This window comes from Phormidesmis sp. 146-12 (assembly GCF_052939495.1).
Genome location: NZ_JBJPHS010000051.1, coordinates 1 through 49,848, shown reverse-complemented (window position 1 = coordinate 49,848; position 49,848 = coordinate 1). Strand labels below are relative to the sequence as shown.

The 49,848-nt window shown below is 46.9% G+C and carries 47 protein-coding genes and 1 pseudogene; 20 read left to right on the top strand and 28 right to left on the bottom strand.

The window, feature by feature from the left end; genetic code table 11:
• Positions 1–384 precede the first annotated feature (384 nt).
• The 11 genes and pseudogenes from ACKFKF_RS20490 to ACKFKF_RS20440 all read right to left on the bottom strand — a co-directional run.
• Positions 385–2,484, bottom strand: coding sequence for an FHA domain-containing protein (locus tag ACKFKF_RS20490; protein ID WP_446869414.1), 2,100 nt, complete (start codon positions 2,482–2,484; stop codon positions 385–387).
• 32 nt (positions 2,485–2,516) lie between these two features.
• Complete coding sequence (locus ACKFKF_RS20485; protein WP_446869413.1) at positions 2,517–4,664, bottom strand: protein kinase domain-containing protein; 2,148 nt, start codon at positions 4,662–4,664, stop codon at positions 2,517–2,519.
• A gap of 36 nt (positions 4,665–4,700) precedes the next feature.
• A complete protein-coding gene (locus ACKFKF_RS20480) occupies positions 4,701–6,806 on the bottom strand; it encodes a GumC family protein (RefSeq protein WP_446869412.1) in 2,106 nt (701 codons plus the stop codon).
• A 25-nt stretch (positions 6,807–6,831) separates the two neighbouring features.
• Complete coding sequence (locus ACKFKF_RS20475) at positions 6,832–7,917, bottom strand: polysaccharide biosynthesis/export family protein (RefSeq protein ID WP_446869411.1); 1,086 nt, start codon at positions 7,915–7,917, stop codon at positions 6,832–6,834.
• Positions 7,918–8,081: 164 nt separating this feature from the next.
• Positions 8,082–8,972 (bottom strand): hypothetical protein, encoded by an 891-nt coding sequence (locus ACKFKF_RS20470; protein ID WP_446869410.1) that lies wholly within the window; start codon positions 8,970–8,972, stop codon positions 8,082–8,084.
• Positions 8,973–9,015: 43 nt separating this feature from the next.
• A complete protein-coding gene (locus ACKFKF_RS20465; protein ID WP_446869409.1) occupies positions 9,016–9,933 on the bottom strand; it encodes a hypothetical protein in 918 nt (305 codons plus the stop codon).
• 138 nt (positions 9,934–10,071) lie between these two features.
• Positions 10,072–10,764: a hypothetical protein gene (locus ACKFKF_RS20460; protein WP_446869408.1), complete on the bottom strand. Its 693-nt coding sequence runs from the start codon at positions 10,762–10,764 to the stop codon at positions 10,072–10,074.
• A gap of 39 nt (positions 10,765–10,803) precedes the next feature.
• Complete coding sequence (locus ACKFKF_RS20455; protein ID WP_446869407.1) at positions 10,804–11,751, bottom strand: hypothetical protein; 948 nt, start codon at positions 11,749–11,751, stop codon at positions 10,804–10,806.
• Positions 11,752–11,818: 67 nt separating this feature from the next.
• On the bottom strand, positions 11,819–12,802 hold the full coding sequence (locus ACKFKF_RS20450) for a hypothetical protein (protein WP_446869406.1): 984 nt from the start codon (positions 12,800–12,802) through the stop codon (positions 11,819–11,821).
• 26 nt (positions 12,803–12,828) lie between these two features.
• Positions 12,829–13,716 carry a hypothetical protein gene (locus ACKFKF_RS20445; RefSeq protein ID WP_446869405.1) on the bottom strand — a complete coding sequence of 296 codons (888 nt, stop codon included), beginning with the start codon at positions 13,714–13,716 and terminating at the stop codon, positions 12,829–12,831.
• 960 nt (positions 13,717–14,676) lie between these two features.
• Positions 14,677–14,838: pseudogene (locus ACKFKF_RS20440) on the bottom strand (IS256 family transposase); the annotation flags it as partial.
• A gap of 960 nt (positions 14,839–15,798) precedes the next feature.
• On the opposite strand from ACKFKF_RS20440, the gene ACKFKF_RS20435 reads away from it, so the two are divergent.
• A complete protein-coding gene (locus tag ACKFKF_RS20435; RefSeq protein WP_446869404.1) occupies positions 15,799–16,602 on the top strand; it encodes a phosphate ABC transporter permease in 804 nt (267 codons plus the stop codon).
• A 270-nt stretch (positions 16,603–16,872) separates the two neighbouring features.
• On the opposite strand, the gene ACKFKF_RS20430 is transcribed toward ACKFKF_RS20435, so the two are convergent.
• The 8 genes from ACKFKF_RS20430 to ACKFKF_RS20395 all read right to left on the bottom strand — a co-directional run bounded on the left by ACKFKF_RS20430 (position 16,873) and on the right by ACKFKF_RS20395 (position 23,415).
• Positions 16,873–17,502, bottom strand: a complete 630-nt coding sequence (locus tag ACKFKF_RS20430) for a precorrin-8X methylmutase (protein ID WP_446869403.1) — start codon at positions 17,500–17,502, stop codon at positions 16,873–16,875.
• A gap of 71 nt (positions 17,503–17,573) precedes the next feature.
• On the bottom strand, positions 17,574–18,203 hold the full coding sequence (locus tag ACKFKF_RS20425) for a hypothetical protein (RefSeq protein ID WP_446869402.1): 630 nt from the start codon (positions 18,201–18,203) through the stop codon (positions 17,574–17,576).
• A 349-nt stretch (positions 18,204–18,552) separates the two neighbouring features.
• Positions 18,553–19,062 (bottom strand): aspartyl/asparaginyl beta-hydroxylase domain-containing protein, encoded by a 510-nt coding sequence (locus ACKFKF_RS20420; protein WP_446869400.1) that lies wholly within the window; start codon positions 19,060–19,062, stop codon positions 18,553–18,555.
• Between the two features lie 20 nt (positions 19,063–19,082).
• Positions 19,083–19,295, bottom strand: coding sequence for a hypothetical protein (locus ACKFKF_RS20415; protein ID WP_446869399.1), 213 nt, complete (start codon positions 19,293–19,295; stop codon positions 19,083–19,085).
• Positions 19,296–19,358: 63 nt separating this feature from the next.
• Positions 19,359–22,127, bottom strand: a complete 2,769-nt coding sequence (locus ACKFKF_RS20410) for a WD40 domain-containing protein (protein ID WP_446869398.1) — start codon at positions 22,125–22,127, stop codon at positions 19,359–19,361.
• A 175-nt stretch (positions 22,128–22,302) separates the two neighbouring features.
• Positions 22,303–22,638 carry a hypothetical protein gene (locus ACKFKF_RS20405; RefSeq protein ID WP_446869397.1) on the bottom strand — a complete coding sequence of 112 codons (336 nt, stop codon included), beginning with the start codon at positions 22,636–22,638 and terminating at the stop codon, positions 22,303–22,305.
• A gap of 33 nt (positions 22,639–22,671) precedes the next feature.
• Positions 22,672–23,010: a hypothetical protein gene (locus tag ACKFKF_RS20400; RefSeq protein WP_446869396.1), complete on the bottom strand. Its 339-nt coding sequence runs from the start codon at positions 23,008–23,010 to the stop codon at positions 22,672–22,674.
• Between the two features lie 45 nt (positions 23,011–23,055).
• The gene (locus ACKFKF_RS20395) at positions 23,056–23,415 is read right to left on the bottom strand and encodes a hypothetical protein (protein WP_446869395.1); all 360 of its coding nucleotides are present in this window, start codon (positions 23,413–23,415) and stop codon (positions 23,056–23,058) included.
• A gap of 149 nt (positions 23,416–23,564) precedes the next feature.
• Between ACKFKF_RS20395 and ACKFKF_RS20390 the strand changes: the two genes are divergently transcribed.
• Positions 23,565–24,542: an acetamidase/formamidase family protein gene (locus ACKFKF_RS20390; RefSeq protein WP_446869394.1), complete on the top strand. Its 978-nt coding sequence runs from the start codon at positions 23,565–23,567 to the stop codon at positions 24,540–24,542.
• A 182-nt stretch (positions 24,543–24,724) separates the two neighbouring features.
• On the opposite strand, the gene ACKFKF_RS20385 is transcribed toward ACKFKF_RS20390, so the two are convergent.
• Entirely contained in the window at positions 24,725–25,246 is a 522-nt protein-coding gene (locus tag ACKFKF_RS20385; protein WP_446869393.1) for a CPBP family glutamic-type intramembrane protease, read from the bottom strand.
• A gap of 61 nt (positions 25,247–25,307) precedes the next feature.
• Here ACKFKF_RS20385 and ACKFKF_RS20380 point away from each other — a divergent pair, with 61 nt between their 5' ends.
• The 3 genes from ACKFKF_RS20380 to ACKFKF_RS20370 all read left to right on the top strand — a co-directional run bounded on the left by ACKFKF_RS20380 (position 25,308) and on the right by ACKFKF_RS20370 (position 28,313).
• On the top strand, positions 25,308–26,606 hold the full coding sequence (locus ACKFKF_RS20380) for a glutamate-5-semialdehyde dehydrogenase (RefSeq protein WP_446869392.1): 1,299 nt from the start codon (positions 25,308–25,310) through the stop codon (positions 26,604–26,606).
• A gap of 411 nt (positions 26,607–27,017) precedes the next feature.
• Positions 27,018–27,959: a ParA family protein gene (locus tag ACKFKF_RS20375; RefSeq protein ID WP_446869391.1), complete on the top strand. Its 942-nt coding sequence runs from the start codon at positions 27,018–27,020 to the stop codon at positions 27,957–27,959.
• A gap of 48 nt (positions 27,960–28,007) precedes the next feature.
• Positions 28,008–28,313, top strand: a complete 306-nt coding sequence (locus ACKFKF_RS20370; RefSeq protein ID WP_446869390.1) for a hypothetical protein — start codon at positions 28,008–28,010, stop codon at positions 28,311–28,313.
• 637 nt (positions 28,314–28,950) lie between these two features.
• On the opposite strand, the gene ACKFKF_RS20365 is transcribed toward ACKFKF_RS20370, so the two are convergent.
• The 3 genes from ACKFKF_RS20365 to queG all read right to left on the bottom strand — a co-directional run bounded on the left by ACKFKF_RS20365 (position 28,951) and on the right by queG (position 31,852).
• Positions 28,951–29,394: a hypothetical protein gene (locus ACKFKF_RS20365; RefSeq protein WP_446869389.1), complete on the bottom strand. Its 444-nt coding sequence runs from the start codon at positions 29,392–29,394 to the stop codon at positions 28,951–28,953.
• Positions 29,395–29,624: 230 nt separating this feature from the next.
• The gene (locus tag ACKFKF_RS20360) at positions 29,625–30,707 is read right to left on the bottom strand and encodes a DUF362 domain-containing protein (protein ID WP_446869388.1); all 1,083 of its coding nucleotides are present in this window, start codon (positions 30,705–30,707) and stop codon (positions 29,625–29,627) included.
• Positions 30,708–30,901: 194 nt separating this feature from the next.
• Positions 30,902–31,852: a tRNA epoxyqueuosine(34) reductase QueG gene (gene queG, locus ACKFKF_RS20355; protein ID WP_446869387.1), complete on the bottom strand. Its 951-nt coding sequence runs from the start codon at positions 31,850–31,852 to the stop codon at positions 30,902–30,904.
• A 63-nt stretch (positions 31,853–31,915) separates the two neighbouring features.
• On the opposite strand from queG, the gene ACKFKF_RS20350 reads away from it, so the two are divergent.
• The 3 genes from ACKFKF_RS20350 to ACKFKF_RS20340 all read left to right on the top strand — a co-directional run bounded on the left by ACKFKF_RS20350 (position 31,916) and on the right by ACKFKF_RS20340 (position 33,726).
• A complete protein-coding gene (locus tag ACKFKF_RS20350) occupies positions 31,916–32,344 on the top strand; it encodes a ketosteroid isomerase family protein (protein WP_446869385.1) in 429 nt (142 codons plus the stop codon).
• A 15-nt stretch (positions 32,345–32,359) separates the two neighbouring features.
• Positions 32,360–32,557, top strand: coding sequence for a hypothetical protein (locus ACKFKF_RS20345; protein ID WP_446869384.1), 198 nt, complete (start codon positions 32,360–32,362; stop codon positions 32,555–32,557).
• A 149-nt stretch (positions 32,558–32,706) separates the two neighbouring features.
• Positions 32,707–33,726 (top strand): phosphodiester glycosidase family protein, encoded by a 1,020-nt coding sequence (locus ACKFKF_RS20340; RefSeq protein ID WP_446869383.1) that lies wholly within the window; start codon positions 32,707–32,709, stop codon positions 33,724–33,726.
• Positions 33,727–33,996: 270 nt separating this feature from the next.
• Here ACKFKF_RS20340 and rsmG read toward each other — a convergent pair whose 3' ends face one another.
• Both rsmG and ACKFKF_RS20330 read right to left on the bottom strand, forming a co-directional pair.
• Positions 33,997–34,740, bottom strand: coding sequence for a 16S rRNA (guanine(527)-N(7))-methyltransferase RsmG (rsmG, locus tag ACKFKF_RS20335; protein WP_446869382.1), 744 nt, complete (start codon positions 34,738–34,740; stop codon positions 33,997–33,999).
• A gap of 33 nt (positions 34,741–34,773) precedes the next feature.
• Positions 34,774–35,442 carry an ABC transporter ATP-binding protein gene (locus ACKFKF_RS20330; RefSeq protein WP_446856989.1) on the bottom strand — a complete coding sequence of 223 codons (669 nt, stop codon included), beginning with the start codon at positions 35,440–35,442 and terminating at the stop codon, positions 34,774–34,776.
• A 262-nt stretch (positions 35,443–35,704) separates the two neighbouring features.
• Between ACKFKF_RS20330 and ACKFKF_RS20325 the strand changes: the two genes are divergently transcribed.
• The 3 genes from ACKFKF_RS20325 (at position 35,705) to ACKFKF_RS20315 (ending at position 37,764) form a co-directional block, all read left to right on the top strand.
• Positions 35,705–36,649 (top strand): Sll0314/Alr1548 family TPR repeat-containing protein, encoded by a 945-nt coding sequence (locus ACKFKF_RS20325; protein ID WP_446869381.1) that lies wholly within the window; start codon positions 35,705–35,707, stop codon positions 36,647–36,649.
• A 94-nt stretch (positions 36,650–36,743) separates the two neighbouring features.
• Entirely contained in the window at positions 36,744–37,202 is a 459-nt protein-coding gene (locus ACKFKF_RS20320; protein WP_446869380.1) for a DUF3531 family protein, read from the top strand.
• A 337-nt stretch (positions 37,203–37,539) separates the two neighbouring features.
• Positions 37,540–37,764, top strand: coding sequence for a hypothetical protein (locus ACKFKF_RS20315; RefSeq protein ID WP_446856992.1), 225 nt, complete (start codon positions 37,540–37,542; stop codon positions 37,762–37,764).
• Between the two features lie 27 nt (positions 37,765–37,791).
• On the opposite strand, the gene ACKFKF_RS20310 is transcribed toward ACKFKF_RS20315, so the two are convergent.
• Positions 37,792–37,917: a hypothetical protein gene (locus ACKFKF_RS20310; protein WP_446869379.1), complete on the bottom strand. Its 126-nt coding sequence runs from the start codon at positions 37,915–37,917 to the stop codon at positions 37,792–37,794.
• Positions 37,918–38,003: 86 nt separating this feature from the next.
• On the opposite strand from ACKFKF_RS20310, the gene ACKFKF_RS20305 reads away from it, so the two are divergent.
• The 7 genes from ACKFKF_RS20305 (at position 38,004) to ACKFKF_RS20275 (ending at position 44,832) form a co-directional block, all read left to right on the top strand.
• Entirely contained in the window at positions 38,004–38,462 is a 459-nt protein-coding gene (locus tag ACKFKF_RS20305; RefSeq protein ID WP_446869378.1) for a hypothetical protein, read from the top strand.
• Positions 38,463–38,552: 90 nt separating this feature from the next.
• Positions 38,553–39,452, top strand: a complete 900-nt coding sequence (locus tag ACKFKF_RS20300; RefSeq protein WP_446869377.1) for a bestrophin family protein — start codon at positions 38,553–38,555, stop codon at positions 39,450–39,452.
• A gap of 29 nt (positions 39,453–39,481) precedes the next feature.
• Positions 39,482–40,849, top strand: coding sequence for a hypothetical protein (locus ACKFKF_RS20295; protein WP_446869375.1), 1,368 nt, complete (start codon positions 39,482–39,484; stop codon positions 40,847–40,849).
• Positions 40,850–40,959: 110 nt separating this feature from the next.
• Positions 40,960–41,565 carry a class I SAM-dependent methyltransferase gene (locus ACKFKF_RS20290; protein ID WP_446869374.1) on the top strand — a complete coding sequence of 202 codons (606 nt, stop codon included), beginning with the start codon at positions 40,960–40,962 and terminating at the stop codon, positions 41,563–41,565.
• 29 nt (positions 41,566–41,594) lie between these two features.
• Positions 41,595–42,887 carry a glycosyltransferase family 4 protein gene (locus tag ACKFKF_RS20285; RefSeq protein WP_446856997.1) on the top strand — a complete coding sequence of 431 codons (1,293 nt, stop codon included), beginning with the start codon at positions 41,595–41,597 and terminating at the stop codon, positions 42,885–42,887.
• Positions 42,888–42,895: 8 nt separating this feature from the next.
• A complete protein-coding gene (locus ACKFKF_RS20280; protein WP_446869372.1) occupies positions 42,896–44,071 on the top strand; it encodes a glycosyltransferase family 4 protein in 1,176 nt (391 codons plus the stop codon).
• Positions 44,068–44,832 (top strand): WecB/TagA/CpsF family glycosyltransferase, encoded by a 765-nt coding sequence (locus ACKFKF_RS20275; RefSeq protein WP_446869371.1) that lies wholly within the window; start codon positions 44,068–44,070, stop codon positions 44,830–44,832. The genes ACKFKF_RS20280 and ACKFKF_RS20275 overlap by 4 nt, the downstream gene beginning before the upstream one ends.
• A 31-nt stretch (positions 44,833–44,863) precedes the next feature.
• Here ACKFKF_RS20275 and ACKFKF_RS20270 read toward each other — a convergent pair whose 3' ends face one another.
• Together ACKFKF_RS20270 and ACKFKF_RS20265 are read right to left on the bottom strand one after the other, a co-directional pair.
• On the bottom strand, positions 44,864–45,865 hold the full coding sequence (locus tag ACKFKF_RS20270) for a DnaJ C-terminal domain-containing protein (RefSeq protein ID WP_446869370.1): 1,002 nt from the start codon (positions 45,863–45,865) through the stop codon (positions 44,864–44,866).
• A 259-nt stretch (positions 45,866–46,124) separates the two neighbouring features.
• Positions 46,125–48,662, bottom strand: a complete 2,538-nt coding sequence (locus ACKFKF_RS20265; RefSeq protein ID WP_446869369.1) for a sugar phosphate nucleotidyltransferase — start codon at positions 48,660–48,662, stop codon at positions 46,125–46,127.
• A 392-nt stretch (positions 48,663–49,054) separates the two neighbouring features.
• On the opposite strand from ACKFKF_RS20265, the gene ACKFKF_RS20260 reads away from it, so the two are divergent.
• Together ACKFKF_RS20260 and ACKFKF_RS20255 are read left to right on the top strand one after the other, a co-directional pair.
• Positions 49,055–49,231, top strand: a complete 177-nt coding sequence (locus tag ACKFKF_RS20260) for a hypothetical protein (RefSeq protein ID WP_446857002.1) — start codon at positions 49,055–49,057, stop codon at positions 49,229–49,231.
• A 4-nt stretch (positions 49,232–49,235) separates the two neighbouring features.
• The coding region (locus ACKFKF_RS20255) for a class I SAM-dependent methyltransferase (RefSeq protein WP_446869368.1) at positions 49,236–49,848 on the top strand (613 nt) is incomplete at its 3' end.

Sequence of the window (49,848 nt, the reverse complement as noted above, 5' to 3'; positions counted from 1 at the left end):
GTCCCCCAGAATGGGGGATTTAGGGGGCTGAAGCCGACTAGAACGAAGTGAGTAGGACTTGTGTGTACACCGTAGTCCCCTTGTGGGTGGGGTAGTTGACCACAGTCCCAATCAAGTGCGTGCTTTTCTTAAACGTATCGGCATGAAACGGTGCTAAGTTGGGTTTGTCCCTGGCAAAAGTAGCACTCTCGACAAGATGGCGCAGCAGGAAATGTGTCGGGTCGGTGCTTTGTCCGGGTGTTCATGCCGTCCCCGTCTGGACGCAAATGCGTTAACGTCCGTGCCATGAATGCCCTCAGTTTAGACATCATCACGGTGACGAACGAAATCGGAGAGGTACACGGTCATTGCTTGCTCATTGCACCAGCAAGCGATCGCTCAAATTTAGCTGCTCGACTGAAGCTTTTGAAGTTTGTCCTTGACTCTTTGAAAATTTTTTAATTTTCCTTCTAATTTTTTAGCCTGATCCTTATAGTTCTTTAGAGGGCTTCCAAGATCTACTTGATTGCTTCTCACTTCGAGAATACCTTCGCTCATAGCAGTAGTTAAAAAGAGCTTAATGGCTTCCTCAAATCTGCTTAGTTCCTGCTTCAAAGAAGCTTCTAAGGCTTGTGAGAGCTTCTCAACAAAACGATTTTTGACGACTTTATAGTAATAATTCTTTAACTCCTGCTTGACTTTTTCTGATGATTTACGAATCTCAAATTTCTTATCTTTTTGATAGCCTCTATATAAGTTATAAATTAACCAAAGACTAGCTCCAGCGACGAGAATGGATAGAAAAATAGAACTAGAAACCTGTTTGTTGACGCTTTTGATAAAACTGGTTCTGCTAAGACCCAAAAAACTGAGAAGAAATAGAATCCCCATGACTTGAAAGACAGAACTTCTAATCTTCTTAATGAAATAAAGCCATACAGGGTCTTCATGATATTCAATTCTGACCGGAATTCTTCTAAGAGGAGCTTTAAAAACTCCTTCAAGTTCAATTTTAGGCTTGACTCTCAAAGTAAAGGTGTTTTTATTCCTCTTACAAATCGGTTTTAGAATCGTATTTGAGCTTCTGACTAAGCCTTCTAAACCACCGTTACCGTACTCCTGGCAAATCTTTCTCCATTCCTCACCAGCCCAATTCAGAAGTTCATTCTCGCAACCATGTACGATGAAATCATTTACGTTCGCCTCAAAGTCTTTAGCTCTTAGTTCTAGATATTTCTTTCCGCCTTGCTTGACGATTTGCGCCTCCAATTCATCTATGAGTTCCTGAGTTTTTTGCAAAATACTATTGGATAATGAATCGTCTAGTAAATCCTGTTTTGAGTGAGCTAGTGAGGACTCGATCGCTCTCAGCAAGCTTGCTTTTTGTTCATTAATTGTCTTTAGCAGAAAGGAAGTATCTTCTACGGGAGCTTTTTTCCGTTCCTGAGATTGCTGAGTTTCAACTTTCTCAATTTCTTGCTTGATTTTTGCTTGCTTGCCCAAAAGAAATTGGTTAATGTTATCAACACTTGAGACGATCTGAAAGAAGACACGTTGAATTTTGATTAAATAACTCTGCTTTTCGCCAGTAGAAGCCATGTACTGATTCAGATCTTCTAAACTTGTAGAAGTATGAGCCTCTTGAGTTACTCGAAAAACCTCGATCGACTCTTGTGATAGAACTACCAGAAAAGCTCGATTGACTAACGATGTACTTGCTAATTGCAATACTTTTTCTTCTAAAGGTTCACAGTGAGAATCAATCTGAGAATCAACGATCAGAAATAGAATATCGCAGTTTACTAACTTCTTGAGCCTCTGATCCTCATCGAACTTTGCGAAAGGGTCATCTGAAGTAGGTTGATCCTCAAAAATGAGTTGGGGACTTTTAGAACCTAGTAATTCATCTCCTAAAACCAGTCGATCGCCAGATTTTAGAATTTGACTTTCTACAAGCTGTTCGCCATTCAGGTAAGTACCGTTTTTACACCCATCGCAGTTTTGAACTTGCCATTCAGGACTAGAGTTACGATCGATCGCTGGGAAACACTGTAATTTCAAATGTTGACCACTGACACGGGTGTACTGGTCTGGAATAGAGATCGTGCATCCAGGTTTACGCCCAACAATCACGGCTCCTTCGGCTAAAAGCTCATAGCGAGTTTGTTTAATCTCTTCTGTATCCTCTCTTAGTTCTTGAAGGACTAGAAAGGCTGATGACACAGGCTTCTGGTCTAGTGGTAAGGATTTTGGTAATTTGTATAGCTGAACCTGATAGCTCTTTTCTAGACCTTGACCAGAGTTCAACAGATGATAAAACGAATTTGCCAAATTTGAATCAGCGCTTAGAATATGAACAGCTAATTTTTCTGAGCCTAGCTCACTGGTCATTTCATCCAAGTCTTGATTAATCTGCTGAAAAAACTGATCCTGACATACATCATCAGCGATTAGCTGCTTTAGGTCTTGGATGAAAGTGAGTAGCTGATTATTTCTAGTAGCCATACTGTTCAGAATCCTAACTAAAAAATGAGCAGTTACTTCAAGGCGTAAAGTACAATCTTTCCGTCTACATCCCCCACAGCCAACAGTTGACCATCTGGGCTAAACGCCAATGCTGTGACTTCTGTTGAATGATTTGAAAGATTCGCGATCAACTGACCTGTTTGCCAGTTCCAAAGCTTAACTGTGCCATAGGAGCCGCCTGCTGCAATTATCTTTTCAGTCGGACTACTGGCGATCGCCTTCACGCCACTCAAATCAGCTTGGATAACAGGCAGTGTATGTTCATTCAGCGCATACAAATTCCAGAGGCGAATCGTATCATCTTCGCTACCCGTAAATAGAACTACACCGTTAGCCTCGATCGCAACCGTGTTCACCGCTTTTGAGTGCTTGTGAAAGCGGCGCGATGTGTTGAATGCAAGGTTAGAAATTTTGACAGTGCCCTCTGCATTTCCTCCAGCCAAAATTTCAGCAGCAGGGTTAAAGGCGATCGCTTGAATCGGTTGAGAACTCTCATAGGATTGAGGCTTTTTCAATTGCTTTGGTTGGGAATAATTCCACAACTTGACAGTTCCCAATCCACTCTCGGCTAAAAGTTGACCATCGTGGCTGAGTGCAAGTGACCAGGTAAGTTGCTGAGTTGAGATTTGATTTAGCTTTTGATGATTGTTCAAGTTCCAGATTTCGATTTGTTTGGTTTCAGTTGCGATCGCTAGAGTTTTTCCATCAGCGCTACTAGAGACTGCTAAAATCTGACTTTGAGTTTGAGTTAAGATCTTGACGGACTGGCTCTGCAAATCTCGAAGCTTAATCAATCCTCCTTCACTACTAGAAATCAGCGTCTTTCCACTGAGGGCAAAGTTTAGTGATTTTATAGATGACGGGTGTTCTTGAAAATTACCTTGTTCTTTGAGAGTCGCTAATGGCGCTGTGTTGTTTTCTTCACGATTCAACGCATCTGGAACCGGAGAGGCTTTGTAGCTGTTTTTGTAGATGAAAGTGGAGAAGACCGATAACCCGATTAGCGTAAATACTAGAAGTCCAGACCAGATGATCCGCTCCTTTCTTAACGACTGACGAGTAATATCAACTGCCTTTCTCAATGGTGTTGATTTTTGTCCATTCTGGAAGCACTCACTTAGTTCCAGCAATAATTCTTTAGAGTTTAATTTCTTCGACTGAGGTTCCGAAGGTTGAAGGATGTCTGATTCTAGCTGCTGGTCGAATTCTTCCTCTGTATTGTATAAATAAACGTCTGTGGACTGGTTAATCCTCAACTCTGTGGGAGTATAAGCTTGTGATGTTGGCTCTATACTCTCTTTGCTAGAGATGCCGATTTCTGTCGGTGTGTAGTGAGTGGAACCAGCTTGCTTCAGCAATTCTAAATCCTGTAGGGCACTGTTAGCACTTACATAGCGATGTCGAGAATCAATACATACCATCTTCTCAAGGATGGACTTAAACTCAGGTCGAATACTTAAACGTTCAGGCCAAATGATTTGTTGAGTTCTGGAACTTCTAAGCTGTGTTAGTGATTCTGGTTTGACTCCAGTTAATGTCTCAATACAAGTCATGCCCAGTGCATAGATATCGCTGTTTGGTTCTGGGATGCCAGCTAGTTGTTCTGGAGGTGTGTACCCACGACTATGAACGATCGTTGAAGAGGTCTGCGCTCGATCACGCCATAACTGTTTGACCGCTCCGAAATCAATTAGAAACAATGCCTGGTCTTGAAGTCTGCGGATGATGTTTTCTGGTTTAACATCACGATGAACGATCCCCTGGGTATGAACAAAGTCTAAAATTTGAAGGATTTCTTGCAGAAACAAAATCGCCTGGCTTTCATTCCAAAGCATTTGGCGATCAAGTTCTTCTCTTAATGTTCTTCCTTCGATGTACTCCTGCACCAGGTAGAATTCGTGATCCGCTTCAAAGTTGTCCAGAACTTGAGGAATGCGATCGTGATGACCAATTTGGCGAAGGGTTTCTACTTCTCGATCGAACAATGCTTTTGCGACCTTAAATAATGCAGGATCAGCACTTTGTGGCTTTAGTTGTTTGACGACGCACACAGGTTCATCAGGTAGCGCTAGATTCTTAGCCAAATAGGTTTGCCCAAATGCCCCTGAGCCTAAAGGTTTGATGATTTCGTATTGGGCGTGAATGATCTTGTCCAGCATGTTGATCTTCACCTGAGAATCGAGAGTCTCCGCAGTTTATAGCGATAGCAAGTGCGCGTACTTTGTTGAGGTGGCAACATGATTCATCACCACGCCAAGTAGCTTAATGTCACTGTCTGTTAATTTCTCAATCACCACTTTGAAGCTATTGCGATCGGTGTAACCCGGTCGAGTAATCAGAACTAGTCCATCGGTGAAAGGTTCGATCAGAAGAGCATCACTAAAGCGTAAAGTCGTTGCGTCGATCACTACAAAATCAAATTCATCTCGTGACTGCTTTAACAATTGCTGTGTCTGACTAGATTCTAAAACTTCTGTTACCTGCTCTGCACAACCAGGACTGGGTAGAACAAACAAGTTTTTAACATCAGGCACTGGCTGAATTCGGTCAATCTGCATCCCCTCTACTAGAGAACCAGACTCTTCGCCCTGATAAGCAGAAACCCCCAAAGTATGCGTTTGTGAAGCGGCTCGAAGATTGGCTTCCACCAGCAACGTTTTCTTTCCGGCTCTCGCGGAGGCGATCGCTAAATTGTAAGCGCTGGTTGTTTTCCCTTCGCTATTTTGAGTGCTAGACAAAACAACAATCTTAAGAGGCTGATGACGGCTATGGCGATGTAAGCTGCTGCGAAGTAACTCATAATCCTCTAAGTAGGGTGAGTCCGTCTTGATAAGAACGGGAGATTGCTTGGCTGGCTTGGGAATACGAGGCAAAACGCCCAAGAAGGACACCCGCTGTCGCAAAATTGCTTGAACTTCCTCTGGAAGTAACAGTTTGTCTCGCAGGACATCCCACAGCAGCACCGACACGCCCGCCACAAAGACCCCCAACACACTGCCTGCTAACCAAATGACAGGACGGCTCAAAAACTGATTGGATTCCTCCTTAACCTGCGGTGAACCTTCATTCACCCAATCGCTTCTGGTTTCCGCCTTTTTTAGTTCGGCAGCAGCTAGTTGTTTTTCTGTCTGATCAAAGGCTTCTCGATCGCGAGCAACGTCTCTGGTGAGTTTTTCTAATTCTAGTTTGAGTTCCGTTCCGTCTGTGTAGTTCTGTCGGAGTTCTGGCTCCGATCGACTGAGAATATCTAATTCTTGTGACAAACGATTTCGCTGGGTTTGCAGGTTGACTAGCTTATTCGCCAAATCTTGTCGCGCCTTGTCCAAACTACTCACCCTGAGAAGGGCAACCGTTTGAATTGAAGAACGATTCTGATTGTTGCCTGCAATTTCTGCAATTCTCTGCTGACGTTGAGCCTCAATCACTTGCTGTTGTTGTTGGAGCGCAACCATATCCGGATGCTTGGGTAGAAGTTCTCGCTGCTGTAGTTTGATTTGTGATTCAATTTCGGCGAGTTTTGCGGTTGAGTTGGCGATCGTCGGATCTGCACTCAACGCTGAAGCAACATAAGCTTGCGCTGGAGTCATTCCGAGTTGATTCTGAATGCTGTTAATTTCTGCATCTGTTCCTTCGAGCTGCTGACGAAGCTGGCGCTGTTGCTGTTGAATGTTGGTGATCGCAGAAACTAAACTTCCGTCTACTGCTGCTTGAACTGCGGGCTTCTCCTGTCTGCCAAATTCCCTCAGCTTCTCTTCAGCGACGCGCAAATCACTCGTCAGCAATCGCTTGCGTTTTTCCAATAGTTTGAGAGAGGCATCAACATCTCCTCGTTTGTCTGCAAGGCTTTGATTGCTTACTGTCTTAATAAATGATTCAACCGCCAGTTTTGCTTGCTGTGCGTCGTTGTCTGAATACTGAACTAAAAATCGATTTTCTTGTTTGGGGTCTTTCTCTAACTTGAGGCGATTCCGTAGGGTATTGGGTGCGATCGCTTCGAGATATCCGCTAGGGGTCGCGGGTTCGGTCAAGGTGTCAGAGGTGCGTTGTAGTAGTTGATCTGACATCAAAGATTCAGAGCTGGGAGGCGACGCTTGGGCGGGTGGGGGCGTTCCCGGTGAAGCGGCTTCAACAACAGGGGTATACACCAATTCTCCGTGAGCAACATAGGTCGTTTTAGTCTCAGGCAGCAATGCAGTCAGGACTCCAGTCACGACTGAAATAGAAGCAAAAGAAGCCAGTCCTGCCCACTTATACTGATTCAATGCGGCGAAGTAGCGCTTTAGAAACAGATGAACATTCATAGATTTATTCCTGGTTTCGACGGGCTTATTTTTCAGAGCCAAACACTTTGTTAACACCCTCACCTGCGGTGTCAAAGAACAATAGAAACCCCAAAGTATCTTTAAAGGGTTGTGTTACTTGATTGAGAAAATGATTGATCTTAGAAATCAGATTGCGGTTGATCACAATCACATCATTGTTTTCTAATATCGGATTCTGAGAGGAATTGCCCTTCAAAGCGTCTCTGGCGTTAATTTTGATTTCGATCGCTCTCCCTTTTGCTTGATCAAACCGAATCAAACTCACTTTTTTCAAGTTGGTATCTTTGAGATTTGGCTTAATTGAGGTTAGTGCATCCACGAAATCGCTGCCGTTGGGTAAACGGACTCGATTCACTCCACTGGAATAGTCCAACACCCGAACGGTAATTTCTTTTTGGGCCACATTTGCCCCTGCAACCAGGTTACGATCGTACTCGATCGCTTTTTCAGGAGCTAAGGCGGAGATTGCAACGACATCGCCATCGACTAACCGCAGATCGGGTAGTTCGCTGCCTTTGAGCAGAGGTGTGTATAGGTCGATTTGCTGCTCTTGTGAGGTTTTGTTTCCCGATCGTCGTCTCACCTGTACTGTTCTCAAATCAGCAAGCCGAGTCGTGCCACCCGCTTCAATTAAGGCAGCCGGAAGTCGAGGATCTTGTAGAGGATAAAACCCAGGCTTTACAACTTCACCCGTAACCATCACTTTGACAGGTCTGGTAGTGGCTAAAACTAATCCAACTTGAGGATTGACCAGATACTCTGCTAAACTAGTCCGAATCTTTTCCTGAGCTTGCTCCAGAGTCAGATCTTTTAAGGATAGAAGTCCAACTAAGGGCGCTGAAATATTCCCAGCCCAATCTAAGGTTGCACTAAAGTTGTAGTCTTTTCCGCGTGGCGAAATGTTGACAGAAATAGCGTCTCCGGCACCTAAACGATAAGTCCCAAATTCTGTTTGATCCGAAGGGTTGGAGTCGGCGCGATCGCCAAACTCTTGTCTGAGCTTTCTAAGCAGTTCTGGAGTCCGAAGGTAGTCAGAAGCATTGATCTCAATAGGTTTGTTTTCTTGTTCTTGACTAACTACCCTTGGCATGAAACTCGCTGCACTTAGTCCCCACAGGAGACAAGACATCGGTAGAATCCGAAGTAGCGTTTGACTATTTTTAACCAGTGAATGAGGGTAGCGAGAAGTTGTGTTGTTCATGATAGCAACCCTTTAGCGATCGAGGTGAAGTCATTTTTGGCGATCGACAAACTCTAAAGTTTTTCCAGCGATTCCTTAGCGTCTGACAACAACTGAATGGCTGTTTTGCAGTTGTCATTTGTTAATTCTGTACCGTCTACTAAAGTTCGACCAGCATCCACAACACTGGAACTAGCAGTCTCAACGGCACTGTTTAGCTTACCCATCAGTTCTTCTAGCTGTTGAGCATTGTCTTCAAGCTGATCAAACAGGGTTTCCTGCCCCTGCCCAACTTGCTCCATTAACTCCTGCATGGACTGTTCAATACCATCTCCCACTGCTCGAATTTGCTCGTTGAACTGATCAACAATGCCATCCAAATGATCAGCTAAACCAGTAACACTATTGGTAATTGCCGGAACAGCTTGATCTGAAACAACTCCCTCAAAAGATTCGGTCTGTTGGTCGAGTTCAGTTTGAAATCCTTGTAGGTCGCTATTAACCGTTTGAAGCTCTTGCAAGGTTTGTGTGACTGCCTGTTCTAACTCAGTTCCAATGTCTTTTTCATCAAGGTGGTTGAGTGCATTTTCAGCCTCTTGTAAGTCTCCTTCTAACTCAGGAGTTAGTTCATTCAATTTGTCATCAACGGCAGCGATCGCTCCTTTTGTATCCTCCAACTCCTGCACTAATTCTTGCTGAACGGTATCAATCTTTTGCTTGAGTTGCGCGATCGCTTGCTCGACAGAATCCGCTTCGGCAGTGAGTTCGCTTTTGCTGGTGGTGACTTGTTCTAGAAGTGATTGTGCCTGATCACTAAACTTAGCCCAGGCTTCCTCAAGCTGCTGTTTGAAGTTTGTGAGTTCTGTTTTTGTGTTTTGCAACTGGTTATGAGTTTGGTCTACTTCATCGAGTAAAGCAGACAACTTTCCGGTTGTTTCCGCTGCCGCACTTTGAAAATCTGACATCGATCGTGTCTCCTAATAACTGATAGGGTTTTCGCCTCAAACGCTATGCCCACGGAAGCGCAAATTTGTCTGCTAGTTCACGGGCATCATCGACACCCTTTTGCAGTGGTTCAATGAGTTCTTTGAGTTCATCAAACTGAGCATCTAACTCCTCACGCTTTGACGAAATCTCTCCCTCAACATCCGACAGATCATCGCTCAAGCCGCGAATGGCTTCTACAACGGGGTCGATCGCGCTTTCAACTGTTGATTTTAGGGTCTCGACTTCTTGGTTAGCGGTGTCTAACAATCCATCCAGTTCCGTCTTTACTGCTTTGTCCTGAATATCCGTCAGTTGCGTATCTAGTTCTTCGATGTCGGTAAAGGCATCCACTACTTCCTGAACTTTACTGTCTATTTCTTTCTGTGCCTGATCGAGTTCGTCTGTAAGCTGACTAACTTGAGTGGTGAGCGTAGTTTTTGCGGTTTCGATGCCCTGTTGGACTTCTTGAATTTCTTGAGCGATCGCATCCACGACACCATCCAACTGTTCTTGGCTAGATTGCACTTTGCCCTGTGCCTGACTCAGCATCGTCAGAGCATTTTGCCCCGATGTTCCAATCGAACTTTGCCCCTCCTCTAGATTGCCCTTGAGTTCTGTCAGCTTTCCTTGCGCTTCTTGAAGCTCTGTCGTTAGCTCATCCTGTGCTGTGGAAACTTCACTCTTCAAAGATTCAAATTCACCGTCTAGCGATGACACTTCTTCGGTGAGTTGCGATCTTTGATTCGACAATTCTGTTTGCAAGCCATCCAACGCCGTTTCAACCTGACTCAGCAGATCTGCTACTTTGTCGTTCATATCATCCAGATGGGTTTCTAGTCCATCTACTTCTTCCTGAACTGCCGATAGTTCCTGAACCAAGAGGTTCATTTTCTCTGGCACTTCAGTTGCAAGTTGTTCTAATGAAGCTGTGTCAGTCATCATGATTACCTCTCGATCAATGATTAGAAATGCTGAAAACTCTGAAGGATCAAGCTTGAAGCTTAAACAACGCTGCTTTAAACCCGACGGTTGAGGTTTTGAGAAGGAAATGTTTTGTTTCGATCGCGAGCATTGGTGCTAGTTATTTTGTATAGCCTGCTCTTTAAGAAACTTGCTGCTGACTATCTCTCGATAGATATCTATGTCGGTTTCCCACTCCATTATTAATTGGCGTAAAGTGTACGCTCTCTCCTCTTTTGGAATTCGAGACATATCATGATTGAAATTGGCAGAAAACTTTATCACTGAAAGACTTTCCTGCTCTGACACTGCAATTTTTGTATTTCGAGCCGTCAGAGCCAATACACCTCGCTCAAACTTGTAAAGACAATTGACAATAGCCTGTGTTAAATACTGGTCAGATTCCTGTTGCATATCTGAATTGAGAAAAGTTCTGAGGAATTGATTTCGTGCCATGTCTTGATTAGAGAAAGCGGTATAACCCTCGATATTGATACCAAGTGCTTGATAGGATCGCTCTGGAACCTCTGCTAGATATCTATTTACTACATCTGGTACAACTAAATTAGATATATCTTCATTGTTGATAGTTTCCAAAAATGCAAGTATATCTCCTCGATCCAGAATATAGATGCCACTCTGAAAAACCATTAAATTCGTCTCTTCTGAATGAGTAGAAGATTCTGTCAACCGCCAATCATAAGGAATAACTCCTTTGCTTTTGAGAGTTTGTAGGTCTAGTCCGATTTCACTCCTTTCTTCACCAGCTAATACGAACTCAATTTGGTTGATTTCAAGTTGTTGATTCATGGAATTTACTCCTTTTGTTGATTCCGTTTTCTAATACAGTTAGAGTGCTTCACCAATTGTTTCACCAGCCATACTGCCTAAAATTCCTCCGATGAGTCCACCAATTACTGTGCCAACAATAGGGACAGGAACGAGAGTACCAATTGCCGCACCCATCGCAGCGCCTCCTGCTATACCTCCCACAACACCCCCTGCCGTTGTCTTAAATTCTTCTCCAAACCTGCCACCATCAGCCTCATAAGCCTCATAAAGGCTATAAGCATCTAAACCTACGCCAAGCAATCCTAAAGCTCTGCCCGCTCCTTGGACTCTTGTAAGACCGCTCTCAGCAATGTTCGTAGCTTGTGTCGCAGGTACCTCATCAAAAAGGGATTCCGGTGCATTCCATCCTGGATGTATTGGTGCATTTCTGACTACATGTTCATCAATTAGAGGATCTCCATTACTGTTAAAAATCTTTGTGTACATCCATGCAGTTCGCGCCTCAACAGGAACACCTCTAATGTCTAGAGCTGTTTTCTCCAGGATGGTTCCTCCCGACTCTCCAGATGGTCCATAAGCATCAGTTTGATTAAGATATCCATCCTCCACGGCAAATCTTTCTAGCTCACCATCTTGAAGACCGTGGCGACTTGTGAGGTGACCTGCCTGTTGACCTACTGTATGTTCTGAAGGTCGTCCATAATCCCTACCACGCCATTTACCTTGATCGTTCAGAAGACGCCTCAATGGATGAAGGGGATCATTTTGGATAATCCTGCGTTGTTCATCCATGAACGTTCTTCTGTTCCGGCTGCTTATCCTGTTAGCGTTACTCCTTTCGACGTATGTAGGATGACTAATTGAATTGGATGACCTCCATATTCCTACCTCGTTTACTATGCCGATGCCTATGAAAGCTCCACCAATTCCAGTCAACTGATCCCTAGCTGACTGCTGACGGTCTCTAGCTGCATCAATTCGAGCCATTAAATCTGCTGCACTCATGATGTTTTACTGAAATAGACAACATTGAACTGGCACGATCGCTCACCTAACAATCCCCAACGATCGCTTAACCAACCATCTCTTTAACCATTTCATCAGCAGCCACTAAAACATTTCCAGCAGTAACGATGTCATGAACGATCGGTTTGATCTCATTCGCGACGGACAAGCCATCCTCAAATGAAGTATTAGCTTCGTTTACTTCGCTGATTAGTTCATCAGTTGCACTGTCTGCAACATCATTCACAGCTTCTTCAATCCTGGTTTTGAACTCGTTTTCACACTCATCCGCAAGGTCAGAAATCGCTTCTGAAACATCCTGCTCGTAATGATCAGCCAGTTCTCCAACTTCCCGATCGAACGTTTCAAACTGTTCTCTCAGACTGGTTTCGCAACTATCAGCCGTGGTTTGAATTTCGCTGGCTTGCTCTTGACGCAGATCTTCACTGAGTTCACTGAAGCCTGTTTCAATTTCCTCCCGATGAGTTTCAGTAATATCAGTCACTAATTCGTCCAGATCGCTGTCCAATTCTGACAATGGCTCAACTTGCTGCCGAAATTCCGCAAGCCCCTGATCTAGGGTTTGAAACGCCTGCCGTGTCTCCTCGATCGATTGGGTCAGCGCATCCTCTAGTTGACTAATTGCATCTGCTGTCTGAGCCAGTGCTTGCTCTACTTCAGCGGCTTCTGCCTCAAATTCTGGGATAGCATTTGCCACTTCTTGAAACCCCTCTTGGAGTTCGTCGATCGCTCCTCCCGCTTCCTCCAATCCATTCGTAGCCTCCGTCACCGCTTGCTGCCACTCATCCAACTCTTGAATAACTTCCGACTCTGCCCCTTCTAGGGTGTCTTCTGCCTGCTGCAAACTCTGCTCTAGCGCATCCAGATGAGCTTCGATTTCATTCCCCTGACTTAGGGCATTGCTCTCCGATTCCACCTCCGAACACGCATCTTTTAACTGTGTGGAGACTTGCTCAAGCACACCCGACAATCGCTCCAAACTCTCAACAGTTTCTTCAACGTTCTGATTAAGCTCTACAACTTCTGACATTACTCATCTCCTTTCAAGCTAAAGGGTTAACCGAGTTCTTCTTCAACGGCTTCCAACACGGGCACGATTTCTTGAATCACAGAAACTGCATCACCAGCGCGATCGATCACTTCCCCAAACTTGTCATTCATGCGCTCACAGTCGTCAGTTCCCATCTCACCCGTGTTGGCAAGAGCCGTCGCTAACTTCTGGGCAGAAGTCGTAATTTCGCCGCCAATCTCGTTAAACTTCTCTTGAATTGCAGTCATCGCCTCATTAGCAGACGTGGTTAGCGCTGTATCTATCTGGCTTAGTTGAGTGCTGCTTTCTTGCACTAGATGGTCAAAATCCTGCTGTAAGGTTTGCAGCTTTTCGCCCACTTCTTGCGAGAGCGAGTTAAATCCTTCCATTAAGTTAGTTCTGCGACCTTCAAATTCGTTTTTAGCGGTTTCAACGGTGTTCCCCAATTCCTCAACACCCTGAACCGCCTCATCTTCTAAACCATCCACATCCGCTTCAAATCCTTGCGCCTGTTGAGTCAACTGATCCAAATCTTGTTGAATCTCCCCTGCTTTCGACTCAACCTCCGTCAGCATTTCTTCTGCGCGGCTTTTTAAGTCGCCCAACTGAGTTTGAACCTGATTGGCAAATTGTTCAAGCTGATTCTCAAGTCCTTCCGCCTTTTGTCGTAGCTCACCGAGATCTTCTTTCGTCGTTTGTAGCTCCGTCTCCAGCTTCTGATCCAACTCCGCTAGCTGATTGCCGATCGTTTCAAACCCTGAGAACACTGCTTGTTCTTTCTCAGCGAGGTTTTCCACTAAGCCAGTTGCAAGCTGTTCTAGCTGATTCACTTCGCTCAAGGCGGTGTCTGCTTCTTGAGAAAGCACTTGCATCCGCTCTAAATTTTCGTCAATTAAGGCAGTGATGTCTGGCATAAGCATGACCTCATAACAGTAGATCTCAGTCCGTTGTTACTTCTCACGTTGAACCGTCTGGTTTATGCATCTCTGAGAGTGCTTTTTCTCAAAACTTCTGAAAAGTTTCACACTAGCTTCAGCCCTTACTTACATCTCGACACCGGGTGATATTTCCCTACAACTGTTACAAAAGTTCAAATTCACGCGATCGCACCAAGAAGCTCAACAAAATCTTGAAACGCTAACCCGTCTGCATATCGGCAGCTTGGTCAAAACTACAAAAGACGGTTGTGTCGCAAAAACATTCTAGTGGTCGAAAAACTGTTGTCGTTCGCATTGCCCTAAGTCAAACGTTTGGCTTAAAGATGGTTTTCCAAGCCCTCACAGTATCCTGACCGATTTCCACGTCTGTTGTGTCACCGTTCTCCCACTTCAGTCGAATTCGCATATTTCCATTAGAAGCTTGGAACTGGGTGAAGGGCAAACGCCGAGTATGTAAATCCTGGAGAAACCGCCAATGTGTTTGAGGCGGCAACAAACATCGGTAGCAATTTCATACATAGTCTCCTTTGTAAACATCAAATGATGTATCGACAGTTTAGTTGCACGATCGCAGATCCACCTTGAACCCAATCCAGTGATTCCGATGAAACGATTTACAGCCATATCAAATTTCGGCGTTGCTGAATCAAGGGATGAATTGCCCCAAAGCGGCGGGAACCCCAATGTTCAAAGTCCCCCAATTTGGGGGATTTAGGGGGCGAAAAGATGGACACTTCCCACAGATTCATCCCTCCAATCAGCAACGCCCAAATTTCTATCATTCGTCTAATTTTGATTGGAACGATTAGCGATGCCGTTGTTCCTTGTCATTCATGAGTTCGATCGTAGATGAGTTATTCTCAGAAGCCATTCGTTCTGCATACAAACTCGATTGATCGATGAGCGCAAGCTGGATTGCGGAAAAGTGCAACCGGAGGATTTTGGGTCGTGTTTGGCATGATCGCGCTCCACTACCATACAAAAAACGGTTAGGCAACTCAATTGATATTGATTTGGAAACGCACCCATCTCATCGGACTTAGCACGAAACTCGCGGAACAAACGCTCAAGGTGATTGGTAGTCCGAATATGGCAGTGATTCGAGGCGAACAATTTCTTCCAGAACCGTGGGGTTGTCTAGAATGTCTAGCAGATTACCAGTTTGGTCGCTGAGTTTCGAGCCATATCAACCCTTGAGTCAGTCCTTCAAATGCGATCGCATAAGCTTCAAAGCGAACAGCTTTGCTGAAAAAGCAACGTCAGAAACAGATCATCGCTTTTTCATTGCCCAACTCCAAAATTCGTCGCCCTGTCCCAATTCATGCAGGATGTCTCGTCAAATGCCCTCAAAGTCCTCCACATGGCGCTGCTGCATTGAATAAAGTTGAGCTTGACTATGGAATGACTATCGTAGTGATTGACAAATTTGAAACCCCTGTTCTAAAACTCAAGCTTTGCTATGCCTTCAAAAACCCCTCGAAACTTTGGGGCTTCTTTTTGTCACCAAGATCATCTTCCTTTACATCAACGGATGGACAGACCCCAAAGTTCTGCAAATCGTTTGCGACTTAAGGTGGGAGAAATTGAAAATGCCTGTAAGCCTTACCATGTCGCAGTTTGAATAAGCAAATAGTTAACAATGGACAAATAAGTAATTAATCGCCACACAAATAGACAAAAAATTGCCTGACCCCTAAAAGCCCCCAGGATCAGGCAGACTACCTGTAAGGACGCTTTTCTTTTGAAAAACCTAAACAAACTTAGTTGCCCCCTAGTTGCTTAGTTCTTTCTGAGCGCGTTCCTCAGATTTGATCCCATTTTCGATGACAATCCCTGACGGCCCCTCACGAAAAGTACTCGACTTTGCGAGCATTTGGATTCGGCAAAAGGCTAAGAATCCGTAAAATTTCGCTCTTCACGAGTCAAGGAAAGCCTCAAGCCTGAAGGCAGAAATTGGGAGACGATCGCTCACCTTTGACCGATTGCTGCCAATTTTGAAATTTAGACTCCAAAATGGGATTAGGCTAATGTTGTGGTCAGGTTCTATAATTCGCACTCATGCTGATTCCTTTAAGTCGTCAAAAGTTTGAGCAACTCATCCCGGTCGTTGCGACAGGTGCCCAGTACAAACACGCCTGGGGTAAGTTTCCTAGCTTTTTGAGGCGAGTGTTGATTTCGATCTCTGCGCTGGCTTGCATTCTATTTATTGGCTGGCTGCTGCCGATCGAATCGTTGAGTGGAGTTCGCTTTTTTTTAGGGCTGTTTGCCATGACCTATTGGCTGTGGAGTCCCGTTTTGGAAGCGAGTTTGCGAAATATTGCCTACCGTCGCTACAAGTTTGCGGGATTTTTGCGGGGCGAAGTGGCGGATGTGTACATCTCAGATGAGTTGATTGGTCAAGAAGAGAACGTAAACAATACCGGGGATCTGGTAATCGTCGAGAACCGAGAGCGCAAAATCAATGTTGAAGTTGTGGATGAGACAGGGTTTGCCACGCGAATTCAAGCTCCGCTCAAGCGAGAACATCAGGCGATCGCACCCGGTGACACGGCTGAGTTGATGATTTTGTCGAACCGATCGGACTTGAGCAAAATTGCCAGAGTTACAGACGTGTTTTTGCCGCGCAATGGCGTGTGGGTGAGTGACTATCCTTACCTGCGGCGAGATGAGTTTGAAGCGGTGAGTCGGCGGCTGGAGCGAGAAGATTATGGCTTTGAGGCAGACGATTTGACTGAACCGCGCCGACGATCGAATGCTGACTTTGAGGATGCACCCAGAAGGAATGTGCGAGGAAGTTCGCGAAAGCCGAGTGGTCAAAAGAGACGACCTGGTAATTTATCTCGTCGGCGATCGGCAGACTAGAAAAGCGGTTTAACCTGCGAAGGTAAGTTTTGTTCTCATAGCCCCGTTGTCAAAGGCACTTGCAAAACGAACTGCATTCACCAGGTTTATTTAACGTGAATTCGACGAAAGTTTTTCGCTTCGATGTTCAGGGCTTCTCAAGCTGCCAATTTTAGGGGACTTTCAGACCAGAGTTCTAATTCAAAGTCCCTCACTCGTCAAGGATTTAGGAAGTGTTCCTGAGTTTTCAAGCAGCGCGAATGCTCACGAACGTTTATTTAATCTGTGATCCTAACCAACTCCGTTGCTTTCTCGGCCGTATGCCTGCCACGCTAAATCAACCAATCCATTGACGATCGCTGCTGCCACGACTGCACTACCTTTACGCCCTTCGGTGCGAATGTGGGGAATGAGCGAATCGTTGAGGCGAGCTTTTGCAACATCGACATCGACAAATCCAGAAGGAGTCCCGATCACCAGCGCGGGTTTGATTTCTTCGGCTTCGATCAGTTCGACTAGGGCAGAGAGTGCGGTTTGAGCCTGACCGATGACAAAAATGCCTTCTGGGTAGCGTCTTGCCAACGTTTCGATGCCCCAGGCGGCGCGAGTTTTTTCTTTTTGAGGACGGGTCAACGCCTCCATGCTGCAATAAATCGGATTAGCAAAGGTGTTTTGAATGTTGCTGGTGATGCCAACTTGCACCATTGGGACATCAACGACGATCGTCGTCCTGGCGGCCAGCGCGGCCGCTCCCGACTGCAACGCTAACTCTGAAAATCGAATCAGCGATTTGTACTCAAAGTCAGCCGTGGCATAGATCACCCGTCGCACAATTTCATACTCTGCGGGTGAGAACGCATGGTCGCCAATCTCACGATCGATAATTGCTAAACTCTGGGCATCTGATGTGTGCCACTCCATAAAAATTAAGCCATACACTTGAGGTGGGTCGTATCCGCTTACAGCTTATCAGGTTGTTGCCATTTCAGCGTTTAGTCGCTCAGAACGTCTTGCAGAAACTCAGTCAGCGAGTGGGATTGGAGGTCGGTGATCACCTGAGTATGCACAATGTCAAATTTTGCACCTGTTGATTTGAGGTTGTCATCCAGAGCCGCCAAAAAGCCTCTCGCAATCAGATCGTCGCCCAGTTGAATAAAGCCAATTCCCAGTTCAGTATCGTGGTCAAGCTGGTTGGCCGTCTGGATCAGGAGGCGAGAAATAGCCATACGATCGCTCGGTTCGCCGTCGATCAAGATCAAAATCATTTCACCGTTGGGTTTGGTCTGCTGGGCAGCTTTGCGGGTGAAAAATTCGTGCAAAATGGTTTGCAAAACTTTTAGCAGGTCGATCGTGGCGGGGGGATAGTGCGCCTCAAAAATTTCTGTAATTTGACTGGATTTGACGTGTTGGTAGGATTTGAACTGCTCAGACTGACGACGATCGGATAGGTAAAGCGTCAGTCCGTCTGGGTCAAACGTTTCGCATTTTTGGGCAAGCGTCAGGATCGCGTCGTGAGCATTTGACCAGCGTTGCTCATATCCGGGTGGTTTTTGCAACAAATCGGAGCTAGTTTTGGCAACAACGATCGTGTAGTCGCGGTCTTTGAGTAGTGCTTCAGACATAGTTTTGACTGGATAGGACAATCCCCAAGCTGAGGTTAGGCTAGTCGATCGCAAGGATGGGGATAAAGCTAGTGATACCCCGTTGAAGTCATCAACTCACCATTTTGGCGATCGTCTAACCGTATAAAGGAATGCTTCAACAGTTCCCAGCAATTTCCCAGATTTTTGAGTGCCCAATGCGGAAATTGAGTGCGATCGCAGTCGTGTTTTTTATCAGATTGAAGTCACTTTGATAGAGTTCTTTCGCTTCGTGAATAAGATTTTCTGCTTCCCACCTTCCCAATTCTGGGGGACTTCAGGATAAGAAGTTTTGGGTCAAGATCTTTCATCCCAAGAGAGAAGATGAGAACTAGCGAATGATTTGGAAACCGGGGGGAATTTTGAAATCAAGTAATAAGATATCTCTGGGACGATCGCTCAAGTTCCAGGCTTCATGTTCTGAGGTGTCGTCAAAAACCAGACATTGACCATTTTGCCATTGCTCAATGTCGGAGGCGACTCTCAGAGCGCATTTTTCAGGAACAGACAATCCCAAGTGACAGCGCAATACACTACTCGGTTTGCCCGAATGCGGAACAATGTGGGCCCCTGCTGCCAATCGAGAAAACCCTGCGGTCATCATACCGGGAACGGCTTCGATCAGTTGGGCTGTCTTGGGACAAAGTTCACAATTAATATCAATTTTGACCCCCAGAAAATACATGCCAAAAATATCCCAGCCTGTCTTCCTTTGCAGTAGATACTTTTCGGGATAGGGAATAAAATCTTTGGGGTCGAGTTGAGTTAATTCGGTTTTAATGGTGTGCCAATTGGCTTCGAGTTGATGAACAAAGTCAAATTGATGTGGGTCGTAATACATGGGATTTTTTCAAGAATGAGTTAGCGATCGTTGGGTAAAAAAGGCTTCCAAAAGATTAGCCCAACTACAAAACGAAGGCGATTCCAACTGCCTCTAATTCGACTGGAGACGCGCCACACAAAGACAACAAATGCCCATCCCATGCCAATTTCCTCCCACAAGCTCGATTTGTATGGCTCGACAGGAGGCGGCACTAGTGAATTGATTTCTGACAAATTTTGCTGATCACTCATCACACACCTTCTGATTGAATCCCAGGTTATTGAGATTATCATTCTAGCGAGGCCGCTGAAAATTCAGCGTTTGGATCGAGGAAGGGAATTGCAGAACTGGCGATCGTCCTGATTTGCCCTAGCATTCGTCGTCAGATAGTCGTGTAGCCAATCACAACTTTGAGTCAGCAGGGCATCCAGGTTCAGTCCTTCTAGATTCCAGAGGGTGACTCGGCGATCGTCGCTTGAGGTTGCCAGCGTTTTGCTATCAGAACTGAAACTTAAGCCAAACACACTATCTTCGTAGCCTGTGAGAATCGCCACCAAGCTGCCGTCTGGTTTCCAGAGTCGCACGGTGCGATCGTCGCTCGCAGAGGCAATCAGTTGACCATCGGGACTAAAACTCACACCATTGATAGCATTGCTGTGTCCGCTTAAGGTTTTGACTATTGTGCCGTCTAGCTTCCAGAGCTTCACCGTATTGTCTGAACTGGCAGAGGCAAGCAGTTTTCCATCGGGACTAAAACTGACGCTTTTGACGCTGGCGGTGTGTCCTTTGAGGGTGTTGATTAAGGTGCCGTCTGGTTTCCAGAGTTTGATGGTTTTGTCGCCACTGGCAGAAGCAATCATTCGTCCATCGGGACTAAAACTCACGCCAAACACCGCATCGGTATGACCGGATAGGTTTTTTGAGGAGCCGTCTCGTTTCCAGAGTTTGACGGTTTTATCAATGCTGGCGGAGCCGATCGTTTGTCCATCAGGGCTAAAACTCACTTCACTAATCGCATCCTGGTGTCCTTTGAAAGTGGCGATCGACGTTCCATCTCGTTTCCACAGTCTAACCGTGTTGTCTGCACCTGCGGATGCTAGCCTTTGACCATCACGACTAAAGCTAACTGAATAGACTTCATCGGTGTGTCCTACGAGGTTTTTGACTAGACTGCCGTTCGGCTTCCAAAGCTTAATGGTGGTGTCGCTGCTGGCAGAGGCTACAAGCTGTCTATCTGGACTAAAACTGACGCTATTAGCTTCGGCTGTGTGACCGACAAAAACGCTCATCAGCGAGTTGGTTTGATGCCACAGTTTCACGGTTTGGTCTTGACTAGCGGAAGCGATCGTTTTTCCATCTGGACTAAAACTCACGCCATTGACCAGGCTGCTGTGTCCGACTAGGGTTGCGATTTTGGTACCATCTGGTTTCCACAGGATTGCGGTTTTGTTGGCGTAGGCGGCAACGATCGTCTGTCCATCCGGGCTAAAAGCAACGCCGTAGACAGCCCCACTTTCTTGTGGCAGGGTTTTGAGCAACTTGCCGTCTCGCTTCCAGAGTTTGACGGTGCCATCTAAGCTGGCGGAGGCGATCGTTTGTCCGTCTGGACTGAAAACAGCTTCCGAAACAGAATCCCTATGTTCGGTGAGGGTTTTGAGCAACTTGCCGTTTCGCTTCCAGAGTTTGACGGTGCGATCGATGCTGGCGGAGGCGATCGTCGTTCCATCGGGGCTAAAACTCACGCCATAGATTTCTCGTTGATGTCCGGTGAGGGTTTTGATCAAAGTGCCGTCTGGTTTCCAGAGTTTGATTGTTCTATCGTCTCCACCGGAGGCGATCGTTTGCCCATCCGGACTGAAACTTACGGCTCTGACTTTACCCTTGTGCCCTTTAAAGGTGGCGATTGCTGTTCCGTCTAGCTTCCAGAGTTTGAGGGTGCGATCGAGACTGGCAGAGACGATCGTTTGTCCATTAGGGCTAAAGCTCAGGTCGTAAATGCCGTCTGTGTGCCCTTTCAGAGTTTGCAATAAGCTGCCGTCAGAGCGCCAAAGTTTGATCGTGCCGTCTCCACTGGCAGAGGCGATGGTAGTTCCATCGGGGCTAAATCGGGTGCGACGAACCCAGCGAGTATGCCCTTCTAGTCGATTGCGTTCTTTGATGTGATAGATTGCTTTTCCTAGCGTGGACATGACATCTAGCCGTGTGTTGGCTTCGACCCAATTGGCTTGTTTGAGAAGTCTCGCTGACCTGAGTCCATCGATCAATGCCTGAAATTCTTGCTGAATGGTGAATTGAGCATTTGAGGAAGCACTGAGCGCCTTAATTTCGCCTGTGACTGCGAGTTTGCGGTTTTTCTCGGCGGTGCGGTATTGCTCAAAGGCAAACAATCCTAGGGCAGAAATGCCAACCAGAGCGATCGAGACTCCTGTGAGCAAACCGCGTTGACGATTCTTCTCAGATAGCCGACTTGCCGCCACATATTCCAATTGCAGTTGTGAAGGTCGAGGCGTTTTGTCAGCCCCCTGCACCATCCAATGTTCAACGGCTTCGAGACTTTTGCCAGAAAGTAAGAGGCTATTGTCACGATCGCTTGTTTGCCACTCATTTGCGCGAATCAGCAGTCGAGTGTGTCCTTGAATGTAGTCCAAGTCATCGTCGAGTGCCCGGAGTAGCTTCTCTAGAGCATGATTAAAGTTGTCCTGTTCTCGAAAAAAAATCCAGTTGAGGGCAGCGATTTGCGGATGGGTTTCAGCCGGATTGACTTCTTGACAGACGATCGGCAGCAATCGTTTGTGTTGCTCAATTGCATAGTTAAGCTCTTTCTGACATTCGGGAGAAGTGATCGCATCGGGACTGAGAACAAACAAAAATGTATCTGCATTGAGAATGCCCAACTGAATTTCTTGTCGCCAGTCAGCAGTCGGGGGAATATCTTGCCAATCGACCCAGAGCGATCGCTCTCGATCTTTGAGCGCATTACACAGACGAGAAACAAATTCTAGATTGCGACGCGAATAGGAAACAAAAATATCTGGATTGATTGTGTAATCAGAATCAGAAACAGTAGCGTCAATGGTATTCATGCAGCCCTGAGATAGTGAATAGTGCAAGATGCAGAATGCAAAGTAGAAGACCTCTGCTGACGTGAATTCGATCAAGTTTTTGCTTCGTTCTTGAGCGCTTCTGCCCCCCAAGCTGGCTATTCTGGGGGACTTTCAGGCAAGATTTTTAGTTCAAAGTCCCGTACTGGTGGAGGATTTAGGGTGTATCAGTATCGGGCTTTTTGGGCAAGAACTTTGCAACAATTCCACGAAAGCCGCTCAAGAAGGATGCGAATTGAACTGGTGAGCCTTTGACGATTTTGACATCAGCCGCATTCACATACCAGGTAAGATTTTCGCCAAATGGACTGGGTTGACCAAGACGATCGCCATCCAACGTAACGACAAAAAAGTCTGCATCCACCTCATGACTCAATAACGGAAAGGTTTCGCCTGCAAGCGCGCGATGTTTGTGATCATCAGGCAAATCTGTATCTTGCGGTTTATTGAGTGTGAGCCAGGTATCTTGAGCGATCGTCAACATCAGAGCCATTGCTTTTTCTCCTAATCTGATCTTGGATTGGGGTTAAGGTTTTCGTTTAGGGGGTTTAGGTTTAACAGGGTTGTTAGAAGGTGTACCAGTATCCTTTCTCATTGCCGCAACCCTGGGAGGTTCAAAGATTTCTTCATCTTGTGACACCTGCACGTCTGGAACATAGGCATACCAGGTACTTTGTCCTGAGAATTGCTGGGCAGCGTCTTGACTGAGCACAATCCAGAGGTGATTGTCTTCTTGATGACAGTCCAACAGCGCAAACTGCTTGCCCGCAGCAACGAAATGCTTTTGGTTATCAGCGAGATCTGCGCTCTGAGCTTGACTGATTTTTAGCCAGGTATCTTTAACGATCGTCAACATCAGAACCATTACGTTCTCTCCTAAGTTGAGCATTGATTTAGGTTGAAGCCCGTTTCATGGACGAGTGTTTTTAACGGGCGTATCAGTATCCTTTTTTGCAAAAACCAGAGTCTGGCTACTCACCCTGTTAGAGTTTTTGTTAGAGAAGGAAGCGAGGCGAACTGGCGAGTTTTGGATAATTCTGACATCAGCCCAATTCACATACCAGATGGGGATTTTGTTGAATGGATTGGATTCACTGAGGCGATCGTGATCCAATGTCACACGCATAAAATCCCCCATAACCTCATAACTGAGTAATGTAAAAATTTCACCTGCCAAAACGTGATGTTTTTGATTATCAGGCAGATCGGTACTTTGTGATTGAGTAAGTGTGAGCCAGGTATCTTGAACGATCGTTAATGTAGCAGTCATGAATAGGCACCCGTTTTTCAAAAAGTATGTGTGAACACTCTAGAGGTCGGTCAGTCTGCCAGAATAGAAGCCAACCTTTCTAACCAGGTTCGGGGCTAGATACCTCTCAGCGATCGTTGATTACTGAAAATTCTACGATGATTTCTCAAATGACTGATCACTTTTTAGCTGCAACCTGTGACACGGTACATCTCGGTGGCTTTTCTGCAACGCTCAAGCCTGCACTAGTCGTCAAATCGGGCGATCGCATTCAGGTCGAGACGTTTTCTGGCTTTAATGTGGCTGACAAAGCGCCGCCTGAGTTTGTACCGCCTGCCTTTCGAGAAATTTGTGAGAACTTGGGGAGCGATCGCAAGGTTGGCGTTGGCCCACATCTATTAACTGGCCCGATTTATGTCGAGGAGGCTGAACCGGGGGACGTGCTAGAGGTGAAGTTGGAGGCGATCGCGCCCAGTTTGCCTGTGGGGTTTAATGCGATTCGTCCGGGTTGGGGTGCTTTGCCAGAGCGGTTTACAGAAGCGGCCTTACGGTTTATTCCATTGGATTTAGAGAAGGGCGTAACGGAGTTTCCTGTAGATAGTGGGGTGACGATTCCGCTCCGACCGTTTTTTGGAATTCTTGGTGTGGCGACAGATGAAGAGCAGCGATCGTCGATTCCGCCCGGTGTCTATGGGGGCAATCTGGATAATCGTCAGTTGCAAGCAGGTTCTCGCGTCTTTTTGCCTGTGTTTCTCAAAGGGGCGTTGTTTTCGATCGGCGATGGTCACTCAGTCCAGGGAGATGGCGAAGTCAATGTAACGGCGATCGAAACCTCAATGAATGGCACCATCCAACTCACAGTTCGCAAAGATTTGAAGCTGACGGTGCCGATCGCCCAAACGCCAACGGATTGGATCACAATGGGCTTTGGCTCCACGCTAGATGGAGCCTTCGAGATGGCGCTGCACCAGATGATTGACTTTATCGAACGCTTTGTCGGCATCAGTGCAGAAGAGGCTTATGTGTTATGTAGTTTGGCGGTCAATTTTCAGATTACTCAGGTGGTTAACAGTCCTCAAAAAGGCGTGCATGGAATGTTGCCCAAGGCCATCTTACCGAATGCGATCGGACTGGATAAGTTGATATAGATTTGACAAAATCTTTCACTACGTTGTCTGGTGCTTCTGCCCCCCAACCCCCCAATTCTGGGTGACTTCTGGACAAGATCAAAATCTTTAGTTCAAAGTTCTCCATTTACAGAGAATTCAAGAGCGACAACCCATGCAAGATCATTGAATGTTATGTATGCAATTAAGCGATGAATGCAACTTCACCCACTCGTAAACTTTTCTAGTCCACCTAACATGACTAACCAGACTACAACAATTAACCAATGCAAAATGACTGGAATCCAGAGTGAGCCGCTGCGAAGATAAGAAGAGGTGCAAATCATGCCCAACAGCCCTGCCCCAAGTAGAAAAATTGGACTGCTGAAGAACGGTCGCCCCCCTGGATTGAGCGGATGATAAATCACAAATGCCAGCCAGCTTAAAATTGTCCAAACCCAGCGCATGTAAGGCAGTACAGGTTCAGACCGATGGGGAATCAGCAACACTCGAAACACAGATTCTTCGGTCAAACCAGGCGAGATAAAAGCTCCGATCGTCACTTTCAGCAGCGCATCCCATCTCGGCTCAAACTTGAGAAACCCACTAACAAACCCCATCGGTAAGTAGATCAGGCTATACAACCCCAAAAGCAGCAGTGCATAGAGCCAGTCAGTTCTATTAGTCCGGGTGCAGACTGCTAACAGCAACCGATCACCGATCTTTCTTACAAATCTTAAAATCATCGGAAAAATCGCCGGATTCTCTATACTAAGCTGAGAGTATCGCAATCCTTTCCTTCTGGCTATGACTTCCCAAGTTGCTTCCTCACTGACCGATCTTGCACAACACACTCGCACTGCTGCCCGTGATTTGGGAACGCGATCGACGGAGGTCAAAAATCGAGCGATCGCCGCCATTGCAGATGCCCTAGAAGCGAACCAGACTGAAATTTTGGCTGCCAACGCGGCCGACTGTGAAGCGGCCAAAACTGCGGGAATTGCTCCAGCTTTGTATGCGCGATTGAAGTTAGATGAGGCGAAACTGCGGGGAGCGATCGCGGGCGTTCGAGATGTGGGCAAGCTGCCTGATCCGGTTGGTGAGGTGCAGATTCACCGTGAGCTAGATGAGGGGCTAATTCTCAAGCGGGTCATCTGTCCGTTGGGGGTGTTGGGCGTGATTTTTGAGGCGCGGCCGGATGCGGTGATGCAGATTTCGAGTCTGGCGATCAAGTCTGGAAATGGTGTGATTCTCAAGGGCGGCAAAGAAGCAGTCCGATCGTGCGAAGCATTGGTCAAAGCGATTCATCAGGGATTGGCGCAGACAGAGATTGATCCATCCGTTGTTCAACTTCTCACTACACGAGAAGAAACGCTGGCGTTACTCAAACTCGATCAGTTTGTAGACTTGATTATTCCTAGAGGATCGAATGCGTTTGTGCAGTTTGTGCAAGATAATACAAGAATTCCCGTTTTGGGACACGCTGACGGAATCTGTCATTTATACGTCGATCGCTCTGCCAATATCGAGAACGCGATCAAGATTATGATTGATTCTAAAACACACTATCCCGCAGCCTGCAACGCCATTGAGACTCTATTAATTCATCAGACGATCGCTTCAGAATTTCTGTTGACAGCAGTTTCGACACTGCAAGCAAAAAACGTCGAACTACGAGGAGACGAACGAACTCGCGAAATTCTCAACATCGCCCCGACAACGGAAGCCGATTGGATAACGGAATACAGTGATTTAACTTTAGCCATCAAAATTGTAGACTCATTGGAACAAGCGATCGATCACATCAATACCTACGGCTCACGGCATACCGAAGCGATCGCTACCGAAGATCCCATATCTGCTCAAACCTTTTTGGCTCAGGTAGATGCGGCGGGGGTTTATCACAACTGTTCGACGCGCTTTGCGGATGGGTTTCGCTATGGATTTGGGGCAGAAGTGGGCATCAGTACCCAAAAAATGCCGCCTCGTGGCCCCGTTGGGCTAGAAGGACTCGTCACCTACAAATATCAACTTGTGGGCAATGGTCAAATCGCCGCCACCTATACGGGAGCCAACGCCAAACCTTTCACCCACCGGGATTTATAGAACAAAGTTTCTACTTTTAGCTCCCGATCGCCCAATCAAGTCCTCCAAGCATCCCCCCTAAGACGCTTATAAAATTGCGGTTGAAATGCTCGATCGCGCTCCAATTCGCTCTACTTGAAGTTATACCAAATTGATCTTTGAGTGCTACAGATCTGGGAGAGCAACCTAAATCTCCCACTGGTGGAGGACTTCAAGCCAAAGAAGTCTCGGATTCTCAAAGTCCCCCAGACTGGGGATTTGGGGGGCGAAGGGTCTATAACATTAACAAATTAATTTGGTATTAGAAATCCTTAAAACACAAGACGATCAGATTTTTTTCAAATTCGTTTGATCTCCGTAACTTCTAGGGACTATATTTAAGTGCCTAACTGCCGGAAAATTGTAGGCATCGTTACTCAGAGGAATCAGGTCATGACGTTTGTGATTGCAACTGCAAATATGAAAGGTGGAGTGGGCAAAACAACGCTCACCGTCAATCTGGCAACTTGCCTTGCAAAATATCACGGCAAACGAGTTTTGATCGTCGATCTCGATACGCAAATCAGCGCGACTTTGAGCTTGATGACACCCGCCGATTTTGCAAAGATTCGCAACGAAAAACGGACATTGAGACAACTGATTAAGCGATCGATTCTCTCTGATCCTCAGCTAACGACCACGGTTTCTGAAGCCGTTCGCTCTTATGTCTGCAATGTCAAAGGGTTGGACTTGTTGCCGGGAGATATTGATCTCTATGATGAATATTTGGTGTCAGAAATGCTTCACCGCAAAGCAATGCACCAGGGACAAGTCAACTTTGAAACGACCTGGAATACTTTTGAGAAGACGTTAATTCAGAGTATTTTGCAGCCGATCGCCAAAAACTACGATCTGATTATTTTAGACTGTGCGCCTGGATATAATTTGATGACTCGTAGCGCCTTGTTAGCCAGTAATTTTTATCTAATTCCTGCAAAACCAGAGCCATTGTCGCTGATTGGCATTCAACTTCTAGAAAGACGCATCGCCAAACTCAAGGAAACTCATAAAGAAGACACACCCGGCGGCCCAAATCTGTTAGGAATTGCCTTTTCACTCTCTGGAAACGTGTTTTCGAGCCGCTATTATGGACAAGTTATGAAGCGACTAAACGAGGACTTTAGCGAAGCAAAATTGTTCAAAACGCGCATTCCACCTGATGTCAATGTGTCAAAAGCGGTGGATACATTTACGCCTGTCGTCCTATCCAATCCTGGCACAGCAGGTTCTAAAGCCTTTGTCTCACTCGCCCAAGAGTTTATGCAAAAGTTAGCCACCTCTGCCCGCATCGACCAGCCGCCTTCCAAATTTGCGCTGACTTCGCTGGATGATTAAATGGATTCTTTAATCTCTATCCAAAGTTGATACAAAGGACAGATCAGCGTGAATGAATTTCAAATCCTCAAGCACTATCAAGCCGGAATGATAGCCTACGATTTGTGTCATCCTCCAACCTTACAATCTCAAGGTCAAGCACTGAAAGCAGAGTTAAGTGAGCTAGTTGCAAAACCTAGTTTAGAAGAAGCTTGGGATGTCCTACATGCTTTGGGTCGGCTGACCTGGAAACTAACTGGAATTCCCCTACAACTGTTGGCTTATCCTACTGTACGCAAGCATGGGCAGCGCTACGCAAAAACAGGTTGTATTCGCAGCCAAAACAACTGTCAGAGAAGTTGCTGCCTGCAATAGAAGGATGGCTTAACCAAGGAAAGTAGATGAGAGCGATCTCTTCGAGTTACCCGCAAGGGGTCGCCCACTTATTCTCAAAGCAATCCCCCAAACAACAAATCCGGGACAGACTGTAATCCATCCCGGATAAAGATTTCTCAGTGAGTAGGCATTCTCTCTGGATATAAGACCAAGCTAAACAAGGGTTTCAAGATTACTTATTCAAGAACCCCTATGTTCATATGCAATTTTATATGCAGATAATAGACCTCCTGCACGCATCATAATCGCCCTCATCCCCAACCCTTCTCCCCAGGGAACTACCGTGTACACACAAGGCCGGAATCGCTTCGTTTCAATCGGCTTCAGCCCCCTAAATCCCCCATTCTGGGGGACTTTGACAAAGGAAAGATTTCCAAAGTTCAAAGCCATGACAACAGCTCAAAGTCCCCCAGAATGGGGGATTTAGGGGGCGAAGGGTCTTGGCAATGACAGATCAATCAACTTGTGTGTACACGGTAGCCCCAGGGAGAAGAGAGCCAGACTCTCTTCTTTTCTCTTGTTCCCTCTCCTTGGGGAGAGGGCTAGGGTGAGGGTAGAGTACTCGTGCAGGAGGTCTATTGAAGTCGTACTCACTAACCCTGAGAAATTCTATTCTCTATTTACCAAAGGCATCCTTGATATTGTCAACGGCACCTTTGACAGCATTCATTGACTTATCAACGGCTGTCTCAGTGCGATCTGCATCTTCACTCGCTCTTTTTTCGATTCGAGACTTGTCACGCTTTGCTTTCGTTTCGGCAGCACCCCCATCTTCATCCGCGCGATCGACTTTAGCAGCGTTCTTGTTAGCAGTTTTCTTAACTTTACCTTCGGTGTCTCTGATCAGATCCTTAGAGCCTGCCCGAACGTCATCGGCTGCCCCTTTGATCTGGTCGCCTAGATCTGCTGCAATCAAGCTCGTGGTTGGACTGGCGATCGCTGGAACACTCAAAGAAAAGCCACCCAGCCATACAAAAGCGACAGTAGCCACACAAAACAGACTCGTCGCCAGCCAGCGTCCCGCAGTAAGAACTTGATTCCCAAAATAATTCAGTTTCACTAGATACAATCTCCGTAAGATTTAACTCTCTATCTCTACTGCATTTTCTTGCCTAGTTGAATCTTGCTCCAGGTAGACGTTGGACTATCTTAAGTAGTAGAAAAGGTACACCTCAAAGCGTGATCCTCAGCAGAACTTGAAACCAAAGCACTGAAGGACTTTTACTCCCTAGGCAAGGGTCAGTTTTGTTAAATCCACAATCCGCAGACACCTTATCCTGTAGAAAGGCTTCAAGCCGTAATCAGTTTACGAATTTGATCAGCCATCCCTCGTCCAGCACTGTCAGCCGTGATAATCTCAATCTGTTCGGCGCGGGTGGCTCCCAATCCTAACTCGACCGCTCGGCGAATCTGTTCGAGTTGCCAAATCGAGCCGCGAGAAACGGCTTCAGTCGTGCCCAACGATCGTAAGATTGCAATGCCAACCACATCCACCGCAACGCGATCGGTTCCCGCTAAGATCACATTTGATTTCACTTGCTTTCCAGCTTCTGGCCCGCCATTCACCAAAGCTTCAACGCCATCTAATAACACGAGTGCAGGCTGATAGACTTTATTGATTTCGGCAATCATCAACCGTTGGTGTGGCGAAGCATGTAGCTCACTCATGTAGTTGTACGAGTTTCCCGGAACGTATTTGGCCACCATACCGACACTGTTTTTGAGCGACAGGGTAAAGTGTCCGCCAAAACGATGGGTTTTTAGGCAGCAGGTATTGATGATTGCGCCTGCATTGAGAATCGGACGGGCAACAGCAAATCCTCGACTCCAATGGGTGTCTTGAGCCGGAAAAGATTGCCAATCCGCAGCGCCCAATTCATCCAAAACGATCGCTTTCACCCCATAGCGGTCAGCCAGCCGAAACACGCCTTTGCTGGTCATTGCTTGCCGAGTGTCAGCCATCCCACTGCGATCTCCGATCGTAATTTGCCCCACTTTGGCGGCCTGCAATTCTTGAATTAACGCTTCGAGCAGGCGAGTATCTGTGGCAGCAGGTGCCGGATCAGCGGTGTTGTAGTTCGGTTTGAGAAAGACTGTTTTGCCCGCGATGTGATCCGGCTGTAGAAGGTCGATCGCTTTGCGAATTCCAGCGACGCGATCGGTCGTTTTGATCAAGACAACTCGGCTAGTTTGACCTGTACTAAAAGGAATAGGATTTGCTGCCTGAGCATCTGCCACAAGATCATCAGACTGAGAATTTGCGGTGAGTGATCGACAAGCAGTCGGAAAAGTCGCAGCCCCTGCCGCTAACCCCGCTAGATGAAGAATTTTGCGTCGGCTCAAATGGGGTGCGGACTCATCTGGAAGTACCATTGCTGCATCCTTGAATGATCTCTACAGCTTTGGTGTAGCAAAATTTGACAGACTTTGGCAGAGAGAAAACGATTTGGATGGGTTCTTGACGATTAAGGCTAACGTTAGTTCGATAACGTTTTTTTGCTTCGATGTTCTGCGCTTCTGCCCCCCAAGCTGCCACTTCTGGGGGACTTTCAGACCAGATCTGTGGTTCAAACTCCTTCGCGTGATTGGTTGCTTTCGAGAGTTGCTCTGGCATTTCGGCGCATCATGGCAGGCTTAATTCTGCGTAGGGCAGAGGCGGGAAAGCGTCGATCGTACTCCTCGTCCGACAAATTTGCGATCTCATTTAGCGTCGGGGCAATGTTCCACGGATAAGGTTGAAAGTCAGGAACATCGGTTTCTTGGGCAAAGCGCTGATTCCAGGGGCAGACATCCTGACAAATATCACAGCCTGCGACCCATCCTTGAAGCTGATCAGCAACGGGAGCCGGAATCTCAGAACGATTCTCGATCGTATGGTAAGCAATACACCGATTAGCATCCACAACAAATGGCTGAGTGATTGCCTGCGTAGGACAAGCTTGAATACAACGGGTACAAGTTCCACAATGCTGGGTGTGAGGTCGATCGCTCACTAATTCTGCATTCGTCAACACCTCACCGAGAAACACCCAGGAACCATAGTCTCGCGTGATCACGTTGCCATTTTTGGCGATCCAGCCAAGTCCTGCCTGTTGCGCCCAGACTTTATCTTGAACCGGGCCTGTGTCTGCATAAAATCGGGACTGAATTCCGTCTCCTTGAGCTTCGAGCCACAGAGAAAGCGCCTTCAATTTTTTATGGAGAACTTTGTGATAGTCGCGTCCCCAACCATAGCGAGAAATTTTGGCATATTCTTCACCATTGGGTCGATCGTGTTCCGTGTAATAATTGAGCGCCACACAGACCAGCGATCGCACTTCCGGCATCACGAGTTGAATATTTTGCCGTTTGGGATTAGCCATCCACGCCATTTCTGCCTGATAGCCCTGCTCTAACCAGGATTGCAGCGATTCTACAGACTGCTGATTTGTGACTTCATCAATACGCACAATTCCAACTTTGTGAAATCCCAATTCCAAGGCTTTTTGCTTAATTTTTTGAGTTAATTCTTGGCTCATTTTTCTTCCCAAAATATCTCTTGAGAGTCAGGACAGCGCTTACTTTTTTGCATAAGGTGAGGAGTGAAGCGAATTGATACTTTTGCCATGAATGTCACTGACTCGACAACGCTCAAGATAGAAGGCATTGCCAACCCTACGATCGTGGCCTATTTTGAGACGTTAAACTCAGGTGACTTTGAGAAAACGAGTGGTTTGTTTGCAATCAATGGAGCTATGAAACCGCCATTTGAGTCGCCAATTGAGGGGCGGGAAGCGATCGCTCAATATCTGCAAACCGAGGCTAAAGGAATGATTCTTCAACCCCAGCAAGGGACTACGCTGAGTTTAGAAGATGGCTGTACAGAAGTTCAAGTAAATGGCAAGGTGCAAACCCCGTTATTTGGGGTGAATGTTGGCTGGCAGTTTGTATTGAATGCTGATCAAGAAATTCTTTTTGCCAAGATCAAGCTATTAGCCTCGCCCCAAGAATTATTGAAGCTGCGCCGTTAGAAATCGGACAGAACATTGCACTTTTCAATCAATTTTCACACTAAATTTCCAACCTTTGAAGATGTCCGGCAGTCCCCCAGAATTGGCACGGCAAAAGCGCTCAAAAACGAAGCGAAACACTTTTATCAAATCCGCGCTGGAATTAGGGCGATCGCTAATTATTGTAAATTTTGTTACAAAAAAGCAGCCTTATCGGGATTGTTTGCTCACTAATTGAAGAGTCTAATGGACGGAATTTCAAAATTTACAAAGGTGTCATCCTCCCTGAGTAAGATTTTGTGAACAACCGTTAAATCTTTTTAATAGACTTCGAGCGATTAAAGAAGCAAGGCATGATCAACAGAGCGTTTCAGAAAGCGTTAATGCTGAGTCGAATCAAATCCGATCGTAGACGACGAGCCGTTCAATGGCTATCCACTTTCTTGGGCAGTGTGTCGATCGCAACGGGGTCTACCCTTTTGCTAAGTTCGCTGCTTCCTGCCAACATCCTGATTCTCCCAGCGCCGCCGCTCAAAACCACCGAAGAACCTGCTCCCGTTCCCCCTGTCGCTCGACCGATTTCTGTCGTTCAGCGCAAGATTGCTGGCGTTCCGCTTTATATTACGATCGTAGATCTGACTGATCCCAAAACTTTTATCAGCGTGGGTTTAGCCAATCGTGCCAAACAAGCCAACAGTGCGCGATCGACCCAGGGTGATGAGCCGTTTATCGGACTAGTGCGCCGTCAGCAAGCCGCAATCACCGCCAGCGGCACCTTTTTTAGCACCGACGCTCAAAAGCGAGTCATGGGCAACTTAGTATCTGGCGGCAGGTTTCTCAAGTACAGCCCCTGGGAAAATTATGGAACAACCCTCGGACTGCGATCGGGCAATCGACCTGAAATGATCACCGCCAGAGTCGAAGGCAAACCAACCTGGGATCAGCACTGGTTTTCGCTAACAGCAGGGCCGAGACTGCTCAAAAAAGGCAAAATCTCGGTCAACCCCAAACGAGAAGGATTTACCGACCCAAATGTGATGGGAGTCGCTGTACGATCGGCGATCGGCTTTCCAGAACGAGGCAAACGGCTTTTTTTAGTCACCTTCCTGACTCCAGTTTCGCTCAAAAAAGAAGCGGCAATTATGCAAGCGATCGGCTGTCACGAAGCGATGAATCTAGACGGTGGCTCCTCGGTAGGGTTGGCCCACGGCGGTCGGATTTTGCGTCCCGCAGGTCGTGAACTCACCAATGTAATCGCCATTTACGATACAAGACACCCGGCTCCCGATGATCTGACAAGCTCTTGGACAGAGTTTCAGCAGAGAGAGCGGGCGGAAGGGATGAGGGAGAACTTCGATGATCTGCTGCCCTTTGGGGGTAATCCGCTTCGCGAGGAGGGATGAGGGATGAGACAGAAGAAGTTTTGGCGTTGCTGAATCAGGGGAGGAATTGCCTCAAAGCGGCGGGAACCCCAATGTTCAAAGTCCCCCAGAATGGGGGATTTAGGGGGCGAAAAGATGGACACTTCCCACAGATTCATCCCTCCGATCAGCAACGCCGAAGTTTTAATCTGTGCTTCAAAGTATTGGCAGATTAGGTATTGGCAGATTGGGGGCAGAAGTGCTGAACAGCGAAGCAAAAGAACTTCACCGAATTCACGCCTCACCCCTCACTCACAGCGGCGTTTGCGTCGGAATGCCCGTAGCACGAGGGAAGCTGGCCGAAGTAGGGGCGACTTTTCGCAGGTAGAGACAGTGACGGACACTCTGAGTCAACGGCGTGAGCAGCTTTTCAGAAGGCTCGATCGCTCCTCCTAACTGTTCCACGGCGACCTGCAAATTTTCAGCCTCTTCTTCTGTCCACTGACCGCGATAGAGAACGGCTAGTCCTCCCAATTTTAGAAGCGGCAACGTATATTCTGCACACACCGAAGCGGAAGCCACCGCCCGAATCAAGGCTAAATCGTAGTGTTCTCGATGTTGGCGAAGTTGTCCGACTTGTTCAGCCCGATCGACCCACACATTCACGTTCTCCAATCCCAAAGTTTTGACACTCTCCTGGACAAACGTAATTTTTTTGCGCGTCGAGTCGAGCAGCGTCAGATGCCAATCAGGACGAACGATCGCGATCGGCACCCCCGGAAACCCGGCCCCCGTGCCAACATCGATCACGTCAAACCCTGTAGAAGTCCCACCCAGAAACTGAGCAACACCCACCAGCGAGTCCCACAAATGTTTTTCCCAAAATTCTGAAGGCGCTGTGATCCGTGTCAAATTAAACTGCTGATTCGCCGTCAAAATCAACTCATAAAAGCGCTGAAACTGCTCTTGTTGGCTTACATCAGGCTGCCACCCCAACGTTTCACGCCACAAATCAGACATCTCCGGCAACTTAGATGTCTCCACTTCATCCCTCATCCCTCATCCCTCATCCCTCATCCCTCATCCCTGCTAAGAAATCAACTGCGGCTCATTTGCCTTTAACTTTTCGGGGTCGATTTCATTTAACTCGCCCTGTTGAAGTGTCCAGCAGCGATCGGCGATCGCCAACATATCTCCTGCATCATGAGACACCACAAGGAGGCTCCACTGTTGTTTGAGTTTGGACAGCAGATTGACCAACTGTTGTCGCATTGACCAATCAAGCCCGGCGGTCGGTTCGTCAAGCAGCAAGAGGTTGGGCTGACGGATCAATTGTACGGCGAGGGCGAGTCGTCTTTGTTGTCCACCACTGAGAGAATGAGGCGCTGTTTTTAGAGGCAAGTGGTCGAGCGAAACGGATGCTAACGCTTCATGAATCCGTTCTGAGCCAAGTTCGGGATGACCAAGCCGCAGTTCTTCTAGCAGGGTGCCGCCGCAAAAATGACGTTCTGGAAACTGAAAGACGAGGCCGCTCAACTGTTGAAGGTGGAGAAAGTTGAGTTCTTGTTCTCGCCAAAAAATGCTGCCGCTGGTGGGTTCTGCCAGTCCTGACAAAATCTCTAGGAGGGTGCTTTTTCCTGATCCGCTGGGCCCGATAATTAGCCCTAACTGCTGAGGAGCGATTTCAAGGTTGATCGATTTGAGAATCGCCGTTTGACTGGCAGGCGGATGATAGGAGAGGTCACGAAGATAGAGCATTCAGGACGGTACTCAAGAGGGTGAAAAGTCTGGTCGGACTAAAGAATTTGTACTCAGCATTCTGGCATATCGATCGCTAGTTTACCCAAATCCCTCACATCCGACATGATCACCAGGGATGAACTCTAGAGTCCGGAGTTCAAACGCCAAAGTGGAACTTGAAATAAGGAAGTTCGTCAAGCAACTATTACATTTTCTGGATGGCAAAATTAAATTGTCGTCGCAAACTGACTTCCTCACCGTCCTTTAGAGAACAGAACTTATGCTTGATTTTCCCTGTGGGCCGATTTATTCCTGGGTTAATCCCAAACAACTGGGGCGGGTAATGGGCGCGACGGCGATCGCCATGAGCCTTTGGATTACGCCATCTTTTGCCAAAGATCCGTTTAGAACGACGAACCCCCGTCCGATCGGAGACAAGACCGAAGCTGCCTTTAAAGCCGTTTTTGAGCAGGGCAACTATAAAGCAGCCGAAACCTTTCTCAGACAAGCTGAACCCGATGAACCGTTAGCCTATGCGCTACAGGCAGCGATGGCCTACAACAATTTTCAGGGTGAAACCGATCCGCAGAAAAAACAAGCGGCGATCGATCTACTCAAAACCAGTGCTGGTAAAACGCGGGAAGCCGCCGATCGTTTGCTCAAAACCGATCCGCTTCGGGGCAATCTCTACCTCGCCGTTAGCAACTTCATCGAACTGGGCTACGTGATCGGCACTCAGGGCTTAGTGCGCGGCACCCCCCAGGCGTTAGGAAGAATTCAGCAGGCATTCAAAAATCTGGACGATGCTGAAAAAATTGCTCCCCAAGACCCAGAACTCAACCTCATCAAAGGCTATATCGAGTTGCTGCTGGCTGTGAATGTGAGTTTGCCGCTGTCTAATCCAGGTCAGGCGATCGAGCGACTAGAAAGATACGCCAGTCCTCGATATTTAGCCGATCGCGGATTGGCAATAGGCTATCGAGATATGAACCAACTAGATAAAGCTTTGGTTGCCATCAATCGAGCGATCGCTGCCGCCCCAACTAATCCCGAACTCAGCTATCTCAAAGCTCAAATTCTCGTGCGTCAAGGCAACAACAAAGACAGCGTGGCGTTCTTTCAAAAGGCACTCAATCAAAAAGAACAGCTTCCTCAAGGAGTGGTCAAACAGATTCAACGCGAATTCGATCGCACCCAGCAGCGTTTACAAAACAAAGGGCGGTGAGAAAAGCGCTGAGGTTGGGGTTTGTGCAGAATGGATAATGAAGAACTGAAATTCATGTTTTACAATTGCCCCTTACCGACAGCAATCCGAAGTTATGCAAATACAATTTCGAGAATTTGATCCCTTTAACGTTTGGATTTGGGTTGAGTTCAGTACGGTGCCCTCTGAGATGGAGAAGCAGTACGTTGAAGAACTTTTTACATCCTGGTTCTTTTTAGGAAAGCTGGGCGGCTTTAATGCCGAAAGTCTGCAAGTTCAAGATGTGGGGCTAGAAATCAGCTACATGACCTACGACGAAGATGCTTCTACAAATACGCTGGTCGCCTTGATGCACAACATGGGCGAGTTTGAGTATGAAGGCTATTGGGGACGCTGCTGGTTTGACTTGGGGACGAGTGACGCGATCGCGCTTGACATTCTCATCAACTCAATTCGACAGCTTAGTCAGGATTATGTGACGATCGAGCAACTGATTATTGGCGGTGAAAACGAGGACTGGCGGGCACCAGGCAGCAACCAGCCCGACTTTGTAATGGACAATCAGCAAAACTAGTCAGGCAAAGTCTTGAAACTGGACAATTTTGATCAGGAAAGTCATCCTCAAGCATTGAAGATGTCTTTATCGGTAGGAACAACGACAACCCAAACGTAAGCCTACAGAACAAATTTAAGAGACATCTCCTCCTGCGGGGTGGGCCAAGTGTCCGCCCCTTTTTTTGTGAGAAAGGTACTAGTGCACTGTTATAAAGAAATTTCTGTTACTTTCGCTACAGATCTATCCCAAGACATAAGATGGGGTCAAAGAGTTCAGTCTCTTGGTAGCGGTTTCGCCTGTTTTCTCGACCGACGATCGATCAACCCAAATCACTAATTTCTACAAGAGTAAAGCAATGCAGTCTTCCACCTGTCCTTCAGATCTCCCTAACCCCAATCCAGCGTCTCAAACCGGACAAGTCGGCCCCTCGACAACCTTGTTGGGAATGCTGGCTCTAGTTTTGCCGCTCGGTTTTGCCCTGGGATTTTCCTGGTATCGAAAACGTCGCGCTTACCAACGTACTGTTCTTTTGCTGCAACAAATTGCTATGCTGGAGTCTCAGTGGCGCAGCCATTCTTGACGAGATTTTTAACAATATTTATTTGAATTACAGCTTATTTGTTTTAGCGATCGTGCCCAGAGAAGGGTCAATCAGGCAGGTTTTTAGAAGATGAATTTGATCTGCTGTGGGTGCAGTTTGTGAGTGTGGCAGCGATCGCCTGATTTCTCTCATCCCTTCCAAATCTTCTCGAATCCGGTCGTAAAGGCCGGTTTTTTATTGGGAAGAGTGATGCAACTGACCTCAAAGCGGTTGATAATGTGCGTGAGTCGATCGCAGTGGGTAGCGTTATGCAATTTCGAGCTTTGGTTGTTGTCGTTCTTTCGGCCTTTCTGTGGATTTTGGGAGGGTCGCCGGATGCGTTTGCCCTGACTCAAATCAAACTATTTGACCTGTCTTATCACGAGTGCCCAACTGAGGTCGGAGCCGGAACCGTCAGCAGCGGAGGCACTTCACGCGCGGCAAACTGCTTCATCGTCACGGGCAAAGCCGAAAACTCTACCAACAAACCTGTGGTCAATGCAGACATTTTTGGGCGCATCTACGACGCAAACAACGACTCAGTGATGCAAAATCGGACTCGTCTGGGGTCGATCGAAGAAGTGCCTCCCGGAGTCAGCGATTTTGAACTGAGAATCACCGTCGCCGCCAATCAGCCCACCCCGCTCAAGCTCACTCAATTTAAGGCAGCCGGGTTTACGGGCAAAGTTCGGCGTTGATTGACCGTTAGTGCTTCCAAAAATTAGGGAATCCAGGACTTGTGCCATGCTCCCACTTCCTAGCAAACTGCCGTCCACCGATTCCATGTAATGAGTTTAGAAAAACGCCGCTGGTTGCAGCTTGCCTTGCAGCTAAAAGGCTCGATTATTTTGTCTGTTTTGCCCCGGTCTATCTTTTGCGGGCTGTTTGGGCTAGTGATCACCGTATTTCACCACTACAAATATCCTGTTTCACTGCCATTTTTGGCTAGTTTGATCCCTAATATTGTGCTGGGGTTGCTGTTAGTATTTCGCACCAATACTGCCTACGATCGCTACTGGGAAGGTCGAAAATGTTGGGGCAAAATCATTAACTGTGTGCGAAACCTGGCACGACGCATCTGGATTGTGGTGGAAGAAAAAGAGACGGGCGATCGTACTGCAAAACTGGCGGCTTTGAATTTAATTGTGGCGTTTGCGGTGGTGACAAAATTGCATTTGCGTCAGGAGGCGGTCAATCATGAAGTTGAGCAATTAGTTTCCCCTGAGCAATTTGAGAAACTAAAAAGAATGAATAACCCACCGCTCAAAGTTGCCTTCTGGTTGGGCGACTATTTGCAATTGCAGCATGAGCGCGATCGTCTCAACATTCATCAACTGACCGCGATGCACGAACTGTTAGATAGTTTGGTGGATCAATTGGGCGGTTGTGAACGCATTCTCAAAACCCCCATGCCTCTAGCCTACGCGATTCATCTCAAACAATTACTTTTGCTTTATTGCCTGTCTCTGCCCTTTCAAATGGTGGGTAATTTAGTTTGGTGGACTTGCCCCGTTGTGGTGCTGATTAGCTTTACGCTGTTTGGGATTGAGGAAATTGGCATCGAAATCGAAAATCCGTTTGGGCGCGATCCCAATGATCTACCGCTGGATACGATTTGTGAAACGATGCTGCGAAATATTGCCGACTTAACCAGTCTCAGACCCAGTGTTCAGGTAGACAAATGGTAGATACTGGGAGGAGTGTCTAATCTCGCATCATGGGTGCAGTGCCGAAATTCCTCAAGAAACCAGACCCAGACGGGCAGCAGAGAATTCGTCGCGCGACTCTCACTGGGGTAACGACGCTGGCGGTGCGAGGGGTTTCGATGGGGGCTAATTTGCTCTCGATTCCGCTGACTGCTCATTATTTGGGAACAGAGCGATTTGGGTTGTGGCTGACGTTGAGCATGTTGCTCAGTTGGGTCAGTCTGACTGATCTGGGATTAGCTAATAGCTTGACTAACGTTTTGTCAGCCGATCGTCCCGACTCCCCGCAGGCAAAGCAGGCCGTTTCTAGCGCATTTTGGCTAATGGTTGGGATGGCGATCGCTCTGACGCTAATCTTCTTTATGGTTCACCCCTGGGTACAGTGGGATCGGCTGTTTAACGTCACGTCTGCTCAAGCAAAATCTGAAGTGGGTTGGGCGGCGATCGCGTTTTTTGCTGGCTTTATTTTGCGCTTGCCCCTCTCGGTCGCTGGACGAATCTACACCGCTTATCAAGAAGGCTATTTTTATCAAGCTTGGGGTGGGTTGGGTAGTCTGGCCTCGGTGACGGCTCTCGTGGTGGCGATTCAGTTTCAAGTCGGGCTACCGCAGCTTGTAATCGTATTTTTTGGCACATCCTTGCTGGGCGATTTGTTAGCGACGGTGCATGTTTTTGGTTGGAGATGGCGATCGCTGCGTCCTCGACTGTCTGCGTTTAGTCAGAAACAAGCTCAATGGTTGCTCAAAACAGGCCTGCAATTTTGGGTGATTCAAATCAGTTCCATCATTTTTTTTCAGACCGATCTGATCATTGTTGCCCAATTGTTTGGTGCAGAAAAAGTTGCGACTTATGGAACCATTCTTAAGCTATTTGGCTTATTAGGAACGATTCAAACAGCTTTCTTATTTCCGTTGTGGCCCGCCTACAGCGAAGCGTTTTCTAGAAGAGACATTTCCTGGATTATTCAAACGTTTAAAAAAACGATCGTTTTATCATTGCTCTGGTCAATTTCGATGGGACTAATGCTTGCCGCATTTACAAACAATATTATTTTTATTTGGCTTAATGAAACAGTGACGATCGATACTTCATTAGTCGCGGCAATGGTCGTCACAAGCGTGCTATTGGCAGTCGGTCACTGCATCGGAACAGTGCTTAATGGAATGGGTATCATAAAGTCTCAAGTCATTTTTGGACTGGCAGGAGGCGTGACTAATATTGTTTTGTCGATCGCGCTTGGACATCTGCTTGGCGTTGCCGGAGTTTGTTGGGCAACAGCGATTTGTTTGCTAGTATTTCCAATCGGAATTATTGGAACTCATACGCTAAAAATTCTTCAAAAGCTGAGATCTGACTTTAAACTAATAGACAATCATTAGGAGACGGTGCATTGGACGCTTATTCGCTTGAGAATGCTCGAAAATTTCAGTGGTCTTCAATCACAGGTGAACTAAACTCAGAAAGAGTTGCTCATCTCGATCGCTATCTTTTGGGCAATCTGTTTCTAGATGCTGGATGTGCAGGTGGTGCTTACTCAGAATATCTAAGAGCCAAGGGATTTGATGTGACGGGAGTGGATAAAATGCTTGAATTTTTAGAAACGATTCCGGTCGATCAACGGCATTTTTATAAGCAGGCAGACATCACAGACTTGCCTTTTGAAGACAATTATTTTGACTCTACTTACTGTTTTGACGTGCTGGAACATGTTGATGATCTGACTGCGCTTAAAGAGTTAGTTCGAGTCACAAAACGACGTTTAATTATTACAGTTCCCCATGAGAATTACTCGCTTTTTCAGAAGTGTAATTTGACTTTACTTACGTATCAAGATTCTACTCATTTGAGGTACTATAACGCAGAGTCTCTGGAGAAGCTTATTAGAACTGTGACCAATTCACCATTCAAAATCTCTGGTGAAATTCGAGTTCCAATTCGGTATTTGTGTTCTGAACTAATCAAAGGAGAAAGGAGGTTTTCTTTTAGCTATGCTGTTAGAAGTCTTGTTGCATTTTTAATCAAGGCTCTCTTATTGACTATGAAGCAATCTGATTTAGAGTTTCATTCTTCTCTGGTTGCGATCGTTGATCTTTAATTATCTTCTTATAAAAGTCGAAGTTTAATATGAAATATCGGGTCGCTTACGACATTTCTGTGTTAGGAATTAGTCATTTTAATCAGCGTTCTCGCACAGGTATTTTTCGAGTAATTGATGAGAACCTCAAATATCTTTTGCAGATTGGCAATCTTGACCTCACCCTAACTTCTTGTAGAGCCTATTGGGAAATGGCAGCCGCCTTACAATTTGTACAACACCTTTACCCAAAGCATACTGAACAATTTAGCCTTCCCTTTCCTCCAAAGTCTTATACTTCTCTAATCTACAAGGCAGAAAAAAAGCTAGTTGATTTTAACTGGAAGCGAACCACGAGCCGAACTTTAATTAACAAAGTTGCAAGAAAGTTTTCAACGTTTCCGATCGAGCGCTTATTCCCCCCCCAACTTCAGTTCACAGACATTGATTTATTCCACTTTCCATTCTTCAAAGTTGGCAATTTAGAATTTACTCAATCAAAGCCCTGCATTTTTACAATGTATGATTTGATTCCGATTAAATTTCCTCAATATTTTAAGTATCGAGAATCTAGACATTTAAGTAATGCAATTGCTCGAATTAGAAAGGATCGGGATTATGTAATCTGTATTTCAGAAGCGACTAAACAAGATTTCTGTGAGATTTCTTCAATGAATCCCGATCGCGTTTTTGTAGTTCCATTAGCTGCATCTGAGGCATTTTACCCAGTTGTGGATGATGCGACGATCGCTCTCACAACCCAAAAATATCAGATTCCCAAAAGTCCCTATATTTTAAGTTTAGCGACCCTTGAACCGCGCAAAAATTTGGATTTCCTGGTGAGAGGATTTCTCAGATATATTCAGGAAACTCACAATCAAGACACTTGTTTGGTTCTAGTCGGAACGCTAGGTTGGAAGTACGATCGCATCTTTGAATCACTGCCTGACGTTGATCCAAAACTGCGATCGCGAATTATTCTTACAGGCTACATTCCTGATGAAGATTTGAGCGCGATTTATAGCGGTGCGTCTGTTTTTGCTTACCCTTCTCTCTACGAGGGATTTGGCTTGCCGCCGCTTGAAGCCATGCAGTGTGGAACGCCTGTGATTACTTCCAATACAAGCTCTTTACCTGAAGTTGTAGGCGAGGCTGGAATCATGATCGATCCCCATCAAGAGGACGAGCTTTGTCAGGCGCTTTCAAAAGTTCTCAACAGCACAGAACTGAGAATCGAAATGTCACAAAAATCTCTACAAAGAGCCAGTCAGTTTAGCTGGAAAAAATGTGCAGAACAAACTGCTGAAGTCTATCAAATTGCGATAAATAATTCCTCAAAATAGATAGAATTATGCGATTGCTTTATACGTTGACTGCCTATCCTCCTTACATCGGAGGGGCCCAACTTCATCAACACAAAGTAGCCCAACAGTTGAGCGATCGCCACACCATTCAAGTGGTCAGCCATTGGGATCAAAATCGCACCGATTGGCTATTAGGAACAACTCTGAATGCACCCCGAAATAGCCGTGATTACGTGATAGATAACATTCCAGTACATCGATTGGGGTTATCGAATTGGGAAAAGCTAAAACTGGCTCCGATCGTACCAATTTATTATCCTTTAATGAGTCTTGCACTACCAAACATTTCTACTTGTTTAGAGCAGCATTTAACTCGATACGCAGATGTCGATCTGATTCACAACGTTCGGATTGGACGAGAAGGATTAAGCTATGCATCATTTCAGACAGCAAAACACAGAAACTTACCGTTTGTCTTGACTCCAGTTCATCATCCTCGCTGGATTGGATGGCGATATAAAGCCTACTTAAAACTCTATAAATTGGCGGATATCGTGATTGCTCTGACTCAGGCAGAAAAACAGATCTTAATGGAATTAGGAGTTCAAGAGAACCGAATTGCAGTAACTGGAATGGGGTCAGTTTTAGCCCCTGATGCCGATGCGATCGCCTTCCAAAAAAAGCATTCCTTAAAAGCACCGATCGTTCTTTTTCTCGGACAGCACTATGCCTACAAAGGTTATCGTCACGTATTAGAATCTGCAAAGCTCGTTTGGCAAAAAATCCCCGAAGCGCAGTTTGTTTTTGTCGGGCCGGCAGTCAAACAGTCTGAGCAAGTTTTTCGAGAATTTGATGACCCTAGAATCCATCGTTTGGGTAAAGTTGATTTGCAGGAAAAAACCAACGCGATCGCAGCCTGCACGTTACTTTGTGTTCCTTCTACTCAAGAGAGTTTTGGGGGCGTTTATACCGAAGCCTGGAGTTTTGGAAAACCCGTGATTGGGTGTCCGATCCCGGCGGTTTCAGAAGTGATTTCAGATGGTGTGGATGGCTATCTTGTAGATCAGGAAGCTCACCAAATTGCCGATCACATCTGTCACCTTTTATCTAACCCAACTCAAGCTCAAAAAATGGGAGAAGCTGGACAACGTAAAGTCACAGAACGTTATACCTGGCAGCGCATTGCCCAACTGACAGAGCAAGCTTATCAAATGGTTTCATGACCAAAATCTTAGGAACTCGCCTCGACTGTGTAGATTATTCAGAAGCGTGCGATCGCATTCAAAAGTGGGCGATTCAAAAGACTTCCTGCTACATCGTGGCGGCAAATGTGCATGTAGTTATGACAGCCTATTGGCGCAGATCTTATCAACAAATTGTGAATAAAGCGGCTCTCATTACACCCGATGGAATGCCTTTAGTGTGGGGCTTACGACTCTTACAAAATTCTCAACAAACCAGAGTTTATGGCCCCGACTTAATGTTGAAATGGTGCGATCGTGCCGCTCAATCTAATCTATCTATCTACCTCTACGGCACCACAGAAGCCACTTTAGATAAACTTAAATCCAACTTACAGCAGCAGTTTCCCACCTTACAAATTGCTGGAAGCTATGCGCCTCCCTTTCGCGCCCTGACTCCTGCCGAAGAAATGGCGGATCGCGATCGCATTCATGCGTCTGGTGCTTCGGTCGTATTGGTCGCGCTCGGTTGCCCCAAACAAGAAGAATGGATGGCAAAACAGCAAGGTCAACTGCAAGCCGTGATGATTGGAGTCGGGGCCGCCTTTAGTTTTCACAGTGGCGAAGTGTCGCAGGCTCCCCGCTGGATGATGCGCCTCGGCTTAGAGTGGCTTTATCGCTTAGTTACAGAACCACGCCGCCTCTGGAAACGCTATCTCCTCAACAACCCTGCCTTTGTCGTTTTGTTTGGCTGGCAGTTAATGCAACGATCGCTTAAAGGTAATCATTCAGATTTTCACTAACCCGTAAGCGAATTTAAGCAACGGATTTGATCTAAAGCTGAACGCCTTTGAGATTTGCACGCGGGTCATAGCTACGACCATCCCGAATTTTCTCGTAATATTCGCGCTCAACAGGACTCAATTCTTTGGGCGGTACGATCGTAATCTTGACCATCTGATCACTCCGATCGCCCTTCGGACTTTTCCAGCCTTTCCCTCTCAGCCGCAGCGATTGTCCCGATCGAATCCCCGCCGGAACGTTCACCTTCACCAGTCCATCGGGCGTTGGCACTTCAATCTGTGCGCCTAAGACGGCCTCATCAGGGGCGATCGCCACCTCACAGGTCAAGTTGTCGCCGTCAAACTGAAAGAATGGATGGGGCGTAAGTTCGACGGTCAGATATAAGTCGCCGCGCTGACTCGTATAGTGAGGACTAAAGCGACCTTTGCCCCGTACCCGAATTCTCGTCCCCGCTTTGGCACCAGGGGGAATGCGTACCTCGATCGTTTCGTTGCCAATCGCAAATCGTTTCTGAGTGCCGTTAAAAGCTTCTCCCAAAGTCAATTTTACAGAGGCCTCGGTGTCGAGATTTGCCCCCATATCGGCGGTCGAACCTGCGCCCGAAGGAGCCGTACGATAGCCGCTAAAAGGATCTGCTGTGCGCCCATATCCGGTCGTGCTGTTGTTGCCCATCCGCCCCAGCAGATCGTTGATAAATTCGTCAAAACTGCCGTAGCGGCCAAACTCAAATTCATCAAATCCCGGCGTTGTATTGAAGGGCGATCGTCCTCTTCCGGGGCTGGCTCCGGCTCGATCGGCTTGCTGCCAATATTGTCCAAACTGATCATATTTTTTGCGCTTGTCGCCGTCTGACAGCACCTCATAAGCCTCGTTGACTTCTTTAAAGCGAGCCTCTGCCGCCTTATCGCCAGGATTCAAATCAGGGTGATATTGTCGCGCCAGCTTGCGAAATGCCTTCTTGATGTCATCTGCACTGGCAGTCTTGCTCACGCCCAAAATCGTGTAATAGTCTTTGAAGTCGGTTGCTGCCACCAGTCTCTACCCCTTTAACGATTAATGTACTTCACTATAGTTTTGTCGAGATTTTATCTCCAGTTGCACTACTAACATATCAAAAACGACCTTCTTCCAGGTTCGGTCGAGCTACCGATTTGGGTTGAAATCTCCGTACAAGAAGGGATGAGGGAGAACTTCGATGATCTGTTTCCCCTTTGGGGGTAATCCGCTTCGCGAGGAGGGATGAAAGAATTGCTTTGATAGATTCGTGGATATTGGTTTTTGAAGTTTTTTCTCAAACTCGCTCGGCTCGGCGTTCATCGACTCCTTGTTCTTCGTAGACAAAATCTTGGACGCGCAGACGGTATTCTCGAAGGGTTTCATCGACCCAGCCGCGATCGTGGCTATTGGCATAAATGTGAATCAATGGCTCACCCGCATCGGGGAGAATCAGCACCCAACTATCATGCTGATGATTAAAAATCTTTACGCCGTCAATCAGTTCTAGATTTTCAACGGGATGACTTTCGACCAAATGCCGCATCAGCGCGCCTTTCACCGTCCACGGGCAGCGCACAGAATAGGTTTTGTGAGAAATGCGGGGGCACTCAGCGCGAATCTGAGCCAGAGTTCGCTCTTGGAGAGACAGCATCTCAATCAGTTTGGCAATGCAAAACATCGCGTCAAAGCCAGGATGCAGTTGAGGAAAGATGAATCCCATTTCGCCACTGCCACCCACAACCGTGTTGGAATTGGTGTGGCAGGTCTCCATCAAAGCGGTCGGGTTGGCTTTGGTTCTCAGCACTTTACCATCGTGGCGACGGGCAATCAGTTCCACCGCGCTGGACGCATGAACTGGAACGACCACCGTCCCTCTCGGATGCGCCGTCAACACCATATCGACCATCAAAGCCGTCAGCGTTTCACCCCGAATCGGATTGCCCGTCTCATCAACCAAAACAAGCTGCTCACCATTGGCTGAAACCTGCACTCCAAAAGTCGCTTTTAGCGCTTCGACCACATGCCCTAGCTGATTGAGCAAGCCTTCACGATCGGCTGCTGTCGGGGCGGTTTGTGTCAAACTTGCATTCAATACGACGGCATCACAGCCATATTTCGCTAACAGTTGGGGCAACACTGCACCAGACACCGCATAAGCATAATCGATCACGACTTTAGAACTGCTGTGCTGAATGGCTTGAGTATTCAGATGCTTCTCAAACCCTCGGCTGTAAAGGTCGATCGCTTGATTGACATTCACCACATTGCCAATTTCTTGAATTTGCGCCCGTCGAAAATCTTCCTTAAAGAACGCGCCTTCGATCTTCTTCTCGGCTCCTTTAGAAATATTGATACCTTTGCGATCGAAGAATTCAATCAGCAGATGATCCGAGCGATCGGGATGCACCCGCACATGAATGCCACCAACGACTTCCAGCGTCGGGACAATCGATCGCGCTACAGGAATCGAAGTCGCCTCCAAATTTTGCACACTCACGCCCACTGACATCAGACCTGCAATCAGCGATCGTGACACCATTCTCGAAATTGGTCGCTGATCGCGCGAGACCGTCACCTGTGCCCCCGGTTTCAAGGTCGAACCATACGCCGCTCCCAATTTCACCGCAAATTCTGGAATGATATCGACGTTCGCCAACCCCGAAACACCTCGCTGACCAAAGAGATTGCGATGAGCCGCATAGCCCCAAATTAAATTACTGTTGAGCGTGGCACCCGGTTCGACATGCTTGCTCGGCCAGATTCTCACATTGGGACTCACTTGAGACTCCTCACCTACACTCGACAGCGGCCCGACGACGGCTCCTTCTAAGACATGGGCGCGACGATCGACTCGTGACCCGCGCGCGATCACACAGGCCCGCAAATGCACTTCTTCGCCAATCATCACGCCATTCCAGATAATCGGACGCTTGAGGTCTGCGTCGGCTCCGATCGTCACATTGTCTCCGATCGCCGTTCCTGCTTCAATTTGAACTCTTTGCCCAATGCGGCAGTTGTTGCCAATAATGGCAGGCGTTTCGATATGGGCAGTTGGATCGATGAACGTGTTTTCTCCCACCCAGAGACCGGGCGATCGTTCTGGATACGGAAAGTTGAGCGTCACTTTTTGCCGCAGCCCGTCATATTGCGCTTCTCGATAAGCATCCAGATGACCCACATCGCACCAATATCCCTCGGCAATGTAGCCATACATCGGCTCATCTTTTTCGAGCATCAGGGGAAACAGATCTTTAGAAAAATCGGCTTCCTCATTGAAGGGCAGATAATCGAGAACTTCAGGTTCCAGAATGTAAATGCCCGTGTTGACCGTATCTGAGAAGATTTCGCTGGTCGAGGGCTTTTCTAAAAATCGCCGAATGCGATCGTTTTCGTCAGTGATCACGACCCCAAAGTCGATCGGATTGTGCACCCGCGTCAAAACCAACGTCGCTTTAGAGTGATTGCGATGATGAAACTCAATGGCGGCCGTCAGATCAAAGTCTGTAATGCTGTCTCCGCTGATCACCAAAAACGTGCCGTCTAGCAGTTCTGCGACATTTTTGACACAGCCTGCCGTACCCAGGGGTTGGTCTTCTTCGACAGCGTAGGTCATCTGCACCCCAAACTCACTGCCATCTTGAAAATAGTCGCGCATCACATCCGGCAAATAGTGCAGCGTCGCGATAATTTCTCGAATCCGATGGCGCTTCAGCAAATTAATAATGTGTTCTGCGATCGGGCGATTGAGAATCGGCACCATCGGTTTGGGCAGGTCACAGGTAAGGGGGCGGAGTCGCGTTCCTGATCCACCTGCCATCAACACTGCACGCATACGGTCTCCTTGCTGTTTGCTGTGGTTGCTCTCATCTGTGGGGCACCCGCGACGATGTAATTAGACGAAATCGGGGGCATCAGGAAACGGGGAGCAATTCTCCTGACACTTGCCACACTAGCACTTCCCACGGTTGAGAGTCGGTGTCCTACGGATGCATCGTGTCAATTTTTCTCGATCAGCGTGTGTGAGAATTGTAAGAAGATTTCTTAATTTCCTTAATCTAATTTGAACGTGCGATCGTTTTCTCAGACAGTTCCGCTAACAATTCTTTAATCACGCCCCTGGATTGCTTCAATGAAATTGATTTGACCACCCATCGCCCGATCGATTGCTAGAATCTTGAGTAATCGCATCATTGCGGTGTTGTTTGTACGATCGAGGCTCAGGAAATGAAACTTTTACTGCTGGTTGCGTTGGTAGGCTATGCGTATGGCGCTTGGAAGTTTTGGAAAGGATTTCGGCGGACAAACTTTAACGAAGGTAAGCTATACCTATCGTTGTTGTGGCCGGTGTTGCTGATCAGCAAGTCCTATCGCCAAAACTTCACCAAAGCACTGAAAGGTTAGGCACTTGAAACAAGATCGATTTCAAGATTGGCAAACTCAAATTACGGCGGTTGCCGATCGCTTTAATCAAGACTACCGGGGAGAACCGTTTGATCTGCCAGATGAAGTCAAGGCGATGCCCATCTTTCTCGAACGGACTTCGGGCATTTTGCAGTCAAAAACGACTTCTCCCTTTTGGCAACTGGCAAAGCCGCAAAAAAATCAGCGCTGCCTGGATATTGGCTGTGGGGTGAGTTTTTTGATTTACCCCTGGCGAGACTGGGAGGCGTTTTTTTATGGGCAAGAAATCAGCACGATCGCCCGTGATCTTCTGGTTGCTAGAGGGCCACAGTTAAACTCCAAACTCTTCAAAGGCGTGACCCTGGGAGCTGCCCACGAGCTGCATTACGAAGCAAGTCAGTTTGATCTGGCGATCGCCACAGGATTTAGTTGTTACTACTCGATCGACTACTGGGAAACCGTCTTAACCGAAGTCAAGCGTGTTCTCAAACCCGGCGGCTCGTTTGTCTTTGACGTGCTAGATCCTGACATGCCTCTGGCTGAGAACTGGGCAATTTTGGAAACCTATCTCGGTACAGAAGTGTTTTTAGAACCGCTCACCGACTGGCGAAAAGCAA

Bases quoted from the DNA above. Each gene is read 5' to 3' on its own strand.
- ACKFKF_RS20490 (WP_446869414.1), bottom strand. From the start codon at position 2,484: ATGGCTACTAGAAATAATCAGCTACTCACTTTCATCCAAGACCTAAAG.
- ACKFKF_RS20485 (WP_446869413.1), bottom strand. From the start codon at position 4,664: ATGCTGGACAAGATCATTCACGCCCAATACGAAATCATCAAACCTTTA.
- ACKFKF_RS20480 (WP_446869412.1), bottom strand. From the start codon at position 6,806: ATGAATGTTCATCTGTTTCTAAAGCGCTACTTCGCCGCATTGAATCAG.
- ACKFKF_RS20475 (WP_446869411.1), bottom strand. From the start codon at position 7,917: ATGCCAAGGGTAGTTAGTCAAGAACAAGAAAACAAACCTATTGAGATC.
- ACKFKF_RS20470 (WP_446869410.1), bottom strand. From the start codon at position 8,972: ATGTCAGATTTTCAAAGTGCGGCAGCGGAAACAACCGGAAAGTTGTCT.
- ACKFKF_RS20465 (WP_446869409.1), bottom strand. From the start codon at position 9,933: ATGACTGACACAGCTTCATTAGAACAACTTGCAACTGAAGTGCCAGAG.
- ACKFKF_RS20460 (WP_446869408.1), bottom strand. From the start codon at position 10,764: ATGAATCAACAACTTGAAATCAACCAAATTGAGTTCGTATTAGCTGGT.
- ACKFKF_RS20455 (WP_446869407.1), bottom strand. From the start codon at position 11,751: ATGAGTGCAGCAGATTTAATGGCTCGAATTGATGCAGCTAGAGACCGT.
- ACKFKF_RS20450 (WP_446869406.1), bottom strand. From the start codon at position 12,802: ATGTCAGAAGTTGTAGAGCTTAATCAGAACGTTGAAGAAACTGTTGAG.
- ACKFKF_RS20445 (WP_446869405.1), bottom strand. From the start codon at position 13,716: ATGCCAGACATCACTGCCTTAATTGACGAAAATTTAGAGCGGATGCAA.
- ACKFKF_RS20435 (WP_446869404.1), top strand. From the start codon at position 15,799: ATGCTGATTCCTTTAAGTCGTCAAAAGTTTGAGCAACTCATCCCGGTC.
- ACKFKF_RS20430 (WP_446869403.1), bottom strand. From the start codon at position 17,502: ATGGAGTGGCACACATCAGATGCCCAGAGTTTAGCAATTATCGATCGT.
- ACKFKF_RS20425 (WP_446869402.1), bottom strand. From the start codon at position 18,203: ATGTCTGAAGCACTACTCAAAGACCGCGACTACACGATCGTTGTTGCC.
- ACKFKF_RS20420 (WP_446869400.1), bottom strand. From the start codon at position 19,062: ATGTATTACGACCCACATCAATTTGACTTTGTTCATCAACTCGAAGCC.
- ACKFKF_RS20415 (WP_446869399.1), bottom strand. From the start codon at position 19,295: ATGAGTGATCAGCAAAATTTGTCAGAAATCAATTCACTAGTGCCGCCT.
- ACKFKF_RS20410 (WP_446869398.1), bottom strand. From the start codon at position 22,127: ATGAATACCATTGACGCTACTGTTTCTGATTCTGATTACACAATCAAT.
- ACKFKF_RS20405 (WP_446869397.1), bottom strand. From the start codon at position 22,638: ATGGCTCTGATGTTGACGATCGCTCAAGATACCTGGCTCACACTCAAT.
- ACKFKF_RS20400 (WP_446869396.1), bottom strand. From the start codon at position 23,010: ATGGTTCTGATGTTGACGATCGTTAAAGATACCTGGCTAAAAATCAGT.
- ACKFKF_RS20395 (WP_446869395.1), bottom strand. From the start codon at position 23,415: ATGACTGCTACATTAACGATCGTTCAAGATACCTGGCTCACACTTACT.
- ACKFKF_RS20390 (WP_446869394.1), top strand. From the start codon at position 23,565: ATGACTGATCACTTTTTAGCTGCAACCTGTGACACGGTACATCTCGGT.
- ACKFKF_RS20385 (WP_446869393.1), bottom strand. From the start codon at position 25,246: ATGATTTTAAGATTTGTAAGAAAGATCGGTGATCGGTTGCTGTTAGCA.
- ACKFKF_RS20380 (WP_446869392.1), top strand. From the start codon at position 25,308: ATGACTTCCCAAGTTGCTTCCTCACTGACCGATCTTGCACAACACACT.
- ACKFKF_RS20375 (WP_446869391.1), top strand. From the start codon at position 27,018: ATGACGTTTGTGATTGCAACTGCAAATATGAAAGGTGGAGTGGGCAAA.
- ACKFKF_RS20360 (WP_446869388.1), bottom strand. From the start codon at position 30,707: ATGGTACTTCCAGATGAGTCCGCACCCCATTTGAGCCGACGCAAAATT.
- queG (WP_446869387.1), bottom strand. From the start codon at position 31,852: ATGAGCCAAGAATTAACTCAAAAAATTAAGCAAAAAGCCTTGGAATTG.
- ACKFKF_RS20340 (WP_446869383.1), top strand. From the start codon at position 32,707: ATGCTGAGTCGAATCAAATCCGATCGTAGACGACGAGCCGTTCAATGG.
- rsmG (WP_446869382.1), bottom strand. From the start codon at position 34,740: ATGAGGGATGAAGTGGAGACATCTAAGTTGCCGGAGATGTCTGATTTG.
- ACKFKF_RS20330 (WP_446856989.1), bottom strand. From the start codon at position 35,442: ATGCTCTATCTTCGTGACCTCTCCTATCATCCGCCTGCCAGTCAAACG.
- ACKFKF_RS20325 (WP_446869381.1), top strand. From the start codon at position 35,705: ATGCTTGATTTTCCCTGTGGGCCGATTTATTCCTGGGTTAATCCCAAA.
- ACKFKF_RS20320 (WP_446869380.1), top strand. From the start codon at position 36,744: ATGCAAATACAATTTCGAGAATTTGATCCCTTTAACGTTTGGATTTGG.
- ACKFKF_RS20315 (WP_446856992.1), top strand. From the start codon at position 37,540: ATGCAGTCTTCCACCTGTCCTTCAGATCTCCCTAACCCCAATCCAGCG.
- ACKFKF_RS20310 (WP_446869379.1), bottom strand. From the start codon at position 37,917: ATGAGAGAAATCAGGCGATCGCTGCCACACTCACAAACTGCACCCACA.
- ACKFKF_RS20300 (WP_446869377.1), top strand. From the start codon at position 38,553: ATGAGTTTAGAAAAACGCCGCTGGTTGCAGCTTGCCTTGCAGCTAAAA.
- ACKFKF_RS20295 (WP_446869375.1), top strand. From the start codon at position 39,482: ATGGGTGCAGTGCCGAAATTCCTCAAGAAACCAGACCCAGACGGGCAG.
- ACKFKF_RS20285 (WP_446856997.1), top strand. From the start codon at position 41,595: ATGAAATATCGGGTCGCTTACGACATTTCTGTGTTAGGAATTAGTCAT.
- ACKFKF_RS20280 (WP_446869372.1), top strand. From the start codon at position 42,896: ATGCGATTGCTTTATACGTTGACTGCCTATCCTCCTTACATCGGAGGG.
- ACKFKF_RS20275 (WP_446869371.1), top strand. From the start codon at position 44,068: ATGACCAAAATCTTAGGAACTCGCCTCGACTGTGTAGATTATTCAGAA.
- ACKFKF_RS20265 (WP_446869369.1), bottom strand. From the start codon at position 48,662: ATGCGTGCAGTGTTGATGGCAGGTGGATCAGGAACGCGACTCCGCCCC.
- ACKFKF_RS20260 (WP_446857002.1), top strand. From the start codon at position 49,055: ATGAAACTTTTACTGCTGGTTGCGTTGGTAGGCTATGCGTATGGCGCT.